Below are 47,608 nucleotides of genomic sequence, written 5' to 3' on the forward strand. Positions count from 1 at the left end.
ATAGTAAATAGTAAATCGTCAAATAGTACATACAATGACATTATATCCAAAATTAATCCTTGATGCATTGGCAACAGTGCGTTATCCCGGCACCGGAAAGAATCTTGTTGAGGCTGAGATGGTGGCCGATAACATGCGGATTGACGGGATGAAGGTCAGCTTCTCGTTAACATTTGAGAAACCGACTGATCCGTTCATGAAGTCAATGGTGAAGGCTGCCGAGACAGCTATACATACGTATGTTTCTCCTGAGGTGGAGGTTGTGATTACGACTGAAAGCCGTCAGGCGGCACGTCCGGAAGTGGGTAAGCTATTACCCCAGGTGAAGAATGTTATCGGAGTGTCTTCCGGAAAAGGTGGGGTAGGCAAGTCCACGGTTGCTGCCAACCTTGCCGTGTCTTTGGCAAAGTTGGGTTATAAAGTAGGTCTGCTGGATGCTGATATCTTCGGGCCTTCTGTTCCAAAGATGTTCCAAGTGGAAGATGCCCGTCCGGTGGCAGAGAACATTGGTGGACGTGACTTGATTGTTCCGATAGAGAAGTATGGCATCAAGTTGCTTTCCATCGGTTTCTTTGTAGACCCCGACCAGGCCACTTTGTGGCGGGGAGGTATGGCAAGCAATGCCTTGAAGCAGCTGATTGGTGATGCCGATTGGGGAGAACTGGATTATTTCCTTATCGACCTTCCTCCCGGAACGAGCGACATTCACTTGACAGTGGTGCAGACTTTGGCACTGACAGGAGCTATCGTTGTTAGCACGCCGCAGGCTGTGGCGCTGGCAGATGCCCGCAAAGGCATCAATATGTTTACCAATGATAAGGTGAATGTGCCCATTCTCGGTTTGGTGGAGAACATGGCTTGGTTCACGCCTGCCGAATTGCCGGAAAACAAGTATTATATCTTTGGAAAAGAAGGCGCAAAGAGACTGGCTGAGAAAATGAACGTACCCTTGCTGGGACAAATTCCTATCGTACAGAGCATCTGTGAGAGTGGTGATAAGGGGACTCCGGTTGCTTTGGATGAGAATACGGTGACCGGGCGCGCTTTCCTGCAACTGGCTGCTGCCGTAGTCCGTCAGGTAGACCGCAGAAATATGGAAATGGCGCCGACGCGGATTGTGGAAGTGCATAAATAAACATGGATGTTTTCCTTATGAAAAGGAGCAATTGCCCGTCGTCGGGTAACTGCTCCTTTTTCATTTAAACTTGTTTAGAGAGAGAATTAGTTTATTTAGTTGGAGTAACAGTGGCATTCTGAACAGCAGGGCTTTTCTCCGGTTCTTGCAGACGGAACATGATGGGGACTGTATATTTTACGTTTACAGCTTGTCCTCTTTGCATGCCGGGCTTCCACTTGGGCATGATAGTAGTCAGACGGATTGCTTCAGCGTCTAGCAGTGGGTCGGCACCACGGATTACTCTGGGGCAGATGATGTTCCCTTCTTTATCCACTATAAACTGTATGACCACTCTTCCCTGAATCTTAGCTTTTTGTGCGGCTACCGGATATTTGATATTTTTGCCGATGAATTCCATCATTGCGGACATGCCGCCGGGATATTCCGGCATTTTTTCTACGACTTCGAAAACGGTTACTTCCTCCGGGTAGGTTGCCTCTTCGGGAGCATAACCCACTACCACCATTTCATCTATTTTGCTTTCAATGGGAGCATACTTAACCTGTGTATTGTTTTCCGTCAGACGGAACATCACGGGAACTGTATATTTTACCCGCACGGCTTCTCCTTTTTGTGTGCCGGGTTTCCATTTGGGCATGGCACTGATTACGCGTACGGCTTCTTTATTCAATTCCGGGTCAATGCCGCGCAGTATTTTTACATTGGTAATACTGCCATCCTTCTCCACTACAAATTGCACGGTAGCCCGTCCTTGCGTACCTTTCTTCATGGCTGCTTCCGGATATTTGATGTTCTTGCTCAAGTATTCCATTAGTGCAGACATGCCTCCGTCGGGGAATTCGGGCATGTGTTCCACTACCTCAAAAATCGGATTGTCGAGAGTATCCTTATCCACTACCTTTCCTTTGTAAGTCACTGTTTTCGTATCTTGTTCCGGTAGGGGAGCTACTTGAGGGGCTTGAACTTCCGGTACCGCTTGTCCGGTTTTGGCGTCTACAGCCTCTATGACTTCCGCTGCAATCTTCTTTGTGGTACGCGCCACTGCTTCGATATTGCTGATAATCATAAGTAAGGCTGCCAAGGGAAGGAACATCAGATATTTAGTCCTTCCTATTCCTTTTGTTCTCTTTTTGTTCATCATTTTGATGCGTTTTTTTAAAGGTAAAACATTGAAACTGTTATAGATAGTTGCTGCAGCCTTTTGATGTGACAATCCTAGCAGATGGTACTGGTAGGTTTTGGAGTCATAGCCGTTCTCCAATACGCGGGCATCGGCCATATATTCCAGATTGGTGCGGATTTCCCGTTTCATGAGCCAGGCAAAGGGATTGCACCAGCAAAAAATGCACACTAGTTCACTGATGATGACATCAATGGAGTGCCATTGCCGGGCGTGTGTCTGCTCATGGGTCAATATTTCGTTGAATTCCTCTTCCGTATGCGAGGACGGATGGATAAAAATCCAGTGGAAAAAGGAGAAAGGCCCGTCTGCTTTGGGAAGCAGATGTATATTTGTGTTGCCTATTTGTACCTTGCGGCATCGGCATGCCAGGTGGATGATGCCCGCCAGTTGCATGATGAGGCGTATCATCAGCAATGCCACTATTCCCCAATAGGCGATATTGGCATATTCTGAAAGGATGCTTTTCCAGTCGGTAGGAGCCGCTTCGGTGCCTATTGTGAGTTCCGGTAGCACAACGCTGGCATAGAGGTCTGCCATGGCCACCATCGGTTCCTGCTCCGTAATCCACGTTTGTATGTTCAGCAGAGGTACGGCGGCAGAAACGGCAAAGAAGCAGAGCAGTGCGGTTCTGCGCCAGCCGAAAAACGTGTCTTTGTAGAAGAACAGCCGATAGAATGCATAAAACAGTACTATCGCTACATTCACTTTCAGAAAATAGGCTAACATGTTTACTCCTTTCCTTTCTCTATCATGTCTATAATGTCTTTCAGGTCATTGGCCGAAATCTTCTGGTCTTTGGCGAAGAACGAAACCATTTCCTTATAAGAATTTTCAAAGTAGTTGCGCACAAAACCGCTCATAAAGGTACGTTTGTATTCGCTTTCGCGTATAAGCGGGGTATACTGGTAAGTGTTGCCTACACGTGCGGCACGGATATACTGCTTGCGCTCCAGGTTTTTCACAATAGATGCTACAGTTGTGTAGGGAGGCGCCGGTTTGGGATATTTGGCAACAATGTCTTTTACGAAGCAACTGCCCAGTTCCCAAATGTACAACATTGCTTCTTCTTCTTGTATCGTTAACTTTTCCATGGATAAAGTATTTAAATGAATTCAATGCAAATCTACGAATATTTCGTAAACAAACATCAAACAGTGAGTTAATTAATCTAAATGTTCCTGCTGTGTGTATATTCTTTTGCCAGATTGAAAAGAACATGGCTGTTGATAATCTTCTTTTGGCTAAGATTGTCTATCTTTGCAGAAGAAGCGAAGACTGGCGGCACCTCAGCATAAAAAATGAACGGGTTCATTTTATTCTGCATTCGGTTTGCGCTGTCTTTGTTGCAATGAATTCTTTTACCTTAAATAAAGCAGAAATATGGGAACAGTTAAATCGTTGTTGCTGGGAATGTGCTTCGTATTGGGTGCATGCACAAGCCAGACTTCTACTGTGCAAACCACAGAGAAGGGAACTCAATGGGAATGGCAGAATGGTACCATTGTTGTCAAAACTCCCGAGCGTCCGGCAGGACAGAAGAGTGTATTGGGACTGACTACTCCGAAGTTGGAGGCAGTCCGTGTGGGTTTTGTTGGTTTGGGTATGCGTGGTCCCGGAGCAGTGGAACGTTTCACTTATATTCCGGGTACGCAGGTAGTGGCTCTTTGTGATTATGAAGAGGCCCGTGCAGATAAATGTCAGGAGCTCTTGAAGAAGGCATCCATGCCCAAAGCCGCCGTCTATTCCGGTGATAAGGGATACGAGGAACTCTGCAAACGTGATGACATAGACTTGGTTTATATTGCTGCGGACTGGCTGCATCACTTCCCCGTTGCCAAGTGTGCGCTGGAGAACGGAAAGAATGTAGCGATAGAAGTACCTTCGGCCATGAACCTGCAGGAATGCTGGGATTTGATTAACCTGAGTGAGTCTACCCGCAAGCATTGCTTCATCTTGGAGAACTGCTGTTATGACTGGTTCGAGATGAATACGCTGAACATGGTGCAGCATGGCGTGTTCGGTGAAGTTATCCGTGCGCAGGGTGCTTATATACATAACTTGAGTCCGTTTTGGGACCATTATTGGAAGAATGGAGAAAATGACAAGCTGGGCTGGCGTTTGGACTACAACATGAAGCATCGTGGTGACGTGTATGCCACCCATGGCCTTGGCCCGGTGGCGCAAGCACTGGATATTCACCGTGGTGACCGTATGGAAACGTTGGTAGCCATGGATACCAAGTCTGTAGTGGGCAAGGAGCTGGTAGAAAAAAGAACCGGCGAGGAGTGCAAGGAATTCCGTAACGGTGACCATACCACGACCATGATTCGTACAGCCAATGGGAAGGTGATTGAGATTCAGCACAATGTAATGACACCACAGCCTTATAACCGTTTGTATCAGCTTACGGGTACCAAGGGATTCGCCAACAAATATCCGGTAGAAGGGTATGCGCTTGACGCTGACCAGCTGAGTGCATCGGGCGTTCAGCCCAAAGTGGATGATTTGAATTCACACGGTTTCCTGCCGGAGACGGAGATGGAGGCGCTCGTGGAGAAATACCAGCATCCCATTTTGAAGAAGTACGGTGAGATGGCGAAGGAAGTAGGAGGTCATGGTGGCATGGACTTCGTGATGGACAGCCGTCTGGTATATTGCCTGCAAAACGGTCTTCCTTTGGATATGGATGTATACGACCTTGCTGAGTGGTGCTGCCTTGCAGAATTGGGAGAACTTTCTATGGACAACGGTTGTGCGGCTGTGGCATTCCCCGATTTCACCCGTGGTGAATGGAATGTGGTGAAGGGCTACAAACATGCATATGCAACTCCGGAAGAGGAAGCGGCTGCTATGGAGAAGGCAAAGGCATTTACTGCTAAACTGAGAGAGCAGGGAGCCAAAGAATGGGCTGAAAAGTAATAGCGGTATACTGATAAAACAAAAAAACAGCAGGTGATAAGCCTGCTGTTTTTTTGTTTTATCAGTTTGTCATTTAGTCACTTTCAGCAACTCTTCCTTCATCTTCTCCACTCCCGGAAAGCCGGTTTGTCTGAACGTGGTGTTTCCTTTGCGGTCTACAACCAGATAAGTCGGTACCCCTTCTATCTTGAATACGTCCGATAGGTATTTCCATTGGGCATCTGTCAGACGGAAATGTTCGCCGTGGATGTCGGGAATCATATTCTCCCAGGTCTTCAAGGGAGAGGTTTCGCCGGTGATGTACAGATATAGGATATCCTTGTCTTTCAGTTCCTCCTTAATGGGGGCCATCGTCTTGTTTGCCATACGGCATGGACCGCACCAAGTGGCCCAGAAATCTACTAACAATACTTTTCCTTTGAATTTGCTGATGATGGAAGTGAACAAATCTTCGTTGCTGACGTTGGCGTCCACTTGGTTGATGGTGTAGCCCGTCTTTTTCTTGTTGGCTTCGAGTTGTGCCAGCAGTTCGTCATTGGCGGCAGTCAGCATTTCACGGTATGCGGCGGGCATGGCGGCAACGGTGGCCTTTTGCTCGTCGGTGAGCGGGGTGAAGTTCTTGATACCCCGGTAGAGGGTGACATTACGGGCTATATCGAAGAAGATACCTTTGTCGGTTCCCCAGGCTTTGGCCAATTCTCCACTCCGTTCGACATTCCTTGAAGCCATTTGTACATACTGGTTGGACAAGACTGCCTGCGGCACATTCAATATACTCATATCTTCGTCGGACACGTAGTTGGCGGGTACTTTCCGGGCAAGTTCCTGATAGTAGTTGTTTGCTTCCTCCCGTTTGATGAGATTGGCGTGTAGGGCAGCCGATGTCAAGATGCTGGCAACGGAAGACAGCATGGCATTTGTAATCAGTTTGTTATTGATAGTCAAAAGTTGTCGGGTAGAAGCACTATAAGGCAACTTGTCTATTGCTTTTTGTGTTTCGCCGGATATTTGGAGTACGTATGCTTTGGCTGCATCAATATCCTTGCCAGCCAGTGCAGCTATGTTTTGATAGAGCTTGTCTTGCATGTCGATGCCGGGGTGGTTTCCGTTCAACTCTTGTGCCACGGTTTCCAGCGGTCCGTTGATATATACCATTTCTCCATAGGGTTTCCCTTCGCTGTGGAATTTAGACTTGCGCCGGGAAGCTTCGCGTAGATTGACGTATATTTCTGTTGTCTTGCCGGGTTCCATGAAGAACTGGAGCATATGCTCTCTACCCAAATATATGGTACATGGGGTAGTGCCGGGCAATGTTACTTCTTTGGTGAAACTGCCGTCAGGCTGGATGTCGAGTGGTATGTCCGTGATGTCTCCTTTGACATTCTCCCACACGGCAATACTGATTGGCATTCCCATATTGGGGCGTGAATCCAGGAGTTTTCCTTTCAGCATGGCTTTTCCGTATTGGATGACCGGTTCGGGAAGTTCGGCATTAGGGTCGGCTTTGTGTACTACGGCGTTCTGGGGAAGTGCCAGTTCCGGCAGTTTCTTGCTTTTCAGTTGTATTCCCCAGATGCTGAATCCGTTTTCCACCTTTTCGCCTTCGGTGAAGTCGAAGGAGGTAGCATTGTCGGATAGGGGAGGAAAGACCAACTGGAATTCCGCTTCGCCCGATTCGGGCATCCAAAATTCTTTACCTGGTATGATGCCTATACCGGAACGCAGTTGGTAGGTTTCTCCGTTATTGTCTGTCAGGTAGCTGTCGGGTGCAATCTGTATCCAGTACTTGGGACGATACTTGGCATAGATGTGGAGCACGGTTGCCGTGTCACTGATGACTACTTTACTCACTTCGATGGAAGTCGTGTTTCTTACGATAAACGGTGGTTGGTCAATCACACGGTTTTTGGCTTGCAGGGTACAGCAGATGCACAGCAGGAAGCCTGCTAAGAGGAAATGGATGTGTCTCATATGAATTGTTTTCTGCGAAAATACGAATGTTTCGTAAAGAAACAAGCATGTGGGAGTTAATTGATGTAAAATACTTCCATTTCTTCGTTTTTCAAAGAAACCTTGTATCTTTGCCATCTGATACTTAACACTTAATATCTTGTCATATGAGAACCAGAATTCTTTTGATGGGCTTGTTGTTGGCCGCTGTTGCCAATGCCCAGACTATCTATCATGATGCTTCCGCCTTCCCCCTTCTGGGCAAAGCAACAGAATCTACCCTTACCCGCTATGAGCGTCTGCCGGACTCTCTGCAGAACATCTCCCGCAAGCCGTTGTGGGACTTAGGCCGCAACAGTGCCGGACTCGCCGTGCGCTTCCGTTCCAACTCTACAAGCATTTCTGCCAAATGGGAAGTAAGGAACAATATGAGTATGAACCACATGACACCGACCGGCATTAAAGGCCTCGACCTCTACTGCTTGCAAGACGGCAAGTGGATATTTGCCGGTAGCGGACGTCCGCAGGGCAAAATCAATAAGGCGACTATCGTAAGCAATATGTTGCCCGAGGAGCGCGAATACCTTTTGTACCTTTCTTTATATGATGGGGTTACCTCGCTTTCCATCGGCGTGGATTCTTTATCCGCCATTACCCCGCCGGCAGTAGACTTGCCGAAACGTGAGAAGCCGGTGGTATTCTATGGTACCAGCATCTTGCAGGGAGGCTGCGCTTCCCGTCCCGGCATGGTGCATACCAATATTCTGGAACGTTGGCTCAATCGTGAGTGCATCAATCTGGGATTTAGCGGCAATGCCTTGCTCGACCTGGAGATTGCCGATGTCATAGCCGGTGTGGACGCTTCTATGTTTGTCCTCGACTTTGTGCCCAATGCTACCGTGGAGCAAATGAGAGAGCGTGCCGATAAATTCTATACCACTATCCGCAGCAAGCATCCCGATACGCCTGTCCTTTTCGTGGAAGACCCTCTCTTTACCCACTCTCCTTTTGACACCAGGATTGCCAAGGAGGTAAAGGACAAGAATGAGACATTGAATGCCTTTTTCCGTTCTTTGAAGCAACGTGGAGAGAAAAACATCTATTTCCTTGCTTCCCGTGACATCATCGGCCACGACGGGGAGGCTACAGTAGACGGCATTCATTTTACCGATTTGGGCTTTATGAGGTATGCTGAGATACTTTACCCGATATTGGAGAAACACATGCGACCGTAATTAGGTATTACAGCCCCGTTTGTCTGTTTGCTGCCTTGCCGATGCTGTAGGGCAACTATTTGTTTCCTTTAACAAAACGGTCTGTTCCCTATAAGGGAACAGACTGTTTCAATATGGCGAACAAACTGTTTTTATATATTGGAACAAATTGTTCTGATACGCTGAAACAAAGTGTTCACATGCGTTTGAACACTTTGTTTCGTAGGCTTGGAACAATGTGTTACGCTTCTATACTCTTATGCTTCTTATACTCTTCAATCACATGTTTCCTGCTCTGCAATATCTGCCAGCGATATACCAGGCACGTGGTGATGAAGTAGAAGCCCGTTTGTATCCATAGTGCCTGGTACTCGAAAGAGACTTCATTGAGTGTGGCTCCCATGCTGTTGATGCGTACGTAGCCGTTGATGCCGAAGGTAGAAGGGAAGATGTACGAGAAGTACTTCCAGAAAGCGGGCATAGCAGCTCCCGGCCATGAAATGCCGGAGAGGAACAGCAGCGGCACGGAGGTGAACACGAACAGCAGCATGCACGTTTCGCGGTTGCGGATGGCAATGGATGCTGTCATGGCAAAGAAAATACAAGCGGCCAGGTAGGGCAGGGTGAACAGAGTCAGGACACCGGGTATCGCTATTTGGTTGAGGCTGAAAAGCCATGGAACCACACATAGTATATATACCGATACCAGTGAATATACCATGAAGTAGCTCAGCCCTTTTCCCATCACAATGCGTAGTGTGCCATTGTAGTGGCGGTTGATAGGCACCAGGTCGCGGAAGCGGTTCTGTTCGCGTGCCGTCCCGGCAGACAAGCCGATGCCGAGTAGCAGCGTTTGCTGGATAATCAATACCAATACTGCCGGAATCAGGAAAGCGGCAAATCCGTTGGTCGGATTATAGAGGGCGACATCCTCATACTCTATCGGGTAGGCGGTAATCTCGTCCTGGCGGTCGGTGGTATTGGCGCTTCGCTCCACTTTGATGTCTGCGTTCATGGCAAGCGACACGTTGGTGTTGGCAGTCAGCAAGGCTTTGTAATACAGCAGTCCGCTCATGTCGCAGAAGATGCTGACCTGCGTTTGCTTACCGCGTACAATGTCGTCGCTGAAGGTGGAGGGGATGTAGATAATACCGTATGCCCTGCGGTCCTTCAACATCAGTTTGGCTTCTTCCATATCAGCGCAGTAGCTCACGAGGCTCACTTCGGGACTGGAGTCCACTTTCCGCAGGTATTCGCGGCTCAACGAGGAGCGTGAGTCATCCACCACGACAGTGGGCACTTCGTGGATAGTTTCGTTGGTATAGATGAAAGCGTATATCAACGGATAGACCAACGGAACGAGCACGAAGAAGATGAGCACGCCCTGGTCGCGGAAGGTGGTGCCGAATTCCCGTTTCCATATATAGAACAAGTCATGAATGCCTTGTATCACTTTCTGTCTGAACGTCAGGTCTTTCATTAGGGCATGTATTTATAGTAAACCAACGCTCCTTTCAGCCTATGGGCTATAAGGAACGGGAGCATCATGAAAATAAGCAGCGCTACGTAGTTGACCCACGAGTAAATCATGGGGTATCCATTCAGTGCCTGGTCCACATAAATCAGGAAATAGTGGCGCAGGGGGAACAGATTTGCCAATGCCTGCAATACGGGGTGCATGCCCATGGCGGGGAATGACAATCCGCACATGGAGAAAGAGAGTACGCCCCATAGGGAAGCGAAACTGAGTCCCAGACGCAGGGTAGGCAGGGTTCCTATCATCAATATTCCCATGCCTTGCGATGCCAGCACCAGGCAAAGAGTGGCAAGCAGCATCGGCAGGATGCCGCTGTTGCAGGGAAAATGGAGGAAACCGTAGAGGTATACATTATATAATATTCCCATCAGGAAGAAGATGGCGGTATGCGGCAGCAGTTTGCCGGCAAGGGAAATCCAGATGGAGTTGTTGCCCATGCGCAGCCATTCGCGGGCGGTGCGGTCTTTTATCTCGACTCCGATGGAATAGACGGTTACCATGAAGATAAGCAGCATCAATACGCCCGGTGCAAAGGTGTTGCACAGATATACGGAGTAGTTCAGCCACGGGTTATTGAGTGGATGCGTATCTATGACGATGGGTTGGAGGAAGGCCATCGCTTGTTCCTCGGTAGCTCCTTTGGCATATAGGGTGCTACGTGCTGCGGCACCGGATGCCAATTCGCTCATCATCTTCATGTCCTTGAAGAGGAGTGAACCTGCGATGAGCAGGGTATTGTTTGTATAGAAAGAGAGTTTGGGCTGCCGTCCGGCCTGCGCTTTGGCAGAGGTACCTTCGGGAATGTAGAAGAAACCGTAAATCTCTCCGCGCTGCATGGCGGTACGGGCTTCGTTGATGGTAGGGTAGCGGGCGACGACGGCTGTCTGCTCAAAAGCGTCCAAGTTACGTATCAGCTGGCGTGAAGTGGCACTCATGTCTTGGTCCACCACACCTACGGGCATGTCCGTAGGAAGCCCGGAGTCCATCAGCGTGGTGAAGAATATGTAGCAGAACAACGGTGCTATCACCATACAGAACAGATAGAGCGGGCGGGAAACAAGACGGCGGCATTCGCGTCTTGCTACATTCCACAAAGCCGTATGTTTCTTATTTCTTTCCATCATCCTCTCCAATAACTCATAACTCCTTTACTTCTTCAATACAACACTCATTCCCGGACGCAGTCCTTCCACCTTCTCTTGCGGAGCGGCTTTTACTTCGAATGTTTTCAGGTCGAACTGGCCGGTAGTCTTGGTCGCTTTCCAGGCGGCATATGTGCCGAGGTCTTTCATATAGTACACTTTCAGGCGGATATTCTTATCGAGTGCAGGGATGAACGCCTCGAATTCGGTATTCATACCCAACCCTTGCAGCAAGTCCTCGCGTACATTGAAGGTTATCCACATATCGTCCAGAATGGCGATGTTCATAATGGGAGCACCCGTGCCCACGAGCTCGCCTACTTTGGGGAATATCTCGGATACCTCACCGGCAGTCTGTGCAATCAGGTAAGTTTCCTTGATGTACGATTCAACTTCGGCCACAGCTCCTTTGGCACGTTCCACCAAGGCAGCGGCAGCGGCTTTGTCCTCGCGTTCCGCACCGTTCTTGGCCATATCATACTGGGCTTTGGCGGCTTTCTCCGTAGCCCGGGCTGCATTGCGTTGGGCGGTAACTTCGTCAAGCTTTTGTGTAGACATCACGCCTTGGTCGTGCAGGTTCTTCACACGCGTGTAGGATTTTTCGGTAATTTCCAGTCCGGCCAGTGCCTTTTGCCACATTTCATAGGCAGCTTGTATCTGTTCCCGACGGGCGCCTTTCAGAGCTTTTTCGTTCTGGGCTTGGGCTGCCGATTCGGCGGCGCGTGCTTGTTCCAGTTTGGCCTGCACGTCCGGAGCCTCCAAAATGGCAAGGGTGTCTCCGGCTTGTACGCTTTGTCCCTCTTTTACACGAAATTCCAGAATACGTCCCGGCACTTTGCTCGATACTCGATACTCCGTTACTTCTGCTTGTCCTTGCACAATTTCCGGCCCTTTACGCAACATGAAGAAACCTACAAGGGCAACGATGGCAATCACTCCCGTCAGCGTGAGGAATGCCAACAACATGTTACTGTTTTGTGATTTTGTATCCAACATATTATTTACTATTTGACTGTTTACTATTTACGATTGAAGAAACTATCAATTATCAATTGTCAATTCCCCCGTTGCCTTTCTCAGATAGATTTCCGTCAGTTTTACGTCAATCTGTGCGTCTATCTTTTCCGATTGGGCAGAAAGCCATGCGGTGTGCGCTTCGAGCACATTGCTGGCAGGTATAACGCCTTCCTCAAAGCCAAGTGTGGCGTATCTCAGGTTCTCGTTGGCTTTTTCCAGGTTCTTTTCGGCCATGGTCAGTTTCTTGGCAGCTTCGTTCACTTGGAAAGCCGACTGGTTGACCTGCAGCTCTATCTTTTCTTTGGCGTCATCCAACTGGTATTGGGCGATGCGTGCTTCCGATTTGGCTGCTTTTACTTTATAGATGCCTTCGCCCCAGTGCCAGATGGGTACCGACACCATGACACCCACATTCCACATCCCCTTGAACTTTTTCTCGAAACTGTTGAAGACGGAAGGGTTGGTTGCCATATAGCTGCCCATTAGTGCTATGGAAGGAAGATATTCCGAACGGGTGACATTTACTTTCTGCTTATAAATCTGCGTGGCAAGTTCCAGGCTACGCACTTCGGGACGGGTAGCATAAACATTGTTGATGTCGATGGCACCGTTTTCCGGAGTAGTGGGAGCCAGGTCTTCCTTCTGTTCGTCTGTGAGCATGACGGGAGTGGAAAGGTCGAGACCACACAATTGGCACAGCAGCATCCGGGCAAGGCTCAGGCCATCGGTTACTTTGGTCAGGGTCATTTCGGCCTCATTCACTTTTACTTTGATGGAGAGTCCGTCTGCTTTGGTGGCAACGCCTTCGGCAATCATTTTGTCAACGTCGCTGTCGAGCTTCTGCAGTAGTTTCAGATAACCTTCTGCCAGCTTCTTTTTATGGGCAAGGGACACTACCTGCCAATATGCCTGGTCTGTACTCAGGATTACTTCCTGCATACCGGTGTTGTGCTGCTGGCGGGCCAGCTCTTCGGCGTATTTGGTAATTTTGTTGTAGGCACGTATCTTGCCGCCCATATATAGGGGTTGGGTCAAGGTCAGTGCGCCCGCATACATGTTGCGGGTGTCTGTACGAAAGGCGTCAACCAAGGATTGGCCTGCACCGTCGAGGGCACCTACCAGGCTTTGTCCTAAAGCCGGCAATTGGCCTGCCAGTTCTGGATGAAGCTGTGCGATGACTTGGGCAGCCTGCTGTAACGGTCCGCTGAGACTTGTACCCAATCCGGACAAGGCTCCTTTCTGAGCGTCGCTGAGGATGGACAACTCTTTTTGACTGCGCATATATCCGCCGCTGGCCGAAATGTTGGGAAGGTAATTAGTAAATGCCGCTTTCCTTTGATAGTGGGCAGCGTTGATTTTTTCCTGGCTTATCAGCAGTTCTTTGTTGTTGGAGATTGCCAATGCACGGCAACTATCCAAGCTTAATGCTTCCTGGGCCTTCATGGGGAAGGATAGGTATGCCAAACAGATGAAACAGAAGAACTTTTTCATTGGGCTATACATTAATTAAGGTGATGAATCTGTTGTTTATACAGCAACAATAATTGCATAAACAACGATGCAAATGTATAGGCTTTCAATGATATTGCAAAATAATTTAGATTTTTTTGTATTAATTCAAGCTGAATGATTGCGAACCGATAAGGGTACCGTCAGCAAAAATGTCTACGCGGTAGGTGCCTGCATAGAGGTATTCTTCTACATCCCAATATACGGTGACGGCTTGCTCTTCTCCGTTGTATTCTATATACTTCTTGATGGAATATACCAGTTCCCGGTTCTCGTATGGGAAGGTGTTCGAGGAACTTTTGGTCAGCACGTCATTGTCCGGTTTGGTGATGCGGATGTAGAGGGTACGTTCGCCGGTCTCTGCAGTGATGTTTTTCACGATGGAGAAGTTTATTTTGAACTTCACGATGTCTTTCACCTTCTTGGCGGTCTTGCCGCGTTTGTTTGTGGGCTGCACAGAGATGTTGGTGGCGTCCAGTTGGGCGGCAAGTGTCACGGTCTTGGTCAGGTTCTTCTTCTCTTCGGACAAGTTGCTGATTTGCCGGGAAGCGGCGTTGTACTTCTTGGTGACATCTGCTATGATTTCCTTCTGTTGGGCAGTCAGGCGGTTCAGCGAGTCAATCTGGTTGATATAGCCTATCATGACTTTGCGGAGAGAAGCCAGTTCCTTCTTCAGACGGCGTATCTCGGTGGCATTGCTGCTCTTCACGGTACGGAGTTCTTCCAATAAACGTTGGGTCTTCAATTGTTCCTGCTCCAAGAGTACGGAGAGGGAGTCGTTGGAGACTGTCAACTTCAGCTCGTCATATTGTCTGGCGAAGTCTGTGTATTGATTTTCAAGGTCTTCTTTATCCAGATTGAATTCCATCACCAGTTCCTTGTTGGTTTGCTTTTCGGAAATCAGCAGAATGGTAACTCCTATTAATAATAAGATAAGGAGGCTGCCTGCCACGATGAGAAGTGTATTCTTCTTAACTGCCATTTTTGATAATGATTAATGGTTAAGTGATTAATGGTTGGTGGCTGATTATTCGTCCTACATTCATTAATCGTCCGCAAAATTAATCATTAATCATTAATCATCGTCCACTAATCATTGGCTAAATGTGTATTTAACTAAAATTATTACGGAAATATTTCTCTAATTACGAAGTTCGCTGTACTTTTGCGTCATCTTTAAAGAACACTTATAAACAAAAAACTTTAGAAATTATGTCAAAAGTAACCGTAGTAGGTGCAGGTAACGTAGGTGCTACATGCGCTAATGTGTTAGCCTTTAATGAAGTGGCTGACGAAGTGGTAATGCTGGACGTGAAAGAAGGCGTTTCAGAAGGTAAGGCAATGGATATGATGCAGACTGCTCAACTGCTGGGCTTCGACACCACTGTTGTAGGTTGTACCAACGATTATGAGAAGACTGCCAACTCCGACGTTGTAGTGATTACTTCCGGTATTCCCCGTAAGCCGGGTATGACTCGTGAAGAATTGATCGGTGTTAATGCAGGTATCGTTAAGTCGGTTGCACAGAACATCTTGAAATATTCTCCGAATGCTATCCTTGTGGTTATCTCCAACCCGATGGATACCATGACTTATCTGTCATTGAAGTCTCTGGGCTTGCCGAAGAACCGTATCATCGGTATGGGTGGTGCTTTGGACAGCTCTCGTTTCAAATATTTCTTGTCTCAGGCTTTGGGCTGCAACGCCAACGAAGTGGAAGGCATGGTTATCGGTGGTCACGGTGATACTACCATGATTCCGTTGGCTCGTCTGGCTACTTACAAAGGACAGCCGGTAAGCACACTGCTGAGCGAAGAAAAACTGAACGAAGTGGTAGCTTCTACTATGGTAGGTGGTGCTACACTGACTAAGTTGCTGGGTACTTCTGCATGGTATGCTCCGGGTGCGGCAGGCGCTTATGTCGTTGAGTCTATCATCCACAACCAGAAGAAGATGATTCCTTGTTCAGTATATCTGGAAGGAGAATACGGTGAATCAGACATCTGTATCGGTGTTCCCGTAATCCTTGGCAAGAACGGTATCGAGAAAATCGTTGAACTGGAACTGACTGCTGACGAAAAAGCTAAATTTGCTGCCAGCGCTGCTGCCGTTCACAAGACAAATGCCGCTTTGAAGGAAGTAGGTGCTCTCTAATTGAGGGTAACTTAAAATGATAAGCAAACCTCACGGTCTTTTTCCGAAAGGAAAAGTCGTGAGGTTTTTTTATTCTCCAAAAACAAGAATCATTATGAAAAAACTACTATTAGGTATTGCTGCCGCTTGCCTGGCTGGTTTTACTTTTGCGCAGGATGCTCCGCTGTGGATGCGTCATAGTGTCATCTCTCCCGATGGGACCACCATTGCTTTTACGTATAAAGGAGACATCTATACGGTGCCGGTTGCCGGTGGACGTGCCATGCAGATAACTACCAATCCCGCATATGATACGGCTCCGGTATGGAGTCCGGACAGTAAGCGGATTGCTTTTGCTTCGGATCGTATGGGAAGCCTGGACGTCTACATTGTGGCCAAAGACGGAGGCGAACCACGACGGCTGACTACCCACTCGGGAAGCGAAACGCCGCTTGCTTTTACAGATGCCGGACATGTCTTGTTCTCTGCGGGCATCATGCCGTCTGCCGAGGCTGTTGTCTTTCCCTCTAACGGGCAGTTCAACCAGGTCTATCGAGTATCAGTGGAGGGAGGGCGCCCGACGATGATTTCGTCCATGCCTATGGAGTGCATCTCCATCAATAAGGAGGGAGCGATGTTGTATCAAGATAAGAAAGGTTACGAGGACTACTGGCGTAAACATCACGTATCGCCCATTGCCCGTGACATCTGGATGTATACTCCGGGAAAAGAACCGCAGTACCGCCAGCTGACCACTTTCGGAGGAGAAGACCGTGAACCGGTTTGGGCTCCTGATGGAAAAACATTCTACTATCTGAGTGAGGAAAACGGCTCTTTCAATATCTACCGACGTACTCCCGGAGATGCGAAGGCCGTGCAGTTGACGCACTATACCAAAAATCCAGTACGCTATCTCAGTGCCGCTACGGACGGAAGGTTGTGCTATGGATTTGATGGTGAGATTTACACCCTGCTTCCCGGTGGAGAAGCGCAAAAGGTGAACATCAGCATTGTTTCCGACAGAAACGACAAGGACATTATCCGCCAGATTAAGAGTAGCGGTGCCACGGAAATGGCAGTGTCTCCGGATGGTAAGGAAGTGGCTTTCGTTTTGCGCGGCGATGTCTACGTCACTTCAGTGGAATATAAGACTACGAAGCAGATAACGAATACTCCTTGTCAGGAACGTACCGTAGACTTTGCCCCCGATGGGCGGACACTGGTTTATGCTTCCGAACGTGGCGGGCTTTGGCAACTTTACACTTCGACGATTGTGCGTAAGGATGAAAAGCTGTTTACCTATGCCACAGAGCTGAAGGAAGAACGCTTGATAAACTCGGATGCCGCTTCTTTCCAACCCCAATACAGCCCTGACGGTAAAGAGATTGCCTTTCTCGAAAACCGCAGCACCATCCGTGTCATCAATTTGAAGACAAAGGATGTGCGTACCGTTATGGATGGCAAGTATCAATACTCTTATTCGGACGGTGACCAGTGGTTTCAGTGGAGTCCGGACAGCAAATGGATTCTTTCGGACTATATCGGTGTAGGTGGATGGAACAACAAAGATGTTGTGCTGCTGAATGCCGATGGCAAGGGTGAAATGGTGAACCTGACCGAGAGCGGATACAACGATGGCAATGCCAAATGGGTATTGGGTGGAAAAGCCATGATTTGGACCAGTGACCGTGCGGGGTATCGCAGCCACGGCAGTTGGGGAGCCGAAGACGATACTTATATCATGTTCTTTGATGCTGAAGCATACGACCGTTTTTTGATGAACAAGGAAGAAACCGCTTTACTCGAGGAAGCGGAGAAGGCAGAGAAGGAAAAAGCCGGGAAGAAAGACGAAAAGGATGCCAAGAAGAAAAAAGGGGATGCCGACAAAGATAAGGAGAAAAAGGTAGAGCCGTTAAAGTTCGACCTCGCAAACCGCTTTGACCGTATTGTACGCCTGACCGTCAACTCCTCGCATATGGCAGATGCCATGCTTTCTGCTAAAGGGGATAAACTCTATTATCTTTCTGTTTTCGAGGATGGGTACGATCTTTGGGAACACAATCTGAAAGAGAATGTTACAAAAGTTCTTTTGAAGAAAGTAGGTGCAGGCGCTTTGCAGCCTGACAAGGAAGGGAAGAATATCTTCCTTTGTGCCCGCGACGGAATGAAGAAGATAGAGATTGAAGGCAGCAAGATTTCTCCAATTGAATTTGAGGCTTTCTTCGATTACCGCCCTTATGGTGAGCGTGAATATATCTTCGACCACATCTGGCAGCAGGTAAATGATAAGTTCTATGTGGCAGACTTGCAAGGTACGGACTGGAATGGATACAAAGAAACTTATAAGCGCTTCTTGCCGTATATCAACAATAACTACGATTTTGCGGAAATGCTGAGTGAGATGCTGGGTGAATTGAACGGTTCTCATACGGGAGCGCGTTATTATGCTTCGGGCGCAGCACTTCCTACGGCTGCTTTGGGAGTGTTCTATGATGAAGCTTATGCGGGCGATGGACTGAAGATTAAAGAAATTATAGCTCAGAGTCCATTGACGAAGAAAAAGACGGATGTCAAGCCTGGCTGTATTATCGAGAAAGTGGATGGTGTTGCCATTAAGGCTGGCACTGATTATTTCCCGTTACTCGAAGGTAAGGCAGGCCGCAAGGTGATTCTCTCGGTCTATGATCCTGTTACCGGAAAGCGGTTTGAAGAAACCTTGAAGCCCATATCTTACGGTGCCCAGAATGAGCTGTTGTATAAGCGCTGGGTGGAAAACTGCCGCAAGAAGGTGGATGAATATTCTGGCGGACGCATTGCTTATATTCACATCAAAGGTATGGATAGTCCGAGCTTCCGTAAGATTTACTCCGATTTGTTGAGCGAAAGCAGTCGTAAGAAAGAGGCTGTTGTGGTGGATACCCGCCATAACGGAGGCGGGTGGCTGCACGAACAAGTAGCGACGTTACTTAGCGGCAAGGAGTATGAACGCTTTGTGCCGCGTGGCCAGTACATCGGCAGCGATCCTTTTGACAGATGGCTGAAACCTTCGTGTATGCTGGTTTGCGAGGATAATTACAGCAATGCCCACGGTACTCCTTTTGTGTACAAGACGTTGGGTATCGGTAAGCTGATAGGTGCTCCCGTGGCAGGAACCATGACTGCTGTCTGGTGGGAAAGCCAGATCGATCCAAGTATTGTATTCGGTATTCCGCAGGTAGGTTGCATGGATATGCAGGGCAACTATCTGGAGAACCGCACGTTGCAGCCTGATATCCTGGTCTATAATGAACCGGAAGCTGTTTTGAAGGGAGAAGATGCACAGCTGAAAGCGGCGGTGGACCACTTGCTGAAGGGGTTGCCGCAAAAGAAATAGATGGATTGGACTTTATAAACAAGAGGCTGAATTCAAGATTGAATTCAGCCTCTTGTTTATAAAGTCGATGGGGTGTCTTATTTATTTTACAGTTACTTCTGACAGTTTTAACCAACCAGAATTAGTGAAGGTTCCCTTGGCAGAGATATCCAGCCCCTTAACATTGCTTCCATTGCCTTTGGTTGTATCGACTAAAGCTACTGCCCAGGTATAGGTTCCTTTTTTTACCCCGTGAAGTTTGGGAGTGAACTCATAGGAAGTGGGATAGCCTTTTATCCAGACGGATAAATCAGTATTGTTGTCCAGATAAGAGTAGACTACTTGATTGTCTTGGTTCAATAATGCGAAAGCTACTTTATACTTTTGGTTCCATTGTGGTATATTGGTTGGGCAATATCCCCAGCCTAAGTTGTTCCAGCGATGTACTATCTTTATTCTTGAACCACTCTTCATTTCTTTGGGAACTACAATGGAATCGGGATATAAACGATAACCTCCTTCGGAGATGAAACGCTCAACCAAAGGATAGGCATCACGGAACCAACTCATGGTTTCGTCTCCTACACGGAAATCCATCATGTTGACATGAGCTTCCTGACCGTCTTCAAATTCTCCGATACGCACATCTTTGGCTGTTTTGTAACCGCTCGGGTCATTGTGATAAGGGTGCTTGCTCACAATCCATCCACCTTCCAGTAGAACCGGGCGTTTCATAATCCAAGGTTTCACATAGTTTCGCTCCCACTGGCCGTAATACTCTCTCATTCCGAAAGCATCATGACGTAAGGAAAAGCCTTTCTCGCAAGCGCTGTCCAACAAGCGTTTACTATCGGGATCAAAATTCTCCTCACCTGCCCAGTCTTTGCCTGCACCCATCCAACGATGGTAGTTGATAACTAAAGGTACTTTGGTGAAGTGTTTGACGTAGAGGTCTGTAATCCAATTGAACACAGCTTCCCGGTTCTTGGGGTCAATGTACTTCATAGTGTGTGCCTCACCCCATTTGCCAAGACCGTAGCCGTCTATAAATTCCACCAGGTCAGGGTCATTGTATTTTTGGGCAAATGCTTCTATGAACTTTGCATATTTCTCCTGGAAGATAGGGTCATCAGGATAGGGAGAGCGTTTTCCATTGTCTGTATAGTATTTGGCTCCTGCATCGAATACATAGGCCGGAGTGGCTTCATTTTTTCGGTCGCGGCTGTCGACAACTACACGGAAAGAGAGACGCATACCTCTGTCGAGTGCCCCTTGAATTACTTTTTTCAACTTTTCGTTGGTATCCCAGCCGTAGACTCCTTCGGCGGGATTGAAGGTACTCCAATGCGTACGGATATAGAGTGTGCGTGCATAATCGGAGATTTTCACGGTTGTTCCTTTTTCCGGTACATAGATATGGTCGTATTTCTTCCAGAAGTCATCGCTGACATTCTCATTTGCATAAACAACCCAACCACTTAAAGGGTTTCCCTGCATGGTTTTTCTGTCTGGCCAGATTTTTATATAATCAGCTTCCGTATCTACAGCCATCTTGTATATCTGGCATCCTGCTGCAAGAAACGCACCGACACCGTAAACTTCTGTCATGTCACGCGTCACTTTACGGGGGTCGGCACCGATAGGCTGTACCCAGCCAAGTTTACCGCTTGCATCTACAGCATCGGTCAGTGCCTTCCAGCCTTTTATAATGACTGGCATGAAATCGTCTTCATTCAAGAGTCCCGCATTTACGCCATAGGCCAACGCATATACAAAGAAACCGGTGGAACTGGTTTCGGGAGAAGGATAAGAAGCCGGATCCAGAAGGCTGGCATGCCAATAACCGTCTTCGTTCTGCAATCCGGCGATACGTGTGCATAACCGGATAAACAGTTCTTCGTAATAAGCGCGTTCCATCAAGCCTTTGGGCAACTCCTGCAATACTTCTGCCAGACCGGCCAGTACCCAGGCATTTCCACGTCCCCAAAACACCTTTTTGCCATTGGCTTCTTTTTTACCGAAATAATGCCAATCGCGGTAGAAAAGGTTCTCTTCCTTATCGAATAGGTATTCGTAGGTAGCCCGGTATTCATTGTCCATGAATTGGAGGTATTTCCGGTTGTTGGTTTCACGGTATAGCTTGGCATAAACCGGGGGGGCCATAAACAAGGCATCACACCAGGTCCAGCGTTCTAGGGTTTTGTTGTCACCATACTCCAGTTTGAATGTACCGTTGGATGGATGGTTGACAATCCATTCCGTACGTGCCAGGGTAGGAGCCAGTATTTCCTCTTTTTTATATTTACGGTATAAGTCAATGAATGATTGGGAAACGGTTATATCGTCTGCATGGTACAACCGCTGATGGGGTTGCCAGCAGTTTCGTCTTCCTATTTTATAGAGCCATTGATAGTAGGTGCTGTCATTGTACTCCTCTTCTGCCAGTTTAGCCCAATCTACCATACCTACATAAAGTGCTCCATTGGTCCAATCCAGGTCGTGGTGTTCGTGGGCAGTGTTAGGATTGGAAATTTGCCAGTCTGCCACTTGCTTCATTTTCTCTTTTACTTCCTTTTTGCTGAATGGCACTTGTGCCATGATTGCCATACTGATAAACAGAAAGGCTGCTGCTGTTAATTGTCTGTGTATCTTCATGATTGTTTATTGATAAAATTAAGGGAATTGCCTTTGTTCTCAATGGACGCGGACAATTCCCTTTATGAGAATCTTGAAAACTATCTTTTTACCTTTATTCGTGTTTTATTTTGTCTTTGTGCTGTTAATATCCTTCGTTTTGCGGGAATTCTGCACCCGTATTTGAATCGATTATGCTCTGAGGAATCGGCCATAATGTGTGGTAATCACGCATAACGGGCCCCGATTCTGTATTGTATTTGCGGGTACGCTCCAATAATTTGCCGGTACGGCATAAGGTAAAGCGGCGTGATTCTTCACCTACCAACTCGCGGATACGTTCGTCCAGCAAGAAGTCCATGGTCATTTCACTGTCTGTAATCTCAGGAGCATGTGCGCGACGGCGTACTACATTGATTGCTTCGCGGGCACCTGAAATATCCTTCAAACCCAACCTTGCCTCGCAGAGTAAGAGATAAGTTTCGGACAAACGGAACTTCATACGGTCACGGTAGGAACCGGTCAAAGAAAGGTTCTCGGAACGGCCATAGAAGAATTTTGTCAGAGCCGGATAAAGACGGAAGGTAGTAAACCATGTTTCGTCTGTAATCGTAGCCTTTTTACCATAAAGGTCGGGCATGTTCTCGTTGTTGTAATACCAGTTACGTTTAATGTTGTATTCGGAATTACGGATATCATTTTCATCAAAGAAACCGGTATCTTCGCCAATCCACCATTTCATTGGTACCAACTGGGACAAGCCACGGCCACCCAGTGAGTCTGCCAAAACAAAACCGGTAATCTCGAAGTATTTGGGTTCCCAGGCGCGGCGTGTCCAATCATCGGAATTTGTACCGCCACCAGTAGTGTTATATTCAAACTGCATGACCCAAATGCTTTCCATATTGCCGGATGTGCGATTTTGGTTGTTTTCAACGAATAGGTCGGAGAACACATCGCCGTTTGCTTTTGCCTTTTCACCGAAGCGGTCTTCCATCAAGTGGAAATATCCGCTGTTGATGACATTTTCTGCAGCTGTTTCAGCCTTTGCATAATCACCTTGCATTAAGTAAACCTCACTTAACAAGTGTTCTGCCGCCCATTTGGTCAGCTTGCCAACTTTTACGGCATCAGGGTCGGTAGGCAGGTTCTCGACAGCAAACTGAAGGTCTTCTACCATGTGGGCAATAACCTCTTCCTTCGGTGTACGGGTAAAATCGATTCTGAACTGATCTTGAATCTTGTCTACATAAGGAACGTCTCCATACAGATAAACCAATGTACGGTATGCATAGGCGCGGAAAAAACGTGATTCTGCCTGATAGAGCGCCTTGTCTGTGCTATTATCCCAGTTCGTGTTTATTTCCGAGTATTTCAACATCTCATTGGCTCCTGCAATCAGACTATAAGCCCAGTTCCAGTAGGAGCCTACAATACCGGTATTTGGAGTTAATGTCAAGAAACCGAACGGTTGGATAGAACCGTCTTTGGTACCCATGGTAGCAAGGTCAGTGGCAATCTGCAATGCTTCGTAAGGGCAAGCGGCATTGTGCATGAAGGCACCGTTTTCACCCCAAGTGTTGTATTCAGAGCGTGCTTCGGCATAAAGTCCGGTAGAACCTACTTCGAAACCATAGGAACTTGTATATGTGTTGTCCGGAGCTAGTTCACTTTTCAGTTTCTCATCCAGAAAGTCAGAGCAACCGGTAGCAGACAGAGCTACTAACAGAGCTAGAGTTGCTTTTGATATATAATTTTTCATTGTATATATATTTAAGTAAGTTTAGAATGATAAGTTCAGTCCAAGTACGTAGGAACGTGCAGTCGGGTAAGAGGCAAACCAACTGTTGTCATAGTTCAATACGCTGCGTATGTCACAGAATGTATAAGGATTCTCCACACTGATATTGACTCCCAAACCGCTCAGTCCCAATTTCTTTACAAAATTCTTTTCAAAATTGTATCCTAAAGTGATATTCTTTATTTGGACGTATGTAAAGTCTTTGTAATAGCTGTGTCCGTCGAAGTTGTTATATGCTGGAGAAGCATATTTGGAATTGGTGTGTTCCGGTGTCCAGTAATCGGCATTATGCAGATAGTTGTATAAGTTGTAACTCCAACTTCCGATATTGGCTTCGTTCAGCTCACGTGTAACTTTGAAGGTTCCATTCAGTAGGAATGACAAGTAAAAGTTCTTGTAAGTCAATGTATTGCTCATAGACATGAGGAAGCTTGGATTCTTTGAACCGATGATAACTTTGTCATTGGAGTCAATATAACCGTTTCCGTCTGCATCTTTCACTTTGGCAGAACCTGGTTTGGCACCTTTTTGGATCTCTTTTTCTGTACCGTCTGCTGCGGTATAGGTGAATTTGTCACCTTCCTGCCAGATGCCGTCGACGTCATAGTCGTAGTAAACTCGCAAGGGTTTGCCGATGAACCATTTATTGGTGATATCATCTTTTTTGTCACCACGTAGGTCTACAATCTTGTCACGGTTCAGTGAAAAGATGATTCCGGTGCTCCATTCGAAGTCCTTATTACGTATGTTGACGGTGTTCAAGGTAAATTCAACACCTTTATTGCGTGTTTTACCCACATTATCCCAAATGGTTTTATAGCCGTTCATGATAGGAACAGTACGTTTCATCAGCAAGTCTTTTGTGTTGGCGACATACATTTCAATGTTACCGTTGATACGGCCGTTGAAGAATGAATAGTCGATACCGACGTTGAATGTTTGGGTTGTTTCCCACTTTAGATTCGGATTTCCGACACCGTCGTTGGCCAGATAAGCACCGTTGACACCTGCTCCACCGTCACCCCAGATATAGTTTGTGAGGTGCAGACGGTCCAATGTCTGATAGGGGTTGATGGCTTGGTTACCGTTAGAACCATAAGATACGCGGAGCTTCAATTGGTCCAGCCAGTTTTGTGCATTTTCCATAAAACTTTCGGAAGCAATGTTCCATGCAGCAGCCACTGACGGGAAGAATGCATACTTGTTGTTTGCACCGAAGGCAGAATAACCGTCGGAACGTCCGGTCAAAGTCAGCATGTATTTCCCTGCATATGAATAGTTCAAGCGAAGCATATAAGACAACATCGAGGTTTCTGATAAACCGGATCCTACAGTCTTATTTTTCTCACCTGCATTGATGTTATGATAACTGGAATCATCGTTTACAAAACTTTCGGCACTTGACTTGGAAGTCTTTTTCTGAGTTTGTTGTACACTGAACAAACCTGTAGCGTCGAAACGGTGCTTGCCAAATTCACGATTATATTTGAGCAGATTTTCCCAAGTGTAATCCCAGTAGTGTTCATTGTTGATGCTGGCTTTTCCGCTGGCTGTTCTACCGTCTTTGGTGTCACGGCCATAGTATGTGCCGGTAAAGTCGCTACGATAGTTGTAACCAAAGGTTGTACGGGCTGAAAGACCTTTTACCGGCAACAGAATGTCAGCATAGGTGTTGATGAAGAAGTTACGTCTTGTTTGATCTTGATCGGCATTGACATTGGCCATCGGGTTAATAATCAGAGATTGGTCCATAGGTTCTTCATAATACTTGCCGTTTTCATCTTTGTAGATACCATAAGGACTTTGCTTTACAGCATGTTCAATATTCGGGGTTATACCACCGCCATCTCTTTGAATAAATTGGGTCTGTATACCGATAGTCAGCCATTTATTTAATACTTGTGTGACACTCAAATTGATATTGTAACGTTTCATGGCGGAGTTGTAGACTACACCTTCTTGATCCAGATAGGAAACTGCCCCCATATAAGTGGTGCTTTCAGTACCTCCGGAAATGCCTACTTGATGTTCCATGGTAAATGCATTGCGGAAAATATAGTCCTGCCAGTCGTTTGTAACGCCTTTCTTGTAATTTATAAGTTCGCTGGCACTCAGAATATTCTCAGGAGCCAATTGGTCACCGCTCCATCCATCTTTCAGGCGTGCAATGTCTTGTTTAAATGTGATGTATTCGTCTGGAGTCATCACATCAATGGTCTGTTGGGGTTGCGACATTCTGAACTGCCCTTTGTATGTAACTTGGGGTGCACCTTTCTTGCCTTTCTTTGATTGAATCAAGATGACACCATTGGAACCGCGTGAGCCGTAGATAGCTGCTGCGGAAGCATCTTTCAAGACACTAAGGCTTTCGATGATGTTTGGGTCAATATCACTCAAAGAACCGTTGTAAGGAATACCGTCCAATACGATGAGCGGTGCATTGTCAGCACTTAATGAGTTTTCACCACGTACACGGAGGGTTTGGTCTGCACCCGGTTTCGCATCACCAGTAGTTACGCTTAAGCCCGGGATTTGTCCTGCAAGACGGTCCATCAAGTTACTGCTATTTATCATGTTCAGCTTCTTCTGGTCTACTGATACCAGACCTCCGGTCAGGTCGGACTTACGCTGTGTACCATAGCCGATTACCACGACTTCTGCCAGTGTTTTACTGTCTTCCACTAACTTTACGGTACTGTTTCTACCAGCTTTTACAGTCTGTGTTACATAACCGATATAGGAGATTTTGAGATTACTCCCTGCCGGTGCGTTGATTGTGTATTTTCCGTCAAGATCTGTAATGACACCAGTACTGGTTCCTTCCACCATGACATTTGCTCCGATAATCGGTTCACCACTTTCGTCAATTACTGTACCAGAGATGTTCTGTGGTTGTCCGGATATTGCCTTGTTATTCTTTCCGGTATATAAAATAATGTGTGTTGCGTCGATTTCAAATTTAACATTGGTCCCTTTCAATAAGGCTGCTATTGTCTTATTAATAGTTTCATTCTTAACATTCAAGCTGACTTTCTGTTTGATGTCTATTTGCTGCGATTCATAGAAGAAAGTGTATCCACTTTGCTTTTCCACTTTTGGCATAGCCTCTGATAATGGGATATTTGTGAACTTCAGTGTGATCAGTTTCTCTTTCTTTTGTGCAGAAACCGGGGCACATAGAAGTACCAGTATAAGAATGATGAGTTGTTTTCTTATATCCATAATTGTCTTAAATTTAAAGATTAATGTAGGTGTTTACTTTTCGTTAATTATTAAATAATGTGCATTTCTCATTTGTTTGTTTGGCATAAGTTTTTAATTTTGTTACTGTTTCATTTTACTTTTTGTTTTGTGTCTGCAAACGAAATTGTCAACTCATTCTCTTCGTTAAAGGTATATTTCATAGGTTGGATGCGTGCCATGATGCGGAGTATTTCGTCCAGCGGTTCGCTACGCAACGTAAACGTATAGAAATATTTATTGGATAATGTAGGATCCACGTCTATCTTTATCCGATACCATTTAGAAAGCAGTTTGCAAATGTCTCCCAATGAACGGTTTCTGAATACGAGTTGTGTATTTGCCCACGAAGAGGCAAAATGTACATCATCTTTTTCTACCTTAAGTGTAAGGGTTTTCCGATTAAAAGTAGCTGTTTCGCCCGGTTTGAGGAAACGGTTCTCTGTCTCGGTTTCCAAAGAGACGGACCCTTCTACCAAACTCACCAATGTATTTTCCGAACCGGGGAATGCATCGACATTGAATTTGGTTCCGTGAACTACGATACGCATACCTTCTGTCTGCACAATAAAAGGTTTGTCAGCATCGTGTGCTACATCGAAGTAAGCTTCACCAGTTACATTTACGATACGCTCATCCTTATTCATTTGTGATCCGTATTGCAAAGAGGTCTCTGTATGCATCCATACTTCGCTTCCGTCAGGAAGGAGAACCTTAGACTTACCCGACAAATTAGAGTATAACTGCGGCATGGCTTCAGGCTGTCCGTTAAGGAATCCTATGTAGAATGAGCAACCGATGGCAACAGCTATACATGCAGCTACTGCGTAGCGGTATATCCGTTTCAGTTCGAAGCGTTTCTTTGCAGGTTTTTCAGTCTGCTTAGGCTCGCTGGCGTGCATACGGTTGACAAGTTCATTCCAATAATATTCGGTATTGGGCGTGTAGTTTTCTACATTTGCCTGAATTTTTTCCCATAACAGTTGCAATTCCTTGAATAACGCTTCGTTGTTACTGCTGCGTAACCAAGTCTCCAATTGCCGCTCTTCGTCTGCGGAAATTTCCTGTTTCAACTTAGGAATGATTAAATTCCAAGGAACACTTTTTTTCATGATCATGATGTTTTTATAGGCCTTCACTTATATGACACATCACTTGGGTTTAACCCTTATTCCAATTCCAATTATTTTTTTAATAAATTTCGAGGAACAAATAATATTAGTATCTTTGCCGCTCAAGAAGCCCTTATCTAATATAACTTCGATATGCCTGCAGAAGATGATATCCTATTGTTACAGTTAATCAAACAAGATGACGAGAAGGCTTTCAAGCACCTTTTCGATACTTATTTTGTTTCACTCTGCCGCTTCATGTCCCTTTATCTGAGAGACAAGCAGGAGATAGAAGAACTGGCCCTTTCCATCTTTATGAATTTGTGGGAGGGTAGGGCCGACTTGACTCTTAAAATCTCATTCAAGGCTTATCTTTTCCAGTCTGCACGCAATCGTTGCCTGAATGCTTTACGCGATGAAAAGGATACGGTTCCCATCGAGGGAGGAGAAGAATATGGATATGCTCTTGCGGCTGATACTTCGGTGGAGATGGAAGAACTGAACCGATTGATTGAAGAAGCTGTTTGTTCCCTTCCGGACAAATGTGGGCAGGTTTATCGCAAAAGTAGGGAGGAAGGGAAGACTAATCAAGAAATTGCCGGGGAAATGGGGATTTCTGTCAAGACGGTGGAGGCCCAAATAACCAAAGCCTTGAAGCATATCAAGAAATTTTTAGGAGAACAGTATACTTATTTGTTCTAAAATAGAAATTGCAGGCCATCTGTCTTTTAGAAGGATGAAAGGAGGATGGCCTGCAATATAAAAAGAAGATTAATCTATAACCGTGAATTTTACTTTCTGGTCTTTCACTATTACATAATATTCTCCATTTTCAAGGAAATGTTCACCATTGGCATTTACAAAACCAAGATCACGCATCGGGTCTATTTCAAAGCGGAATATATGTGTTTCACCTGCTTTAATTAGTTGCTTTTCGAAGTGCTTCAATTCTTTGCATGGACGGGTAATCGTGCTAAATGGGTCTGAGATAAACCAATGCACCACTTCTGCACCGTCACGTTTGCCTACATTGGTGACTGGGATTTCCATTACCAACTTTTCACCGCGTCTGATGGTTTCTTTGGGCAAGTTGATATTACCATAATTAAAGGTGGTATAACTCAAGCCGTATCCGAATTCATACAGTGGGGAAGAGGAGATGTCTTGATATTTGCCACTTTGTGGACGGGCTGTTTTGCGCTGATTGTAATAGATTGGAATCTGTCCGGTGGAACGTGGAAAAGTAATGGAAAGCTTGCCCGAAGGATTTACCCGGCCGGACAAGACACCTGCCAATGGTTTACCGCCAGGTACTCCCGGTTGCCACATTTCAACGATGGCGTCACAGAGAGGTTCCACTTTAGAGAGTCCCAAAGGACGTCCGTTAGCCAGTACCAGAACAATCGGTTTGCCTGCTTTCTTCATTTCAGCAATGAATTCCTCTTGAATGGCAGGCAGTTCTATGATGGAACGCGATGCGTTTTCGCCACTCCACTTTTTCTTTTCACCCATGCAGAGTAGAATGACATCTGCTTTCCGGGCTACAGCCAGTGCCTCACTGAATTTGGAAGTGTCGTTACCGTCGAAACCACAACCCTCGGTATAAATCAGTTCAGCCTTGCCTGCAAATTCTGCATCCAGCGCCTTTTTGATGGGGAGGACATCTTCTGCATGTCCATGTCCATACCATGACCCCAGGAGCTCGGCACTGTTTTGTACCAGAGGCCCCATGACGGCGATAGTTGGCTTGTTCCCGTTTGCCAGAGGGAGTACCTTGTTTTCATTCTTCAGTAGAACAATGGTCTCCTCTGCCAGTTTCTCTGCAATAGCCAGGCTTTGTGGAAGGAGGAAGCGCTCTTTTTCTGTAGATGTCGGGGTGTAGGGATTGTCAAAAAGTCCAAGGCGGAATTTGATACGGAGCACGCGTTTCACTGCATCGTCCACCAATTGCATGCTTATTTTACCTTCTTCCACCAGCTTTGCCATATGCTTGTCATAGCAATGCCCCATCATGTCCATTTCCAGGCCGGCGTTGAAAGCCAGACGGGCAGCTTCTTTGCGGTCGGCAGCATGGCCTTGGTCAATAAGTTGCGGTACTGCAGACCAGTCTGAAACAACAAAGCCGTCGTGTTTCCAACGGTTCTTCAGAATTTCTGTCATCGTGTAATGGTTGGCGCTTCCGGGAGTACCGCTGATGTCATTGAATGAACTCATTAAAGTAGCGGCACCGGCTTTTACGCCAGCTTCATAGGGAGGAATATAGGTGTCCCACAGAGTCTGATTGGAGATTTCCGTATAAACATAGTCACGTCCTGCTTCAGAAGCGCCGTATCCGATATAATGTTTAAGGCAGGCGGCTACTCGCTTGCTGTCGGACATGTCTTCACCTTGGTATCCTTTGATAGATGCGACACCGAATACAGCATTGGTATAAGGGTCTTCGCCATAGCCCTCTGCAACGCGTCCCCAGCGTCCGTCTCTTGCCACGTCAATCATAGGGGAAAAAGTCCAGTCTACCCCGGACATGCGTGCTTCCTGGGCGGCAACGGCACATGCTTGTTCTACCAATTGGGGATTCCAAGAACATGCTTGTCCCAAAGAGATGGGATAAATGGTACGGAACCCGTGGATGACGTCGTATCCGAAAAGGATGGGGATACCCAGACGTGATTCTTCCATTGCTTTTCTCTGAGCCTCGTTACGCAGATTGGCATCTTCATCAAAATAAATGAGGGAGCCTAATGTGGCAGGAATTTTTTTTACTTCCTCACCACGATTGTTCTCGTTGTTATTCCGCCCCAAAGTGTACTGGTTGAGTTGTTGTACCTTTTCTTCCAGTGTCATTCTGCTGACCAGGTCATTCACACGCTCCTCAATGGGAGCTTTGGCATCTTTGTAGATGGGTTGCTTTTTGTTTGCAGCCATTGCTCCGGCCAGGCAACCACTTAAAAGGAGGCAACTGATAAATGTTAGTTTCTTCATGATATATATAATTATGCTATTCTCATTAAATAAGACACGTTTTTCGGAATCTGCTCCTACACAAAGGTCGTTTTTTTAAGGAATATAAACAAGTACATGCAAGGGCTTATTTGAAAATAGGCTTATCGGTTAGTGTCATGGAAGCTTGTTCGTTATTTTTTAGTTCAAATACCACTATTTCATTATTACCTGCTATCAGAGCACCAGCAGGTATCTCCAGGGTCTTTTCTGTATTTTCTTCCCAGTAGGCACCCAAGTATTGCCCGTTTATCCAGACTTCTCCCATTCCCCAGCCAGACACGTCAAGAAAGGTCTCTTGTGCCGGATTGCTTACTGTGACACCACCTTTACGGAAGCAAGGGATGGAGGAGGTACCTTCTTTGAAAGTTATTCCGGCCACATCGCATTCCTTAATTTCCAATGGGGTCATCTTCCAGCCTTCTAAATCTGTCTTTCCCAATGTTATGCTGCCGTAGATACCTTTTGAATTGTCCAGAATTTCAGGACCATAGGTAATACGTCCGATATTTTCAGTATAGATACTAAGTTTGTGTATACCTATCGGTAGATTGGTTTTCAAGCTTTTACTGCTATCTTTTAAATATCCTTGCAGTTTGCCGTCTGCATAGACCACAGCATAATCCCGTACGTTTTCAATAGTTAGTGTGGGATTCTCCTCTTCCACATCAACGGTTGTCTCATAGAGGGCATAGCCAAAATCCATATCCAGCTCATTCATGGGCAGTAAGGCATCATCTTCTACAGTTTCTCCATAAACTTGTTCCAATGGAGCTGTTTGTGACATTTTTATCTCTTGTGCTGCTGCCGGTCCGACCGGCAGCAACAAAAGAGCCCAAAGCAAGAATAATTTCATCATATTTCCTTTATTTATTTCTTTAAGAATGATTCAATGTAGGACTCGTCAACGGTAATTTGTGGAGCGAATTTGTCACTCTTTACGTAGCGGTCAATGCTTTCCAGCAATTGCTGGGTGGCAGGACGTTCGTTGATGTTTTTCTGGGTATCTACGGCCAGTACCAGTAGACTGCCTTTCTTCACTTTTGCTTCGAAACCAATACCGAGCTTTTCATTATTGTCGTAATGGTCTATTACTTGTATGAAAGGCCGCAGTGCTGCCGGAGCATCTTTCATCTCAATAACCTTGGCATTTTCCAGAATGTCCCACCACTGCCAGTCAGTATGGTAGGAAGTTATGAAATGCTCGAATATAGGCTGGTCGTCATGAATCAGACAGCCAATGGTCATAGGAGGCCATTTGAACATTATCGGATTCCAAAAGTGATTGTGGAACACGGATTTACGACCTTTTACTTTGGAAGGTTTGGGGCAGAGTACCACTTTCTTGCCATCGGCAAGGTGTTGTTTTGCTTTTTCATCGAATACTGTGGTGTAGAGCACTTCACTAGTGGACTGCATTAAGTTGCTATGACGGGGATATACCCAGATATCCCAGCTGTTTTTTACGTGTGCAACAGAAAGATGGACCGTCAGCTTCTGTGGTTCAGTGATATTGTTCAATGCATAACTGAAACTGCCAAGTGGAAATACCCCGTTCTTTCCGACAGTTTGTGTTTTCAGTTTTCCGCTCTTAAGGGTTTTACCGTTGCTGTCGGTGATACTCCAATTGATTTTTGCGTTTTTCAATAGGGTAGGTCCATAATTGTATATTTCCGCTTTTCCTTCAAATACCTCATCATTGTAAAGTGCGCGTTTGTCGAAACGGAGCAATGCAACAGTCGGTGCACAGAACTCGCTCCACTTTTCCGGTGTGATGAGCCCTTTGGTATTCCAGAAAGGATCGAGAATGCCTACCGGTGCATATCCTTGTCCGGTAAAATCATTCAGAGACAGTAATTGGAAACCGCCTTTCAGATAAGTGCGCAACTGGGCTTCTATGACATCCTTGTACTCTATGGCGGTCAAGGCTCCAGAAGCACGGAAGAAGTCATGTGCTTGGTCGAGCATGTGGTTTTTGTCCAGCAGTTCACGGAATATCTCGAAATTACGCGCTTGTACGGGGCCGGTGAAGTTCTTTATTTCCTCGAAATTGGGATAGATGCACCGCTGTCCGGATTCATGCGAGATGATGGGCAGGCCTACTCCCAGTTCCTTGTTTTTGTCCCAGTTTGTATAAGGACGTCCTTCGTAGATGGCCATGTGTCCTTTGGTAGTCTGATGGGTAATGTAGAACTGGTCTGATTTGACACGTGTGCGGGCTGTGGAACCGCTGTATAGACGGCGGTTATCCAACTGGCGGGCCGTGGCGGTAAGCTCTTCTATGAAACTGAAATCGCCGGTAATTTCGTTTCCGTTACAGTAGAGAATGAAGGAAGGGTGATTCCCATATTCTTTCAAGATACCCCGCAGCTCGCGACGGAAGAAATTCCAGCGCTTCTCATCGGGTTGGGCATCTTTACCCCACATCGGCATTTCCACCTCCAGATAGACACCCAGCTTGTCTGCCATACGGAACGCAGCGGCAGGAGGACACCAGGAGTGGAAGCGCATATGGTTCATACCATATTCTTTTAGGATACGGAGTACACGTTCCCAAGAGGCATCGTCCACGGGAGCATAGCCGGTCTTGGGGAACACTGCGTTTTCAACGGTACCGCGCAGGTGTATGGGTTCGCCATTAAGGATGATATGGTCCTCACCAGCCTCTACTTCGCGCATACCGAAAGTTGTGCTTTTCTCATGCGCATAGGATTGGCCCTCTACACTGGAAGTCAACTTACAGTCCAACGTATAAAGATTGGGATGGAACTCATTCCACAAATGGATATCCTTACCCAAAAACATTTCTTCCTCGATATAAGTAATGGAATCGGTCACTGTTACTGGTACTTCCTTTTGTAGTCTATAGTCCTTTCCTGTCACGTGGAAGGATATTTTGCCGCTGGCGGTATGTTCTGTACAGTTGCGGACAGTCATTTTGACTTTGATGCTTTTGTTCTTGATGTCCGGATAGACCTGCATGTCATCTACATAGACTGGGTCTACAGCTACCAGCTTAATTTCGCCCAATACTCCGTTCCAGTTTATTTGGGTAAATTCGGAGTGGGCATGGTCCCATTTATGGGTATCGTACTGGTAGCGGTTGTCTATACAGAAAGTTATCAGTTCTTTTTTGCCTGGATGTAGCCATTGGGTCAGTTCGTGGTTGTGGGGAATACTGATGTAGTCTATTTTACTCACTTCTTCTTTGCCTACATATACCGAACTGAGCCAGTGTGTACGTTCAAAATAGAGGAAAATGCGTTTGCCTTTCCATGCCACAGGAATTTCTATTTCTCGCTGGTACCATGCGGGGCCCATATATTCGTAGACACGGGTCAGCCTATCCAGGTGGCGGTAAGGAGATTTGTAGCCTATTTTATAGTCATCTGTAATTCCCGGCAGAACGATGCTTTCCTGCAGGCGATGGCAGTAACGTACGTCCAGTGAACCTCTCCGGAAGTCCATGACATCTGTCTGGAATGCCCATTCACCAGACAAGTCCATTTCATTCTTTTCTTGGGCATGCCCGCTCCAGACCATAGAGGTCAGGAGGAGGGCAGCCATGTAGTGTTTTATTTTGTGCTTCATTGTTCTGTTTTCTTTTGGTTATAGTAATCACGCATGATGTACCATGCTTTTTTGCGTTGTCCCTGGTCGGAAACCAGTCCTTTACGGTTCCATTCCCCTCCCTGGTGTGGATGGAAACGGAAGGGAGAACGGAAATCAAAAAGAATCCACGGCGATGTTCCGCGCAGGTTGGGGATATGCTTGAACATTTCCAGATTGTCCTTGTAGAGTTGTGCCTGATAATCCTCACTCCAAGAACTCTTGACTTCCGCGTCGCCATGTTTGCCATAGAGCGCTTCGCCTCCGAACTCGGAAATGAAAAGAGGTTTGCCGGGAGCTACATTCCAGACAGCCTGGTCCGGAGCCAGTGGCCAGTCATGATACCATCCCATATATTTGTTGATGGCTACCATGTCCAGGATGTTGATAATGGAGTCATTCATCTCAAAGTTCCGGCTTTCGCGGTTGAAGCGTACCAAATCGAAGGCGGCCGTAATCAGACGGGTTGAGTCGATGTCCAGGCAACATTGTTTCATGTGTTTCAGAAATTCATTGCGCGGGGCGGAAGTGGCTGTTTCATTGGCAATCCCCCAAAAGGCAACGGAACAACGGTTTTTGTCGCGCATCACCATCTCTTTAATCATTCTGCCTGCTTTCTCACGGGTAGCGGTATTTTTGAAGTCAATCCCTTGCCAGATAGGTATCTCTTCCCATAAAAGAAATCCCATTCTTTCTGCTAGGCGGACAGTATATTCATTTTGTGGATAATGTGCCAGACGAATCATGTTGGCACCCAGCTCTTTGGCTTCGGCCAACAGCATTGTTGCGTCCGCTTCAGAGAAGGCACGCCCGCGGCGTTGCGGAATTTCCTCGTGGAAGCTGATACTGCGCAGGAAGATGGGCTGGTCGTTCAGATAGATATCTTCGCCTTTTACATAAAGGTTACGGAAACCAATTTGCTCGTTGAGCCGGTCACTTTCCGAAGTGATGGTTACATCATACAGCTTTGGAGCATCCGGTGACCAACGTTGCAGTTTTTTGGTTTTGATAGTGGCCTGGGCAATTCCGTTGGCATCGGTAGTCATGTTCTGTCTGATGCCCAATTCGGGGATGGCGACTTGTACGTTGATGCCAGGCTTTGCTTCGGATAAGGTTACTTTGGCACGAATCAGGTTGGATTGTACCTTGTCCAACTGGATGAAATGGTCTTTGATGTAGCTTTGTGGAACGCTTACCAACATTACATCGCGTGTGATGCCGCCGTAATTCCACCAGTCAAAGGACATGGCAGGGATGGCATCCGTGGTGCGGGTATTGTTGACTTTCACCACCAGGAAGTTGTCCTTTTGCTTTACCTTATCTGTGATTTCCACCTGGAAGGGAGTGAATCCGCCTTCATGACTGGCTATTTTCTCCCCGTTCAGATATATTTTGCTACGGTAACTTACCGCACCGAAATAGAGAAACAAACGTTTGCCGTCAGTCTTTGGGGTATCGAAAGAGCGTCCGTACCATACTGTTCCTTCATAAAATTTCAACTCGGGCATTTGTGAATTGAAATCGGCAGGTACATTCAGGACCAAACCTCCGTCGAAAGAGTATTCATAAAATTGCTTGTTGTCTTGAGGTTTTCTGTTTTTGTACACCTGCATCCTTTCTCCTTGGTCATAAAGGTCTACAATGGCTCCCCACTTCCCATTCAGTAGCTGGTAATCGCGTCCGTAAACATTGGACAATAAGTCTTGTGCTTGTGACTTGCCTCCCAGTACAGACACTGCGAGCAAACAAGTAATCATTAATCTTTTAATTTTCATAAATCGTATGTATCAGTTAACGTTTAAAAAGCCTATGAATTATTCTTTGTATATTTTCAATGCGCATCCGCCTCCTTGTGCCATTTTGACGGTCAGTTTACGGGATGCAGGAATGTCTGTGACGGTCTTTTGGTAGTCGGAAGCCAGGCGGTTGGCATTCACTCCGTCATGAAACATTTCCGCTTTCCATCTGCCTGCACCGAGGAAAGAAAGGTCCAGTGTCAGAGTACGTGCATCCCAATTGGTTAGGGAGCCGACATACCAGACATCTCCTTTCCTGCGCGCCATTGTAATGTATTTTCCAATTTCTCCGTTCATGGCTATTGTTTGTTCCCAAACGGTAGGGATGGTAGCGATGAATTCCGTGCATTCTTCTTCACGGTCGTAATTGGTGGGACTGTCGCACAACATGTTCAATGGTGATTCAAATACTACATATTCAGCTAATTGGCGGCAACGGGTTCCCTGGCTCATTGGGGTATCCATTGAGGAGTGGTAACACCGTTTGTTGGCATTGTGCATGGCGCCTTGTGTATAGTCTACCGGTCCGGCCAGCATACGGATAAATGGCATGGTGACATCGTAGGTTACCTGGTCGGTATGGATGTCACTCCACTTCATCTGTTCCAGCCCGTGAACGGCTTCATAGTTGATGACATTGGGATAAGTGCGGTTCAGCCCGGTAGGTTTGTACGTGCCGTGAAAGTCTACCATCAACTTATATTTAGCGGCAGTTTCGGCAGCCCGGTAGTGGAAGTCTACCATTTCCTGGTCATCCCTATCCATAAAGTCAATCTTGAATCCTTTGATGCCCATTTCGGAATAGTGCTTGCATACATGTTCCATGTCGCGGGCAAAGGCATGGTAACCTGCCCAAAGGATGAGTCCTACATTCTTTTGCCTGGCATAGGCCGTGAGCTTTTTTAAATCAATTTCCGGTACAATTTGGAAAAGGTCAGCCTTGAGGTTGACAGCCCAGCCTTCATCCAGAATCACATACTCGATGCCATGCCGGGAGGCGAAGTCGATATAGTGCATGTATGTTTCATTGTTTATTCCAGCTTCGAAATCCACGCCTTTGATTCCCCAATGGTTCCACCATTCCCAGGCCACTTTGCCCGGACGTATCCATGAGATGTCTTTCATGCGTGATGGAGCAGCCAGCTTATAAACCATATCGTTATCTGCCAGCTCCTTGTCATTTCTTGCCACAACAATGATGCGCCAGGGTAGTTTGGCTTTCGGCTGGCAGGAAGCAATGTAGTTTTCACGCTCTGTGACTAATATTTGCAGTTGGTTATGCCCGCCTTGTTTTTTTGTTTTGGGGACGGCGGCAAAAGCGGAAGTGAGTGCTGTTCCCCCGTTTCTGTTGATGAGGAACATGCCCGGATAGCTCTCCACGTCGGATTCGGCAATACAAAGTTTACGGCCGTTTTCCTGCTCTATTACTACGGGGGTAAACATCAGTCTTTGGGGGTTCAGTCCGGATAGCTCTATATGTGTATAGGTGTTTTCAAAAGAGTTGGAGAACTGGGCTTCTATCGGTTGTTTATCGCCATCTTTTACATAAGGAACAATCGATTTGTAGTCCTTGTTGAAGTTGAAGGCGGCTTCTTCGTTTGTAACTTTGAACGGTCTGTTTCCGGTCGCTGCGAACCGGTATGCCATTCCTTCATTGTACATTCTGAAAATGAGGTTGAAATGTTCCCGGAAACTTAACGTCATTTCATTATAGACATCCTTTACTTCACTGCGTTTGTAGAAAGGAGAGGGAATCACCTCATTTGCCTGGCGATGACTGACTCTCTTAAGATGGGAGCCGTTACCCCAGACTGTCCCATTATCCAGATGTACTGATAAGGGAGAGGGGGCTACCAATGTATGCCCTTCTTCCGTCAGCTCGTAAGTAATCCGGTCACCTATATATAAGGTAACCTCTAACTTGCCGTCCGGTGAGTTTAGGCGATATTCTTTTTGTCCGAACATGTTCGGGATGATGAAAAGCAATGTTGTGAGTAAGAAAAGTGTTCTCATGTCGTTATTTATTTTAGCGTTTGTTTTTAATTTCATACTTGTAGACAACATAGTCATTGATTGATGGCAGAGAGATTTCCAGCCTTCCTTTCTTTCCGGTTACTGCTGTCATAGCTTTGCCGTGTCCCATCAGTGGGATACATCTTACTGTGACACCTTCTGGCAGCCAGGTATCGACTTCTGTAGTCCCTTCTGGATGATTTTCACGGTACACAATCAAGTATCCTCTATCTTTCTTTAGAGACTGGAAGCCGGTCCAAGAGCGTCCCGATGGTTCATCTCCTATGGGTAGGATAGTGCCGGAATGCATGTCATGCTGAAATTTCTTGTAGGCTTCTGTATGTTCTCGTAATGTAAATGCTTCCTCGGGTAGATTGGTACCTTCCATCCAGGCAAGCGGCTGTCCTGCTAAAGTCGTAGCAAACAGATATTCAAATGAATAGTTTTTCGGAGCGAAGACTTCTCCTTTATATTTATCCGTATTTCTCCATTTGTTCAGGAACTCTATTTGCAGCTTTTCTGCCGGAACATATTTGGAAAGCATCCAGAGGTTACGCAAAGTCCAGTAAGGATAGTAGTTCTGCCAGTCGGTATAACGGTTTTCCAGAAAGATATTTCCATATTCATTGAACATGTGGTAGCCTCCGCGGCGGCTGGCTGTCGCATCAAGGTTGAAAATCACTTCCTCGTCCGTCTCTTCCAGCACTTTGTTGAATAAGCGGTGCAGGTTTGTTTCGGCTTCTTTACTGGGAATGGTGAGCCCGTCTATCTTGAATATTTTGATGCCGTATTCGCGATAGAGGCTGATGAGTGCTTGCGCATCTTTCTGCCAATCGGCAAAATCATTTTGTATGCTGGGATTGAACCAAAGACCGATTTCAATACCTAATTCCTTGCCACGCTTTACGATGGGATGCAAACCACGTGGATACTTTTGCGGATCGGGTTTCCAGTAGTCTTTATTGTCCCAAATGTTCTTGAATGAACCGCGGGCTACAACTGAATTAGGACTTTTACCTATTTGCCAGCCATCATCAATCTGGAAATGGGTGATTCCCAGACGGGCGGCGCGTTCCAGTTCTTTCAAACAGAAGGATTCGTTTACTTTTGAGTCCTGGCTACGGTCTCCCCAGGTGTTCATCATAATCATCTCGTCGCGGTCGGCCCGGTAAGTACGTATATTCTTCTGATATGAACGAAGCGCTTGTAGGCGGCTCAGTTCATCTTCTCCGTATATTCCCAATACACATCCGTATGTTTTGGTCCAACGGTCGGGAGTCACGTCTTTCTCGGTAATGCCCAGACCGGTTACTGTAAACTTTCCGAAATCAGTCAGAAAATCCTTTCCTTGATAGGCTAATTGTACCGAAGAGCAGGGAGCCTCTTTTAAAAAGAAGATGCCACAGTTGTCCTCGCCATTAAAGGCAAACAGCAGATTGCCGCGATATCCCAGTTTGCGGTAGGAAATAATCTCTTTCTCGAAAACCAGGTTGTTGTGCCAGTCGGTCACATCGGAAAATTCCACGCTGCGAGCGTGCCAATGTTGTCCTTGGAAATGGAACTGGTCTAGTACAGCGGTTACTTCTTTAGATTTCATGTCTTCGGCGAATTCAATATTCTTCCGGTCGGCTGCACTAACTTCTCTGCCTCCGAAAATACTGTTTACTGTTCCTCTTAAATAGGTGTCGCAGGCTATGGCTGGACAATCATCATAAATACGATATACCCGTTTTATATCTAGCTTCTCCAGGCTGAAAGAAACTTCTACTTTCAGATAAGCGGGAAATATTTTAGTCTCTTTTACGGGAACTACTTTGAGTGAACCGTTTGATGGTTGCGGCAAATTTTTCGTTACTCTGAAATCTGGAGTAAGGCTGTGGTTCTTCCATGATTTTCCATTACTCTTGTCGGTCAGGCGGTAAGTTATGATATTTCCCCCGTTCCACAAAAAGGTACGTTCGACCAAATTGTTTCCGATGGTTAAAGTGTCATTTCTCAGAAGGCCGTAGCAGGTATCTTGTGCGTGTAACGAATATCCTCCGAAAAGGACAAATAATAATGTTAGAATATTTTTCATGATATGCGTGTTTTATTAATACTTAAATTGTAGTATCAACGTGTTTCTTACTTCTTGTTTTTTTCAATGACAAATATACGAGGCTTTTTTAATAATTTTTGTTCATTGAACTTCTGATTATCGGGAATCCCTTCTTTTTTTCCTACTCCCTCTTTCATCAGTGCTTTCAATTCCGGTAGGTGTTTCTGATATACTCCTCTCGGAGTGGTGTTGTACTTTTTACATAAGGAAGCTGCCATCCCGACAACTTCGCCCATCATTCCGGTGGTACGCATTACGCGGACAGTGCCCAGTGCCACATGGGTAACACTGATATTGCGGCCCGCCATAAAAAGATTCTCGATATTTCTGGAATATAGGCAGCGATAGGGCACTGCATAAGGATATATATGGATGTGTTTGGTTGCTGCTTTGAAAGGCGCATCAGGAAAGTGTGATGCATTGAGCGAATCCGGGAAATGCAGGTCGATGCTCCAGGTTGTGACGAAGGAGGCATCTTCGTGATAGACATTTTTATCTATATCATCTTGCTTTAGAATATAATCGCCCAACAATCGGCGTGACTCGCGTTTTCCGGCAATATAGGCTACCCAGTCCAATGCGCGGTTCTTATATTTCTTGTTGTCCTTTAATTCATTTTTCAGAAAACTCCAATTAGAATAGATGACCATTAAGCCATAATCACGTATACGTTCGAAGTCGTCGATTTGATTGAAGTTCATGCCGGTTTCCCATTTCCATTCACCCATCGTCACTTTTTCGCAATTTTTTTCATTGAATTGCAGACCGTACGAGAAAATAGGGAAACGGGTAGGTTTACCTTTGTCTGCAGAGTACCATTGTACGGATGAACCCATTGTCATTTTGTCCGGTTGAATCGGTGCCAGCTCTTCTCCGTATTCGGCACGGGATTCGCGTCCCATGTTGTAGTCTGCACCGGCCAGATACCCGATGGTGCCGTCTCCGGTACAGTCGGAGAACAATGGTGCTTTCAGTTCCACTTCTTTTCCATTCTCTATATGCTTGATGATGACAGATTCTATTCTGTTGCCATCGGGCTTTACAGATATGGCCCGGTAGTTGGCATAAAGGGTGATATTCTTTTCATTGGCGATAAAAAGCTCCTTCTTTTCATCTTCATAGTTTGCGGCAGGTTTGGCATTTCCTTCTTTAGAATGTCCGAATTCTCTTATCATACGTCCCAGTCCGGAATTGGGGCCTACTCCGATATTGCCCCCTAAGTGAACCCTGACTTCAGAGCTATTATTGCCGCCAAGTACTGGGCGGTCGTTGATTAATGCCACTTTGCATCCCAATCTGGAAGCGGTTGCGGCTGCACACATACCGGCTATACCGCCACCAGTTACAATCACATCATAGGAGTATTGCTCCGGTTCGGCTGGAATATCCAGCATCTTTTTACGGAAATCTGTCAGTTGTGTGGCCTGAGCGGGAGGGAGCTGCCCTTTTTCCGTAGTAAAATAAATGGCATCGCAACGGCCATTAAAACCGGTCAAATCTTTTAATGTCAGACTAGAGCTTCCTGCTTTTACAGAGACTGTTCCGGCAGGTTGCCACATCCATTGTTTGCCCTCGTCCCCTAAAACCACTGGCAACTTTTTATTGTCGACGGCTAAAGTGAATTTTCCCGGTCCTTTACCATCATACCAGGGAGAAGTCCAGTTGTAGGTGCGTACAAATACATAATATGTACCGTCTTCAGGAAAAGAAATGGTAGTGGAGGCATCCTCAACCGGGACTCCCATTCCATGAGCCATCAGATAAGGTGAACCCATGAGGTCCATGAATTGCTGGTCTACTACCCATCCCCCCTTTCTGTCAAAGCTTTCTGCTTCCACCAATAACTTGCTGGGTACTTGTTTCCTATTGCCTGAGGGCTTGTTGGCTTGTTGAAATAGTAGAACCTGCTTGTTGGGTTTTATTTCGAAAGTAATTTTGGTCCCTTTGAACAATTCCTTTAGGGTGGCTTCAAGTGGGGCATTGGATACCAGCAAATCTTTTCGGGTATCAAGATTGGGCAGTTTGTCGGTATAGAATACATTGTAGCCGCTAGTCTTTTCAATTTGAGGTATAATCTGCTTGATAGTCTGCTGGTTTATAGATAAACTGATTTGGGCAAAGCTATTTCCCCAGAAGAACAGCACTCCCAGTAATATTGAAAATCGCGTAATTATTTTATTTTGTCTCATGTCTTATCATATCAGGTTAATTACTTTTTTACTTTAAGGAAGGTACGACAAAGGCTAACCCTAATTAAGCTATTAGAGTATATTAAAACTATATTTCTCGAATGTTTAAATTTTATTGTCGCTGCCAGAAGTAGGTCATTGTGTCTGAGGTAAAAATCCTATAAAATCTATTCCATATACTTTTTGTTTTAGTTAATATAAAGGGCTATTTTACACTACTAATATATTATAATCGTATTGTCAGATTCTATCTTGTAATTAATGCCGCCAGCTTGGCTGATGTATTCCAATACATTGTTTAAACTGCCGTTTTTAATGATGCCATGATAAGTATATTGTTTGGCTTTCTCGTTTTTGAATATAAATTTGCAATTATACATTCGTGTAAGCATGGTACAAATTTCTTCAAAAGATTCACCGTAGAACGCTAGTTCATTGCTTCTCCATAGCAAATAACTTGCATTAGGATGAAGCTCGCTTTTTTCGAACTGTCCATTGGTCAGGTTGCAAACGAGCCTTTCGTTTGGCTTCATATATGCCTCGTGTCTGCCGTCGTCTACTTTAACCTTTCCACTTATCAGGCTTACAGCTACTGATTTATCGTCTTTATGTGCACGTATATTGAAGCTTGTACCTAACGCTTGTACATTGATGCCATTTGCTTTCACGATGAAAGGCTTTTCCTTGTCCTTTGCAACTTCAAAATAGGCCTCTCCTTCCAGGGAGACCATACGTGTTTTCTTGTTGTAAGTGTTGTCATATACAATTCTTGAATCAGAATTGATGTAGACCTTTGTGCCGTCAGCCAAAATGATGTCGGCCTTCTGCCCGTTGGATACGGACATGGTGACTTCTGTATTGGCGTCATCGGCCGGTCGTTTGACTCCTGCATAATAGGCTCCGCTTCCCACTGCCAATATGATGCAGGCAACTGCAGCATAGCGCCCAATCTGACGCAGGAAACGGTTCCTTGTTTTCAGGACCTTCGTTTCCGTGGTGGAACTTGCGTCTATCTGGCTTAAAAGTTCGGTGAACATTTCATTTTGTACGGCTTTGTCCATCGTGTCCGGAGCCAGTGCCCAGCATTGCTGATAGTATGCGGAAAATTTCTGTTGAAAATCCGGTCGCTTAATCCATGATTTCAACTGTACATCTTCTTCAGGGCTGGTCAGTCCTCGAAAGAAACGATCCAAAAGTTCAATATGACTGTCTTTTTTATCCATGTTCTGTAGTATATATCTGTATGCCTGCCAAAACACTCACGGATTTTCGTGCTTTAACAATTATTTAGAAAGTAGAAGGAGAGGAAAAGCATGATGAATTTGCGTAATTCTTCTTTCAGTAGTTTCATAGTACGGTAGAAATGAGCCTCTACGGCACGTTCCGTCAAATCTAGCTGTGAGGCGATTTCCTTGTTGGACAGTTTTCCTGCTCTTTTCAGCTGAAAGACTTCCCGTGAAACTTCTGGCAGGCTTTGCAGAAGTTGCTCTATCTGTTTTTCAATGATGGAGACGTCCATATCCATCGTATCTTCCTCGATAGCCTCTGCTTCTGTTTTCAGCTTGTTTTCTACAAATTTGTTGTGTAATAATCTTCGTTCGGTTTCTTTGTATACCATGTTGCGTGCGATGGTGCATAGATATGCCGGAAAACTTTTCTCGGTATCCAGATTACTGCGTTTTTCCCATATCGTCATGAAGCTGCTTTGGGTGATGTCTTTGGCTAATGATTTGTCATATACGAGAAGGACGATGGTGTTGTACAGCCTGGCACTGTATTTTTCGTACAATGCTTCAAAGGCAAATTTATTGCCTTCTCTCAACTTGGCTACCAATAAAGTATCATTTTCTTTCTGCATATTGATTCATCTTACATTTACGCATTCTGAATGGTAGTGTCTTTGTATAGTAAAGTACTATTCCACATAGACTCTGAAAGAATGAACTACAAAGGTGGTGTTTTTATTATTTATTTAAAAGTTTTTTGCTGAAAATATACTTTGTGTGATTATTATTTAGGCAGTTATATACCACCCGACCCTAAGCCGGGTGGGTATAACTTATGTTTATAATTAGACCGCTAAGATAGCGATTATTTCTAATTTACTCATTTTTTTTCATAGTTTTCTTTTATCGAAGGATATGTATTAAACAACTTAAAAAATGGTAGTTGATAATCTAATTTTTCCTTCATAATAGCATTGAATCGAGTTAAATCATTATCTATATCACTCCATTTTTTTGGCAGTTCGCTCATTTTCTTAATATGGTCTTTAATATCAATTTTGCCATTATTATCTATGTAAGCATGATATATATCTAAACTCTTAATATCTCCTTTTGTTACTCTTGCTTTTATCTCATAATGAATATACATTGTACTGTCATTATATTCTAATATTTTATCTAATTCTTTTCCAACAGAGATATATTCTAATTGTTTATCCTCGTAAAAATCTATCAATGCCTTCATGTAAGTGCCAATTTTTTCTTTCTCAGCTCTTGTCATTTTATTTACTACTTTAGCAAATCCTTTTCCTTCTATATAGTAAAATATGCTATCATCTTGTTCCTTTCCTTTTTCATAAAGTCCTTTAGTCATTGAAACTATTTCATATATAGGTCGGTAACTCACTGTATCTTTTAAGTCAATAGATACAACCTCTTTCAAATCGTTTGGGTCGCCAAAATTTTCATTTACATAGATTTTAAATTCTTTCTTAATCTTGTCTTCTATCGTTTCTTGCTTGTTGCAACAAATAAAGGAGAAAAATAATGAGATAATAGTTAACGACATTAAAGTTGTTTTCATACCATTTTGTTTTATTGGTTAATACTAAAATTAAAAAAAAATCTTTTTCATTCAGCAATAACCTAACGTAAGAGTATGAAAAGCGCAGACCATTGCCATACGCCTTCTTGGTTCACCACAAACCACAATACATTATGGGGAAGTCTGCGCCTAAATAGGTACAACTCACCCAATATGTATTGGTTCATAGCTCGTTATATTCCGAGGTGGTGATTCAGAAGGCGATTGAGCTATAATTTCATAAGAAGCATTAACTACTTAATGCGTTACAAATATACTATTTCACTTTGAATATACAAACTTAAAAAGTATATTTGCAAAGTAAACTTAAATATATTGTTATGGCTAAAACACGAAAAATTGGCAGAGATGCAGAAACTGGGCAATTTATCCCAATAGAAGAAGCCAAAAGGCGTAAAAAAACTGCTATAGTAGAAACCATTAAAACACCTTCTACGATTAAGAAAAAGAAGTAGGAGATATTTTAAGGTAAATTTGTTTAGTTATATATTGGATAAGATAGGCATAAATTTCATCTGTTTTATATGACAATTTTATTCCAATTTTATCCAATATAAACATTACACAATGAAAAATTTCATGTTGCAAAATAGATAATTCATCTATAGTTTTAGGTATAATATCCATGTATAGTACAGTCTGATTATCATTTAGAAATAGACTTTTATATTTACCTTTTATATCTTTTTGTGAAAGATTTATACCGTATTTTTTCAAATTCATAATTAAGCCTTTTTTATTTCCAAAATGTACCATTATATGAAAAGGGTAAATTTGACAATCTATGATAAAATTCATAAAGCATTATTTAAAAACTATACTTTCTTTTTTTTAATATTTGTTTTAGGAATACTCATTCCCATAAGAAGTTTATTAAACTCCTTCTCTGAGGCTGTGACTTCTGCCTCCTTAATTGTTTCCTTTTCTTTTTTCTTTTTAGCCATGATAGTTTATAAATGTTAGACAAAAGTAATTAAATCTCTCAATATCACTAATGTTTCGGGTATTAAATCTGAAAACATATTCGTCAATATATCGCTGGAGGTGCTTTTTACTAACCGAGTAATAAGTTCCAAATATCATTCTTTTAAAGTGCGACCAAGCATTTTCAATACCATTTGTACTTACTTGTATGACTTCTCCCTTATCTGTTGTGTAGGTAGAGCCATAGTAATGTTTCTCATGGTCTACTGACCTTTGAATGTAATCATTGGTTATTCCTCCATAGTCCCAGCCGTCAGTATATATGACGCTTCCAAATTTAACATAGCCTTTTATCAGAGGGAGCAGTGTCCTTACTTTGGTATCGGGCACTACCTTTGCTACTAAATGACCGTTTCTTTCCAGCATTCCGAATACCGGAACTTTATCCTTGAAAGAACGACCTTGACATTTCTCAACTTTCTTATCCTTATGCCGATTTTTGTTCTTGCCTCCGACAAAGGTTTCGTCAATCTCAACTTTTCCTTTCAATTTATGTTCATTTTCAACTCCCATTGTATCCCTAATCTTTTGAAGCATTTTCCATGCTGATTTCTGAGTAATACCCAAATCTCTCGCCAACTGACAAGAAGAAACGCCACGTTTGTGCGATAGAAACAAGAACATTGCATAGAACCAATATCGTAGTGGTAACTTTGTGTTAGCAAATTTAGTTCCCGTTTTCACGTCAAAGTATCTACCAGTATTCTTGCATTTATACTTCCCATTGCGACACTTGTAGACTTTAGATGAAGGGTCAAACGGAGAAACCGGATTTCCACCCCATCTTTTGTCCTCATAGTATCTAATGCAACTCTCCTCGTCAGGAAATAACTTAGAGAATATTAATTGTTTATCTGTCTTTTTCATAGTCATACTATTAAATAAAGTACAATACAATCAATAAGTTCGTAACTATCCAAGAGAATGAAGCAATACTTATTAACATCTGCATTTCGCTTCATAAGACCAATCAATATGTAAAAGAGCGAGCATAACCAAAAGTTATGAAGAAGAATCAAGTGTCACTTTGTATATAAGTGCCATTATTTAATTCTATATTCCACGATGAAGGAGGATGGCAGAAATAGTCATTTGCAGTATAAGAAGTGGTAAACTGATGGATGGGTTTAGGGGCTTATTGTCAATACTGTCTTATCCTGATATAGGTAGACACATTTACAAACTAATAAATGTGTTACTATTATG

At 45.0% G+C, this 47,608-nt stretch carries 31 protein-coding genes and 1 pseudogene; 7 read left to right on the plus strand and 25 right to left on the minus strand.

Translation table 11 applies throughout. The annotated features are described in order from the left end of the window. The first annotated feature begins 34 nt into the window (after positions 1-34). Positions 35-1,135, plus strand: a complete 1,101-nt coding sequence (locus DXD65_RS14685; protein WP_005829749.1) for an Mrp/NBP35 family ATP-binding protein — start codon at positions 35-37, stop codon at positions 1,133-1,135. A gap of 91 nt (positions 1,136-1,226) precedes the next feature. Here the strand turns inward: DXD65_RS14685 and DXD65_RS14690 are convergent, their stop codons facing one another. Both DXD65_RS14690 and DXD65_RS14695 read right to left on the minus strand, forming a co-directional pair. Next, positions 1,227-3,047: a M56 family metallopeptidase gene (locus DXD65_RS14690; protein ID WP_117887756.1), complete on the minus strand. Its 1,821-nt coding sequence runs from the start codon at positions 3,045-3,047 to the stop codon at positions 1,227-1,229. A 2-nt stretch (positions 3,048-3,049) separates the two neighbouring features. After that, positions 3,050-3,412, minus strand: coding sequence for a BlaI/MecI/CopY family transcriptional regulator (locus DXD65_RS14695; protein WP_005829755.1), 363 nt, complete (start codon positions 3,410-3,412; stop codon positions 3,050-3,052). Positions 3,413-3,701: 289 nt separating this feature from the next. Between DXD65_RS14695 and DXD65_RS14700 the strand changes: the two genes are divergently transcribed. Further along, a complete protein-coding gene (locus DXD65_RS14700; RefSeq protein WP_117887757.1) occupies positions 3,702-5,240 on the plus strand; it encodes a Gfo/Idh/MocA family protein in 1,539 nt (512 codons plus the stop codon). 69 nt (positions 5,241-5,309) lie between these two features. Here DXD65_RS14700 and DXD65_RS14705 read toward each other — a convergent pair whose 3' ends face one another. Further along, complete coding sequence (locus DXD65_RS14705) at positions 5,310-7,211, minus strand: TlpA family protein disulfide reductase (RefSeq protein ID WP_117887758.1); 1,902 nt, start codon at positions 7,209-7,211, stop codon at positions 5,310-5,312. Between the two features lie 146 nt (positions 7,212-7,357). Between DXD65_RS14705 and DXD65_RS14710 the strand changes: the two genes are divergently transcribed. After that, positions 7,358-8,425, plus strand: a complete 1,068-nt coding sequence (locus DXD65_RS14710) for an SGNH/GDSL hydrolase family protein (protein ID WP_016273130.1) — start codon at positions 7,358-7,360, stop codon at positions 8,423-8,425. 220 nt (positions 8,426-8,645) lie between these two features. Here the strand turns inward: DXD65_RS14710 and DXD65_RS14715 are convergent, their stop codons facing one another. The 5 genes from DXD65_RS14715 to DXD65_RS14735 form a co-directional block, all read right to left on the minus strand. After that, complete coding sequence (locus DXD65_RS14715; protein ID WP_005829766.1) at positions 8,646-9,884, minus strand: ABC transporter permease; 1,239 nt, start codon at positions 9,882-9,884, stop codon at positions 8,646-8,648. After that, positions 9,884-11,062, minus strand: coding sequence for an ABC transporter permease (locus tag DXD65_RS14720; protein ID WP_009037852.1), 1,179 nt, complete (start codon positions 11,060-11,062; stop codon positions 9,884-9,886). The genes DXD65_RS14715 and DXD65_RS14720 overlap by 1 nt, the downstream gene beginning before the upstream one ends. Positions 11,063-11,089: 27 nt before the next feature. Continuing rightward, positions 11,090-12,079: an HlyD family secretion protein gene (locus tag DXD65_RS14725; RefSeq protein WP_117887759.1), complete on the minus strand. Its 990-nt coding sequence runs from the start codon at positions 12,077-12,079 to the stop codon at positions 11,090-11,092. A 45-nt stretch (positions 12,080-12,124) separates the two neighbouring features. Next, positions 12,125-13,591, minus strand: a complete 1,467-nt coding sequence (locus DXD65_RS14730; RefSeq protein WP_008664221.1) for a TolC family protein — start codon at positions 13,589-13,591, stop codon at positions 12,125-12,127. A 121-nt stretch (positions 13,592-13,712) separates the two neighbouring features. Then, positions 13,713-14,591: a hypothetical protein gene (locus tag DXD65_RS14735; protein WP_005829777.1), complete on the minus strand. Its 879-nt coding sequence runs from the start codon at positions 14,589-14,591 to the stop codon at positions 13,713-13,715. 230 nt (positions 14,592-14,821) lie between these two features. On the opposite strand from DXD65_RS14735, the gene mdh reads away from it, so the two are divergent. Together mdh and DXD65_RS14745 are read left to right on the plus strand one after the other, a co-directional pair. Beyond that, positions 14,822-15,763 (plus strand): malate dehydrogenase, encoded by a 942-nt coding sequence (mdh, locus tag DXD65_RS14740; RefSeq protein ID WP_005829779.1) that lies wholly within the window; start codon positions 14,822-14,824, stop codon positions 15,761-15,763. A gap of 94 nt (positions 15,764-15,857) precedes the next feature. Continuing rightward, positions 15,858-19,115 (plus strand): S41 family peptidase, encoded by a 3,258-nt coding sequence (locus DXD65_RS14745; RefSeq protein ID WP_117887760.1) that lies wholly within the window; start codon positions 15,858-15,860, stop codon positions 19,113-19,115. 1,524 nt (positions 19,116-20,639) lie between these two features. Here the strand turns inward: DXD65_RS14745 and DXD65_RS21290 are convergent. From DXD65_RS21290 to DXD65_RS14765, 4 genes and pseudogenes are all read right to left on the minus strand, one after another. Next, positions 20,640-21,749: pseudogene (locus tag DXD65_RS21290) on the minus strand (glycoside hydrolase family 105 protein); the annotation flags it as partial. 124 nt (positions 21,750-21,873) lie between these two features. Continuing rightward, complete coding sequence (locus DXD65_RS14755; protein WP_117887761.1) at positions 21,874-23,490, minus strand: RagB/SusD family nutrient uptake outer membrane protein; 1,617 nt, start codon at positions 23,488-23,490, stop codon at positions 21,874-21,876. Between the two features lie 21 nt (positions 23,491-23,511). After that, positions 23,512-26,751, minus strand: a complete 3,240-nt coding sequence (locus DXD65_RS14760; protein WP_098032173.1) for a TonB-dependent receptor — start codon at positions 26,749-26,751, stop codon at positions 23,512-23,514. Positions 26,752-26,861: 110 nt separating this feature from the next. Beyond that, positions 26,862-27,881, minus strand: coding sequence for a FecR family protein (locus DXD65_RS14765; RefSeq protein ID WP_008664214.1), 1,020 nt, complete (start codon positions 27,879-27,881; stop codon positions 26,862-26,864). A 153-nt stretch (positions 27,882-28,034) separates the two neighbouring features. Between DXD65_RS14765 and DXD65_RS14770 the strand changes: the two genes are divergently transcribed. Then, positions 28,035-28,583, plus strand: a complete 549-nt coding sequence (locus tag DXD65_RS14770; protein WP_005829791.1) for an RNA polymerase sigma-70 factor — start codon at positions 28,035-28,037, stop codon at positions 28,581-28,583. A gap of 69 nt (positions 28,584-28,652) precedes the next feature. Here DXD65_RS14770 and DXD65_RS14775 read toward each other — a convergent pair whose 3' ends face one another. The 10 genes from DXD65_RS14775 to DXD65_RS14820 all read right to left on the minus strand — a co-directional run bounded on the left by DXD65_RS14775 (position 28,653) and on the right by DXD65_RS14820 (position 45,397). Next, positions 28,653-30,863: a glycoside hydrolase family 3 N-terminal domain-containing protein gene (locus DXD65_RS14775; protein WP_005829794.1), complete on the minus strand. Its 2,211-nt coding sequence runs from the start codon at positions 30,861-30,863 to the stop codon at positions 28,653-28,655. 106 nt (positions 30,864-30,969) lie between these two features. Continuing rightward, positions 30,970-31,740 (minus strand): hypothetical protein, encoded by a 771-nt coding sequence (locus tag DXD65_RS14780; protein ID WP_005829796.1) that lies wholly within the window; start codon positions 31,738-31,740, stop codon positions 30,970-30,972. An 11-nt stretch (positions 31,741-31,751) separates the two neighbouring features. Then, positions 31,752-34,472 carry a sugar-binding domain-containing protein gene (locus DXD65_RS14785; protein WP_117887762.1) on the minus strand — a complete coding sequence of 907 codons (2,721 nt, stop codon included), beginning with the start codon at positions 34,470-34,472 and terminating at the stop codon, positions 31,752-31,754. Then, the gene (locus DXD65_RS14790; protein ID WP_117879003.1) at positions 34,469-36,265 is read right to left on the minus strand and encodes a glycoside hydrolase family 2 protein; all 1,797 of its coding nucleotides are present in this window, start codon (positions 36,263-36,265) and stop codon (positions 34,469-34,471) included. Before DXD65_RS14790 ends, DXD65_RS14785 begins: the two co-directional genes overlap by 4 nt. A gap of 39 nt (positions 36,266-36,304) precedes the next feature. Continuing rightward, positions 36,305-38,299 carry a glycoside hydrolase family 97 protein gene (locus DXD65_RS14795; protein ID WP_117879004.1) on the minus strand — a complete coding sequence of 665 codons (1,995 nt, stop codon included), beginning with the start codon at positions 38,297-38,299 and terminating at the stop codon, positions 36,305-36,307. 13 nt (positions 38,300-38,312) lie between these two features. Further along, a complete protein-coding gene (locus DXD65_RS14800) occupies positions 38,313-40,376 on the minus strand; it encodes an alpha-galactosidase (protein ID WP_117887763.1) in 2,064 nt (687 codons plus the stop codon). A 47-nt stretch (positions 40,377-40,423) separates the two neighbouring features. After that, positions 40,424-42,586: an FAD-dependent oxidoreductase gene (locus tag DXD65_RS14805; protein WP_117703927.1), complete on the minus strand. Its 2,163-nt coding sequence runs from the start codon at positions 42,584-42,586 to the stop codon at positions 40,424-40,426. A 218-nt stretch (positions 42,587-42,804) separates the two neighbouring features. Next, positions 42,805-43,809, minus strand: a complete 1,005-nt coding sequence (locus DXD65_RS14810; RefSeq protein WP_117879211.1) for a FecR family protein — start codon at positions 43,807-43,809, stop codon at positions 42,805-42,807. A 53-nt stretch (positions 43,810-43,862) separates the two neighbouring features. Further along, a complete protein-coding gene (locus DXD65_RS14815; RefSeq protein WP_005829818.1) occupies positions 43,863-44,444 on the minus strand; it encodes an RNA polymerase sigma factor in 582 nt (193 codons plus the stop codon). Positions 44,445-44,692: 248 nt separating this feature from the next. Beyond that, on the minus strand, positions 44,693-45,397 hold the full coding sequence (locus DXD65_RS14820; protein ID WP_016274102.1) for a hypothetical protein: 705 nt from the start codon (positions 45,395-45,397) through the stop codon (positions 44,693-44,695). 341 nt (positions 45,398-45,738) lie between these two features. On the opposite strand from DXD65_RS14820, the gene DXD65_RS21485 reads away from it, so the two are divergent. Then, complete coding sequence (locus tag DXD65_RS21485) at positions 45,739-45,873, plus strand: hypothetical protein (protein ID WP_255420222.1); 135 nt, start codon at positions 45,739-45,741, stop codon at positions 45,871-45,873. On the opposite strand, the gene DXD65_RS14825 is transcribed toward DXD65_RS21485, so the two are convergent. The 3 genes from DXD65_RS14825 to DXD65_RS14830 are packed head-to-tail and all read right to left on the minus strand — an operon-like array spanning position 45,857 to position 47,269. Then, positions 45,857-46,216, minus strand: a complete 360-nt coding sequence (locus DXD65_RS14825) for a hypothetical protein (protein ID WP_055288341.1) — start codon at positions 46,214-46,216, stop codon at positions 45,857-45,859. The two genes, DXD65_RS21485 and DXD65_RS14825, sit on opposite strands and share 17 nt — an antisense overlap. A 17-nt stretch (positions 46,217-46,233) precedes the next feature. Next, the gene (locus DXD65_RS21490) at positions 46,234-46,362 is read right to left on the minus strand and encodes a hypothetical protein (protein WP_255420223.1); all 129 of its coding nucleotides are present in this window, start codon (positions 46,360-46,362) and stop codon (positions 46,234-46,236) included. Further along, positions 46,355-47,269, minus strand: a complete 915-nt coding sequence (locus tag DXD65_RS14830; RefSeq protein WP_117887764.1) for an IS1595 family transposase — start codon at positions 47,267-47,269, stop codon at positions 46,355-46,357. The genes DXD65_RS21490 and DXD65_RS14830 overlap by 8 nt, the downstream gene beginning before the upstream one ends. Between the last annotated feature and the right edge of the window lie 339 nt (positions 47,270-47,608).

The organism is Bacteroides sp. 4_1_36 (genome assembly GCF_003466325.1).
Lineage (GTDB): Bacteria > Bacteroidota > Bacteroidia > Bacteroidales > Bacteroidaceae > Bacteroides > Bacteroides uniformis.

Coding starts and splice junctions, on each gene's coding strand:
- DXD65_RS14685 (WP_005829749.1), top strand. CDS start 35: ATGACATTATATCCAAAATTAATCCTTGATGCATTGGCAACAGTGCGT.
- DXD65_RS14690 (WP_117887756.1), bottom strand. CDS start 3,047: ATGTTAGCCTATTTTCTGAAAGTGAATGTAGCGATAGTACTGTTTTAT.
- DXD65_RS14695 (WP_005829755.1), bottom strand. CDS start 3,412: ATGGAAAAGTTAACGATACAAGAAGAAGAAGCAATGTTGTACATTTGG.
- DXD65_RS14700 (WP_117887757.1), top strand. CDS start 3,702: ATGGGAACAGTTAAATCGTTGTTGCTGGGAATGTGCTTCGTATTGGGT.
- DXD65_RS14705 (WP_117887758.1), bottom strand. CDS start 7,211: ATGAGACACATCCATTTCCTCTTAGCAGGCTTCCTGCTGTGCATCTGC.
- DXD65_RS14710 (WP_016273130.1), top strand. CDS start 7,358: ATGAGAACCAGAATTCTTTTGATGGGCTTGTTGTTGGCCGCTGTTGCC.
- DXD65_RS14715 (WP_005829766.1), bottom strand. CDS start 9,884: ATGAAAGACCTGACGTTCAGACAGAAAGTGATACAAGGCATTCATGAC.
- DXD65_RS14720 (WP_009037852.1), bottom strand. CDS start 11,062: ATGGAAAGAAATAAGAAACATACGGCTTTGTGGAATGTAGCAAGACGC.
- DXD65_RS14725 (WP_117887759.1), bottom strand. CDS start 12,079: ATGTTGGATACAAAATCACAAAACAGTAACATGTTGTTGGCATTCCTC.
- DXD65_RS14730 (WP_008664221.1), bottom strand. CDS start 13,591: ATGAAAAAGTTCTTCTGTTTCATCTGTTTGGCATACCTATCCTTCCCC.
- DXD65_RS14735 (WP_005829777.1), bottom strand. CDS start 14,591: ATGGCAGTTAAGAAGAATACACTTCTCATCGTGGCAGGCAGCCTCCTT.
- mdh (WP_005829779.1), top strand. CDS start 14,822: ATGTCAAAAGTAACCGTAGTAGGTGCAGGTAACGTAGGTGCTACATGC.
- DXD65_RS14745 (WP_117887760.1), top strand. CDS start 15,858: ATGAAAAAACTACTATTAGGTATTGCTGCCGCTTGCCTGGCTGGTTTT.
- DXD65_RS14755 (WP_117887761.1), bottom strand. CDS start 23,490: ATGAAAAATTATATATCAAAAGCAACTCTAGCTCTGTTAGTAGCTCTG.
- DXD65_RS14760 (WP_098032173.1), bottom strand. CDS start 26,751: ATGGATATAAGAAAACAACTCATCATTCTTATACTGGTACTTCTATGT.
- DXD65_RS14765 (WP_008664214.1), bottom strand. CDS start 27,881: ATGAAAAAAAGTGTTCCTTGGAATTTAATCATTCCTAAGTTGAAACAG.
- DXD65_RS14770 (WP_005829791.1), top strand. CDS start 28,035: ATGCCTGCAGAAGATGATATCCTATTGTTACAGTTAATCAAACAAGAT.
- DXD65_RS14775 (WP_005829794.1), bottom strand. CDS start 30,863: ATGAAGAAACTAACATTTATCAGTTGCCTCCTTTTAAGTGGTTGCCTG.
- DXD65_RS14780 (WP_005829796.1), bottom strand. CDS start 31,740: ATGATGAAATTATTCTTGCTTTGGGCTCTTTTGTTGCTGCCGGTCGGA.
- DXD65_RS14785 (WP_117887762.1), bottom strand. CDS start 34,472: ATGAAGCACAAAATAAAACACTACATGGCTGCCCTCCTCCTGACCTCT.
- DXD65_RS14790 (WP_117879003.1), bottom strand. CDS start 36,265: ATGAAAATTAAAAGATTAATGATTACTTGTTTGCTCGCAGTGTCTGTA.
- DXD65_RS14795 (WP_117879004.1), bottom strand. CDS start 38,299: ATGAGAACACTTTTCTTACTCACAACATTGCTTTTCATCATCCCGAAC.
- DXD65_RS14800 (WP_117887763.1), bottom strand. CDS start 40,376: ATGAAAAATATTCTAACATTATTATTTGTCCTTTTCGGAGGATATTCG.
- DXD65_RS14805 (WP_117703927.1), bottom strand. CDS start 42,586: ATGAGACAAAATAAAATAATTACGCGATTTTCAATATTACTGGGAGTG.
- DXD65_RS14810 (WP_117879211.1), bottom strand. CDS start 43,809: ATGGATAAAAAAGACAGTCATATTGAACTTTTGGATCGTTTCTTTCGA.
- DXD65_RS14815 (WP_005829818.1), bottom strand. CDS start 44,444: ATGCAGAAAGAAAATGATACTTTATTGGTAGCCAAGTTGAGAGAAGGC.
- DXD65_RS14820 (WP_016274102.1), bottom strand. CDS start 45,397: ATGAAAACAACTTTAATGTCGTTAACTATTATCTCATTATTTTTCTCC.
- DXD65_RS21485 (WP_255420222.1), top strand. CDS start 45,739: ATGGCTAAAACACGAAAAATTGGCAGAGATGCAGAAACTGGGCAATTT.
- DXD65_RS14825 (WP_055288341.1), bottom strand. CDS start 46,216: ATGAATTTTATCATAGATTGTCAAATTTACCCTTTTCATATAATGGTA.
- DXD65_RS21490 (WP_255420223.1), bottom strand. CDS start 46,362: ATGGCTAAAAAGAAAAAAGAAAAGGAAACAATTAAGGAGGCAGAAGTC.
- DXD65_RS14830 (WP_117887764.1), bottom strand. CDS start 47,269: ATGAAAAAGACAGATAAACAATTAATATTCTCTAAGTTATTTCCTGAC.